Annotated in this window: 46 protein-coding genes and 1 riboswitch (1 of these 47 running past the window's edge); of the genes, 16 read left to right on the top strand and 30 right to left on the bottom strand. The window is 63.6% G+C overall.

The window, feature by feature from the left end; all coding sequences use genetic code 11:
• The 11 genes from EI290_RS18455 to EI290_RS18505 form a co-directional block, all read right to left on the bottom strand.
• On the bottom strand, nt 1–186 hold the 5' portion of the coding sequence (locus EI290_RS18455; protein ID WP_125433142.1) for an SdiA-regulated domain-containing protein. 735 nt of this gene lie to the left of the window's left edge; the window shows 186 of its 921 coding nt (coding positions 1–186); it begins with the start codon at nt 184–186; its stop codon lies off the left edge, out of view.
• A gap of 45 nt (nt 187–231) precedes the next feature.
• The gene (locus tag EI290_RS18460) at nt 232–519 is read right to left on the bottom strand and encodes a hypothetical protein (protein ID WP_125433143.1); all 288 of its coding nucleotides are present in this window, start codon (nt 517–519) and stop codon (nt 232–234) included.
• 249 nt (nt 520–768) lie between these two features.
• Nucleotides 769–841, bottom strand: a riboswitch (Fluoride riboswitch).
• Nucleotides 842–979: 138 nt separating this feature from the next.
• Nucleotides 980–1402, bottom strand: coding sequence for an arsenate reductase ArsC (locus tag EI290_RS18465; protein ID WP_125433144.1), 423 nt, complete (start codon nt 1400–1402; stop codon nt 980–982).
• 29 nt (nt 1403–1431) lie between these two features.
• The gene (locus EI290_RS18470; protein ID WP_125433145.1) at nt 1432–2244 is read right to left on the bottom strand and encodes a universal stress protein; all 813 of its coding nucleotides are present in this window, start codon (nt 2242–2244) and stop codon (nt 1432–1434) included.
• The gene (arsB, locus tag EI290_RS18475; protein ID WP_125433146.1) at nt 2241–3362 is read right to left on the bottom strand and encodes an ACR3 family arsenite efflux transporter; all 1122 of its coding nucleotides are present in this window, start codon (nt 3360–3362) and stop codon (nt 2241–2243) included. The genes EI290_RS18470 and arsB overlap by 4 nt, the downstream gene beginning before the upstream one ends.
• Nucleotides 3349–3915 carry a GNAT family N-acetyltransferase gene (locus EI290_RS18480; RefSeq protein ID WP_125433147.1) on the bottom strand — a complete coding sequence of 189 codons (567 nt, stop codon included), beginning with the start codon at nt 3913–3915 and terminating at the stop codon, nt 3349–3351. The genes arsB and EI290_RS18480 overlap by 14 nt, the downstream gene beginning before the upstream one ends.
• 40 nt (nt 3916–3955) lie before the next feature.
• Nucleotides 3956–4399: a DMT family transporter gene (locus tag EI290_RS18485; RefSeq protein ID WP_125433148.1), complete on the bottom strand. Its 444-nt coding sequence runs from the start codon at nt 4397–4399 to the stop codon at nt 3956–3958.
• Nucleotides 4400–4431: 32 nt separating this feature from the next.
• A complete protein-coding gene (locus EI290_RS18490; RefSeq protein ID WP_073285429.1) occupies nt 4432–5205 on the bottom strand; it encodes a metallophosphoesterase family protein in 774 nt (257 codons plus the stop codon).
• A 72-nt stretch (nt 5206–5277) separates the two neighbouring features.
• A complete protein-coding gene (locus EI290_RS18495) occupies nt 5278–5742 on the bottom strand; it encodes a DUF6428 family protein (protein ID WP_073285426.1) in 465 nt (154 codons plus the stop codon).
• 40 nt (nt 5743–5782) lie between these two features.
• The gene (locus EI290_RS18500) at nt 5783–6133 is read right to left on the bottom strand and encodes an ArsR/SmtB family transcription factor (RefSeq protein WP_125433149.1); all 351 of its coding nucleotides are present in this window, start codon (nt 6131–6133) and stop codon (nt 5783–5785) included.
• Nucleotides 6120–6395, bottom strand: a complete 276-nt coding sequence (locus EI290_RS18505) for a hypothetical protein (protein WP_125433150.1) — start codon at nt 6393–6395, stop codon at nt 6120–6122. Before EI290_RS18505 ends, EI290_RS18500 begins: the two co-directional genes overlap by 14 nt.
• Before the next feature lie 86 nt (nt 6396–6481).
• Here EI290_RS18505 and EI290_RS18510 point away from each other — a divergent pair, with 86 nt between their 5' ends.
• The gene (locus tag EI290_RS18510; protein WP_125433151.1) at nt 6482–9502 is read left to right on the top strand and encodes a Tn3 family transposase; all 3021 of its coding nucleotides are present in this window, start codon (nt 6482–6484) and stop codon (nt 9500–9502) included.
• 29 nt (nt 9503–9531) lie between these two features.
• Here EI290_RS18510 and EI290_RS18515 read toward each other — a convergent pair whose 3' ends face one another.
• Together EI290_RS18515 and EI290_RS18520 are read right to left on the bottom strand one after the other, a co-directional pair.
• Entirely contained in the window at nt 9532–10101 is a 570-nt protein-coding gene (locus tag EI290_RS18515) for a recombinase family protein (RefSeq protein ID WP_125433152.1), read from the bottom strand.
• A complete protein-coding gene (locus tag EI290_RS18520; RefSeq protein ID WP_073285415.1) occupies nt 10098–10523 on the bottom strand; it encodes a hypothetical protein in 426 nt (141 codons plus the stop codon). Before EI290_RS18520 ends, EI290_RS18515 begins: the two co-directional genes overlap by 4 nt.
• Nucleotides 10524–10762: 239 nt before the next feature.
• Between EI290_RS18520 and EI290_RS18525 the strand changes: the two genes are divergently transcribed.
• The 3 genes from EI290_RS18525 to EI290_RS18535 all read left to right on the top strand — a co-directional run bounded on the left by EI290_RS18525 (nt 10763) and on the right by EI290_RS18535 (nt 14048).
• Complete coding sequence (locus EI290_RS18525) at nt 10763–11926, top strand: sensor histidine kinase (protein WP_125433153.1); 1164 nt, start codon at nt 10763–10765, stop codon at nt 11924–11926.
• A gap of 129 nt (nt 11927–12055) precedes the next feature.
• On the top strand, nt 12056–12976 hold the full coding sequence (locus EI290_RS18530; protein WP_125433154.1) for a YncE family protein: 921 nt from the start codon (nt 12056–12058) through the stop codon (nt 12974–12976).
• Between the two features lie 424 nt (nt 12977–13400).
• Nucleotides 13401–14048: a phosphatase PAP2 family protein gene (locus tag EI290_RS18535; protein WP_183405515.1), complete on the top strand. Its 648-nt coding sequence runs from the start codon at nt 13401–13403 to the stop codon at nt 14046–14048.
• A gap of 48 nt (nt 14049–14096) precedes the next feature.
• Here the strand turns inward: EI290_RS18535 and EI290_RS18540 are convergent, their stop codons facing one another.
• On the bottom strand, nt 14097–14687 hold the full coding sequence (locus EI290_RS18540; protein ID WP_125433156.1) for a TlpA family protein disulfide reductase: 591 nt from the start codon (nt 14685–14687) through the stop codon (nt 14097–14099).
• Nucleotides 14688–14838: 151 nt separating this feature from the next.
• Between EI290_RS18540 and EI290_RS18545 the strand changes: the two genes are divergently transcribed.
• The 8 genes from EI290_RS18545 (at nt 14839) to EI290_RS18580 (ending at nt 20796) form a co-directional block, all read left to right on the top strand.
• A complete protein-coding gene (locus EI290_RS18545; RefSeq protein ID WP_246008998.1) occupies nt 14839–15162 on the top strand; it encodes an ArsR/SmtB family transcription factor in 324 nt (107 codons plus the stop codon).
• Nucleotides 15163–15226: 64 nt separating this feature from the next.
• On the top strand, nt 15227–16045 hold the full coding sequence (locus tag EI290_RS18550; RefSeq protein WP_125433157.1) for a sulfite exporter TauE/SafE family protein: 819 nt from the start codon (nt 15227–15229) through the stop codon (nt 16043–16045).
• A 59-nt stretch (nt 16046–16104) separates the two neighbouring features.
• Nucleotides 16105–17466 (top strand): MBL fold metallo-hydrolase, encoded by a 1362-nt coding sequence (locus EI290_RS18555; protein ID WP_125433158.1) that lies wholly within the window; start codon nt 16105–16107, stop codon nt 17464–17466.
• A gap of 38 nt (nt 17467–17504) precedes the next feature.
• Complete coding sequence (locus tag EI290_RS18560) at nt 17505–17846, top strand: rhodanese-like domain-containing protein (RefSeq protein ID WP_125433159.1); 342 nt, start codon at nt 17505–17507, stop codon at nt 17844–17846.
• 75 nt (nt 17847–17921) lie between these two features.
• The gene (locus tag EI290_RS18565; protein ID WP_125433160.1) at nt 17922–18482 is read left to right on the top strand and encodes a YeeE/YedE family protein; all 561 of its coding nucleotides are present in this window, start codon (nt 17922–17924) and stop codon (nt 18480–18482) included.
• Nucleotides 18483–18490: 8 nt separating this feature from the next.
• The gene (locus EI290_RS18570) at nt 18491–18901 is read left to right on the top strand and encodes a DUF6691 family protein (RefSeq protein ID WP_125433161.1); all 411 of its coding nucleotides are present in this window, start codon (nt 18491–18493) and stop codon (nt 18899–18901) included.
• A gap of 106 nt (nt 18902–19007) precedes the next feature.
• A complete protein-coding gene (locus tag EI290_RS18575) occupies nt 19008–19406 on the top strand; it encodes an OsmC family protein (RefSeq protein ID WP_125433162.1) in 399 nt (132 codons plus the stop codon).
• Between the two features lie 64 nt (nt 19407–19470).
• A complete protein-coding gene (locus EI290_RS18580; RefSeq protein WP_125433163.1) occupies nt 19471–20796 on the top strand; it encodes an MFS transporter in 1326 nt (441 codons plus the stop codon).
• Nucleotides 20797–20802: 6 nt separating this feature from the next.
• On the opposite strand, the gene EI290_RS18585 is transcribed toward EI290_RS18580, so the two are convergent.
• The 13 genes from EI290_RS18585 to EI290_RS18645 form a co-directional block, all read right to left on the bottom strand.
• Nucleotides 20803–21078 carry a YidH family protein gene (locus tag EI290_RS18585; protein WP_125433164.1) on the bottom strand — a complete coding sequence of 92 codons (276 nt, stop codon included), beginning with the start codon at nt 21076–21078 and terminating at the stop codon, nt 20803–20805.
• Between the two features lie 17 nt (nt 21079–21095).
• Nucleotides 21096–21758, bottom strand: a complete 663-nt coding sequence (locus EI290_RS18590; protein WP_125433165.1) for an MBL fold metallo-hydrolase — start codon at nt 21756–21758, stop codon at nt 21096–21098.
• 63 nt (nt 21759–21821) lie between these two features.
• Nucleotides 21822–22466: a TMEM175 family protein gene (locus EI290_RS18595; protein WP_125433166.1), complete on the bottom strand. Its 645-nt coding sequence runs from the start codon at nt 22464–22466 to the stop codon at nt 21822–21824.
• 3 nt (nt 22467–22469) lie between these two features.
• Nucleotides 22470–22718, bottom strand: coding sequence for a hypothetical protein (locus EI290_RS18600; RefSeq protein ID WP_125433167.1), 249 nt, complete (start codon nt 22716–22718; stop codon nt 22470–22472).
• Between the two features lie 80 nt (nt 22719–22798).
• Complete coding sequence (locus EI290_RS18605; RefSeq protein ID WP_246008999.1) at nt 22799–24679, bottom strand: cytochrome c oxidase subunit I; 1881 nt, start codon at nt 24677–24679, stop codon at nt 22799–22801.
• 75 nt (nt 24680–24754) lie between these two features.
• Complete coding sequence (locus tag EI290_RS18610) at nt 24755–25519, bottom strand: substrate-binding domain-containing protein (RefSeq protein WP_125433168.1); 765 nt, start codon at nt 25517–25519, stop codon at nt 24755–24757.
• Nucleotides 25520–25532: 13 nt separating this feature from the next.
• The gene (locus EI290_RS18615; protein WP_125433169.1) at nt 25533–26489 is read right to left on the bottom strand and encodes a molybdate ABC transporter substrate-binding protein; all 957 of its coding nucleotides are present in this window, start codon (nt 26487–26489) and stop codon (nt 25533–25535) included.
• A 55-nt stretch (nt 26490–26544) separates the two neighbouring features.
• Nucleotides 26545–27039 carry a DsrE family protein gene (locus EI290_RS18620; RefSeq protein WP_125433170.1) on the bottom strand — a complete coding sequence of 165 codons (495 nt, stop codon included), beginning with the start codon at nt 27037–27039 and terminating at the stop codon, nt 26545–26547.
• Nucleotides 27040–27117: 78 nt separating this feature from the next.
• Entirely contained in the window at nt 27118–28236 is a 1119-nt protein-coding gene (locus EI290_RS18625) for a c-type cytochrome (RefSeq protein ID WP_125433171.1), read from the bottom strand.
• Between the two features lie 140 nt (nt 28237–28376).
• Nucleotides 28377–29447 (bottom strand): YeiH family protein, encoded by a 1071-nt coding sequence (locus EI290_RS18630; RefSeq protein WP_215906430.1) that lies wholly within the window; start codon nt 29445–29447, stop codon nt 28377–28379.
• Between the two features lie 225 nt (nt 29448–29672).
• Nucleotides 29673–30074, bottom strand: coding sequence for a hypothetical protein (locus EI290_RS18635; protein WP_125433172.1), 402 nt, complete (start codon nt 30072–30074; stop codon nt 29673–29675).
• Between the two features lie 126 nt (nt 30075–30200).
• The gene (locus EI290_RS18640; protein WP_125433173.1) at nt 30201–31112 is read right to left on the bottom strand and encodes a LysR substrate-binding domain-containing protein; all 912 of its coding nucleotides are present in this window, start codon (nt 31110–31112) and stop codon (nt 30201–30203) included.
• Between the two features lie 53 nt (nt 31113–31165).
• Nucleotides 31166–34264, bottom strand: coding sequence for a Tn3 family transposase (locus EI290_RS18645; protein ID WP_125433174.1), 3099 nt, complete (start codon nt 34262–34264; stop codon nt 31166–31168).
• A gap of 138 nt (nt 34265–34402) precedes the next feature.
• Here EI290_RS18645 and EI290_RS18650 point away from each other — a divergent pair, with 138 nt between their 5' ends.
• On the top strand, nt 34403–35041 hold the full coding sequence (locus EI290_RS18650; RefSeq protein WP_125433185.1) for a recombinase family protein: 639 nt from the start codon (nt 34403–34405) through the stop codon (nt 35039–35041).
• Nucleotides 35042–35225: 184 nt separating this feature from the next.
• Here the strand turns inward: EI290_RS18650 and EI290_RS18655 are convergent, their stop codons facing one another.
• Both EI290_RS18655 and EI290_RS18660 read right to left on the bottom strand, forming a co-directional pair.
• The gene (locus EI290_RS18655) at nt 35226–36107 is read right to left on the bottom strand and encodes a helix-turn-helix domain-containing protein (RefSeq protein WP_125433175.1); all 882 of its coding nucleotides are present in this window, start codon (nt 36105–36107) and stop codon (nt 35226–35228) included.
• 96 nt (nt 36108–36203) lie between these two features.
• Nucleotides 36204–36497, bottom strand: coding sequence for a putative quinol monooxygenase (locus tag EI290_RS18660; protein WP_125433176.1), 294 nt, complete (start codon nt 36495–36497; stop codon nt 36204–36206).
• A 519-nt stretch (nt 36498–37016) separates the two neighbouring features.
• Between EI290_RS18660 and EI290_RS18665 the strand changes: the two genes are divergently transcribed.
• The 3 genes from EI290_RS18665 (at nt 37017) to EI290_RS18675 (ending at nt 39950) form a co-directional block, all read left to right on the top strand.
• Nucleotides 37017–37424 carry a GlcG/HbpS family heme-binding protein gene (locus tag EI290_RS18665; RefSeq protein WP_089334453.1) on the top strand — a complete coding sequence of 136 codons (408 nt, stop codon included), beginning with the start codon at nt 37017–37019 and terminating at the stop codon, nt 37422–37424.
• Nucleotides 37425–37517: 93 nt separating this feature from the next.
• Nucleotides 37518–38747, top strand: coding sequence for a formaldehyde dehydrogenase, glutathione-independent (gene fdhA / locus EI290_RS18670; RefSeq protein WP_089334450.1), 1230 nt, complete (start codon nt 37518–37520; stop codon nt 38745–38747).
• A 291-nt stretch (nt 38748–39038) separates the two neighbouring features.
• Nucleotides 39039–39950: an AraC family transcriptional regulator gene (locus EI290_RS18675; protein WP_167855343.1), complete on the top strand. Its 912-nt coding sequence runs from the start codon at nt 39039–39041 to the stop codon at nt 39948–39950.
• Nucleotides 39951–40003: 53 nt separating this feature from the next.
• Here EI290_RS18675 and EI290_RS18680 read toward each other — a convergent pair whose 3' ends face one another.
• Complete coding sequence (locus tag EI290_RS18680; protein WP_183405510.1) at nt 40004–40159, bottom strand: hypothetical protein; 156 nt, start codon at nt 40157–40159, stop codon at nt 40004–40006.
• Nucleotides 40160–40667: the final 508 nt, after the last annotated feature.

The raw sequence follows: 40667 nt of genomic DNA on the forward strand, positions 1-40667 counted from the left end.
AGGCGGCAGGTTGTAAGTGGCTGCCGCCCGGTTAAAGGCATAGGGGCTGGAACGCGTGGGACTGGCTGCCGGGGCCGCGCTACTGGCCTCCGCGCTACTGGCAAAGCGGGCTGCCGCCGGGGTTTGGGCTGCCGGACCATCGCAGCCAAAAGATAGCAACAGGGCGCAAAAAAGGGGTTTGGTCATCAGGAAACTACTAGGTGAAAAAGAAAGTCAATAGGGAGCATCTATTCAGCTGACCAGCAGTGCCAGCAGCAGCGGCAGGCTGATAAGCCAGGCCCGTTGCACGGCTTTGTCGTCGTATTCGGGAAAGAGCAGGGCCGCCAGCACCAGCGCCGCCCAGCCCAGGGCGGCCGGAGCCAGCGTCAGGCCCAGCAGCGACACCGGAGGCAGGGGAAAGGGCGCGTGCCGGAGCAGCCCGATGGCCAGGGCAGCGTACCAGAGCACGGAGGCGGCGACCAGCCGTAGCTGGTAGGCCAGGCGCGGCGAAAAAACGGCGGGGCGGGGCGAAGTATCCATCGTGCAACGGGTGCGGTAAACCAGATTGGTACACAAAACCCAGCGCCGAAAACGGGCCGGGCCACCACGAAAAAGCCCAGCCCGTCGCCTTCGATTCTGCCAGAGAAACCAAACGCGACGGGCAGGGCCCACGCCAAAGCCACCGCCCGGCAGCGCGGGGAGTGGCGTGCAACAACCAAGAAAAGAAGGGGGCGATGACCACGGCAACAAGCGAACAAGACGACTACCCCGCAGCCCGGACGGGCAGCGCGTTTGGTAGGAATCATCAGCTCAACTCCGAAGAGTTAGCGGTTCGCGGTGGAAATCCATCACCGAATACTGTTGGGGACTTTAACGCGGGGCGCGGGGAATGGTTTTAGCGGTCATGCCAGCCCTAAGAATGCGCACGCATAGTCCGGTTGCCTATCCACGCACATGGCAGGCTAGTAGCAGCGCCCGCACAGCGCTTCCGTCCCTGTCGTCAGGGCGTAGCCATCTGCTGCACGAACGTGTGGGCGTAGGATTTTACCTGGTCGCGCACCGAGCGGAACTGCTGCATGATTTCTTGCTCGCTGCCCGTGGCTTTGGCCGGATCGGGGAAGTTGTGGTGCCACTTTTGGGCCGTGGACGGAAACACGGGGCAGACCTCGTTGGCGTGGTCGCACACGGTCAGCACGTAGTCGAACGGCACGTGGGCGTACTCATCGACGTGGTTGCTGGTGTGGTGGGAGATGTCCACGCCATCTTCCGCCATTACGCGCACGGCTCGGGGGTTGAGGCCATGCACTTCCACGCCGGCGCTGTACACCGTGGCCCGGTCGCCTAGCGCTTGTTCTAGATAGCCGTGCAGCAGCTGGCTGCGGCAGGAGTTGCCGGTGCAGAGCACCAGGATGTTGGGTTTCATCGGAGAAGAAGTTAAGGAGGAAGAAAGCGTTACGCTGCCGCTTCGGGCAGCACCAGCACCGGCACCGGGCTGTGCAGCACGACGGCCGCCGTGCGGCTGCGGTGAAACAGGTTGCTCAGCCGGCTGCGGGAGCGCGCCCAGAGCACCAGCCAACTGCCCAGCTGCTGCCGGGCCCGCTTGGTGAGTACCAGCGCCACATCGGAGCCGGGCAGCACCTGCACCGGAGCTTCGGCCCCGAGCGCCGTGGCCAGGTTTGCCGGATGCGCCGGACTCATTGCCTGGCCCTCCCCGATGACCTGCACGCCCTGCACGAGGGGGTGGCCCGCTTCAAGCAAGGGTTGTACGGCCGTGGCCAGCGTCCCCAGTTGGGCGGGCTGCTCGTCGAGGGCTACCAGCCAGTGCAGCGGCAGCGCGTGCTGCCGGTAGGCTTCGGGCACGACCAGCAGCGGGCAGGGCGTGTGGCGCAGCAAACTCAGCACCGTGCTGTTGACCAGCTCATCGGGCAATTCCTCGGTGTCGCACTTGCTGGCTACGGCCAACAGGACGCCGTGCGCCCGGGCCGCGGCTACAAATTCTTCGGTCACGTCGCCGGCGGCTACCTGCCCGGTACAGGCAATGCCCTGCTGCTGCCAGTGCGCGGCCTGCTGCTGCAGCAAGGCGCGGGCTTCGGCTTCGGTGCGGGCCGGGTACTTGCCCGTCAGGGCTTCGGGGTCCAACAGCGAGGTGCGGCGCACATGCAGCAGCAGCAGACCGGCCCGCAGGGGCTGGGCCAGCTGCGCGGCGTAGGCCAGCGCATTATCGGCGGCGGCGGAAAAGTCGGTCAGAACGAGCAGCTGGTTCATACGGCCGGGGTGGAAGTGGAAGAGGAAGCAACGACCGTTTTACCACCGTACCAGCGGCGGCGGAACCAGAAGGCCAGGTTGACCAGCGCAATGAGCGCCGGCACCTCAATCAGCGGCCCAATCACGCCGGCGAAGGCCTGGCCCGAGTTCAGGCCGAACACGCCGATGGCCACGGCAATGGCCAGCTCGAAGTTGTTGCCGGTGGCCGTGAAGGCAATGCTGGCATTCTCGGCGTAGTCGGCCCCCAGCCACTTGCCGGCGGCAAAGCTGAGCACGAACATCACCCCGAAGTAGAGGGCCAGCGGCAGGGCGACGCGCAGCACGTCCAGCGGCACCTGCACGATGGTTTCACCCTTCAGACTGAACATGACCACAATGGTGAGCAACAGGGCAATGAGGGTAATGGGGCTGATGGCCGGAATGAATACCGTGTCATACCACGCATTGCCTTTCAGGCGGCGCAGGATGGTGCGCGAGAGAAAGCCGGCGGCAAAGGGAATGCCCAGGTAGATGAGCACGCTCTGGGCGATGTCCCAGATGCCAATGTTCACGGCGTAGCCTTTCAGCCCGAAGTAGGGCGGCAGCACCGTGATGAACAGCCAAGCCAGCACCGAGTAGAACAGCACCTGAAAGATGGAATTCAGGGCCACGAGGCCGGCCGCGTACTCGCGGGAGCCGTCGGCCAGGTCGTTCCACACCAGCACCATGGCAATGCAGCGGGCAATGCCGATGAGAATCAGGCCCATCATGTACTCGGGCTTGTCGGGCAGCAGCCAGATAGCTAGCAGGAACATGAGCAGCGGCCCCACTAGCCAGTTCAGCACCAGCGAGAGGCCGATGATGCGCGTGTTGTTGAAGACCTTGGGCAACTCCTCGTACTTCACCTTGGCCAGCGGCGGGTACATCATCAGGATCAGGCCGATAGCCAGCGGTACGTTCACCGTGCCCACCGAGAAGTAGTTGATGGCCCCGTTGATGCCGGGCACGAAATAGCCCAGGCCCACACCCAGCGCCATGGCCAGGAATATCCAGAGCGTCAGGCCCCGGTCGAGGCCGGAGAGTTTCTTTTCGGCCAGCACGGCGGGGGCCGGGGGGGTGGGGAGGCTAAGCGGTGGCATGAACGGGGGAGGAAAGAAGATAGGAAGGGGCGTCAGGAACGGGACTAGCTTCAACCCCGACCACGGCGCTGCGGCGTTCGAGCAGCACCGTGGAGCGCCAGAGGCCGTGCTGCTGGCCAATCCGCTCGCGGCGGCCGACTTCGCGGAAGCCGGCCCCCAAGTGAATGCTGATGCTGGTGGTGTTTTCGGGGAAGATGCTGGCCTGCAGCGTCCAGATGCCATAGGCCTCGGATTCGGTGCTGAGTGCCGCCAGCAGCTCCCGGCCCACGCCCCGCCCCCGGGCATCAGCGGCCACGTACACGCTCACCTCGGCCACGCCGCCGTACACGCAGCGGCTCGACACGGGCGAGAGGGCCGCCCAGCCCAATACCCCGCCGCTGCCGCCGTAGCCAGCATCCACGGCCACCAGACGGCTGTGGGGCAGGTGGGCATAGTCCCACTCGGCCCAGGTGGGGGCTTCGGTCTGGAACGTGGCTTGGCCCGTGGCCACGCCTTGCTCGTAAATACGGCGCACAGCGGGCCAGTGCGCGGCGGTCATGGAAAGCAGTTGCATAAAAGAGAATGTGTCGGAGCGGAACGGAGATGGGCGGCAGTTAGCGGCGGTTGAGCAGGTAGGCCCCGGCGACGAGCAGCAGCGCCCCGGCCAGCCGGCTCAGCGTGAGGGGGCTGCGGTTGAGGCCCAGCAACCCCAACTGGTCGAAGAGCAAGGCGGTGAGCAGCTGGCCGGTCACGACCAGGGCGAAGAGGGAGGCCGCGCCTACGCGCTGCAGCGAGAAGGTGATGGCCGCGATGTAGACCATGCCCAGTGCCCCGCCCGTCCACTGGTACCAGCGCACGCCCTGCACCGCCGCCAGCGTCGGGAGCGAGGCCTGCGTGCTGACCAGCACCAGCGCGGCGGCCAGCGTGCCCACCAGGTAGGAGGCGAGCACGGCCCACATCACGCTATGAAGGCCCCCGCGCAGTTGGCTGTTCACGGCCGACTGCGTGGTGAGGGCGGACCCGGCCAGCACCAGCACGAGGAAAGGGAGATATTTCATGGTGGAAACGACCGGGCAGCGAGTGCGCGGCCCTAGTAGGCCTTGCGCAGCATGTCGGCGTACTCGTTGGGCAGCGGCGAGGCTTCTACTGCCTGCGCCGCTTTCTCCACGTCGTATTCCACCCGAATCAGTTCCGAGCGTACGCTGTTGGGGTCGGTAAGCGTGGTGTTCTCGTCCAGGTGCAGCAGCTGGTAGGCGGCGCGGGGGTCGCCGTCCTTGGGCTTGCCCACCGAGCCGATGTTGAGGGCGTGCCGGTAGCGGGTTTCGCCCTCCACCTCGTAGGCGAAGGTGCGGTGGTAGGGCTTGTGGGTGTGGCCGAACAGCATGATGTCGGCGTTAGCATCCTGCAACACCCGCAGGAAGCTGGCTTCGGGCCGGTCCTCAAACAGGTACTCGTTGATTTTGCGCGGTGAGCCGTGCACCATCAGCAGGCTGAGCGTGCAGGGCTCCTCCTGAAACTCCAGGCGCATGTGCTTGGGCAGCAGGCGCAGGTAGCGCCGCTCGTCGTCGCCCACGACGTGGTTGGTGTAGGCGATGCTTTGCGCGCCCAGGTCTTTTTCCGTGTCGGTTTTGTAGGCGCAGCCGCAGTTGCTGCTGGCCAGCCCGATGCCCTGGTCGTAATTGCCGGCCAGCGTGGGGATGCCCCGGCGGCGTACCTCGTTCACCACTTCGTTGGGCCAGGGCGCGTAGCCCACCAAGTCACCCAAGCAGAAAATCATGTCCGGGCGGCGCTGCTCCATATCGGCCAGCGCTGCTTCGAGGGCCGGCAGGTTGCCGTGCACGTCGGAGAAAAAGGCAATCGTCATCAGAAGTAAAACAGAGTGGAGGAAGGAAAAAGCAAAACGGCGCAACCCGGGAGGGCTGCGCCGTTTGTCAGTCTAGCAGCACCCGCCGCCCGGCGTGCAGCCGCCAGCCGTTTGCACCTGAGGCAGGACAATTTGCTGAGCCGCCGGAATGCCGCAGGCATCCTGAGCCAGGCAAGCCGTTTGCTTGGCCGTGAGCACGAAATCGGTGCCGTCGAAGGTCAAACCGAACTTGCCGATGGTGGCCTGCTGGTACTCCACCTCAATGCCCAGGTCTTCGGTGCCCAGGATTTTCTCCGACAGGTTGAGGATGTGCAGGAATTTCTGGGGAGCCAACCGGTGGTCGTAGTCGCCGGCCTCCCAGAGCTGGAAGTTGGCGACCTGCTCCTGGCGCTCCACGCCGCCGCAGTCGATGAAGTGCTTGCTCACCAAGCCCACTTCCGTAACGTGGAAGTGCGCGGGCAGGTACTCGCCCGTGGGCAAACGGAAATTGACGGCTTCCACTTCGGCCAAAGCCTGCTTGATTTCAGAGATTTTCATGGCGTTACGTGTTGATAAGAGGATGAAAAAGGGATGGGGCCTAGCAGGCGCAGGCATCGTCGGGGCCGCAGGCCGCGCCGCTGGTGGCTTCTAGGAAAAAGGCCGTGAACTGCTGGTGGACCCGTTGCAGCAGCTCGGTGTTGAGGCAGTAGCAGACGGTGAGGCCGTCGATTTCACCGCGTATCAGATCCAGGGCTTTCAGCTCCTGCAGGTGCTGGGAAACGGCGGTGCGGGAGAGCGGCAACTCAGCGGCGATATCACCCGATATGCAGGTCTGCTTGCTGGCCAGCAGCTGAATGATGGCCACTCGCGCCGGGTGGGCCAGGGCCTTGGCCACGCGGGACAAGTGCTGCTGCTCTTCGGTAAAGGCGGCGGTTTTAGCGTAGGTCATGGGAGGAAGCCGGAAGTGGTTCGGGGGAAGTAGAAGGCACTGCCGTCGCCGTCAGCAGTTGGGTAAGCAGGGTTTCGGCACGTTGGTATGCGCGCTGCTCAGCTGCTTTGAGCCGCTGCTCGTCGCCCCCGCCCGGCAGGCCGTTGTAGCCGCCTTGTGTTTGCAGGCGCAGGCTTTCCAGCACCAGGCATTCGGTGCGCAGTACCCGTTCGAGCACGACGCGCAGCAACGGATGAACCGGCGTATCAGGGGAGGAAGACATAGCAGCAGGTAGCCAAGCAGGAAGTATGTCGCAAATATACGACATTGCATGACGTATGTTTACGTCGCACCTACTTTCTTCTTCGTATGCCGGTAGAATTTCTGAGTGACGAGCAAGCCGCTCGCTACGGACGCTTCTTTGCCGACCCCAGCCCCGAGCAGTTGGCCCGTTTCTTTTACCTGAGCCCGGATGATCGGGCATTCGTGGCCCGGCGACGACGCCGGCCCAACCAGCTCGGCTGTGCCGTGCAACTTGGCACCCTACGCTATTTGGGGACCTTCCTGCCTGAACCTACCCAGGTGCCGGCCGTTGTCGTGGAGACGCTGGCCGCACAGTTACAGGTCGACCCCACCGAGTGGACAGCGTACGGTAAGCGCGTCAGCACATGGTACGAACACCAGACGGCGGTGCTGGCCTACCTGCACTATGTCCCCTTCGAAGCCGCACAGGCGTTTCGACTTACACGCTGGCTCTACGCACAGGTCACCACCAGCACCGTACGCCCCAGCGTGTTGTTTGACCTGGCCACCGCCCACCTGGTCGCCCTACGCGTGGTACTGCCCGGCGTCACGGTGCTGGCCCGCCTCATTGCGCGGGTGCGTGAGCGCACTGGTCGTCATATCTACCGCCAGGTGGTTGCACGGTTGAATGCGACGCAACAGAACGCCCTGGAGACCTTGCTCGTGGTATTGCCCGGCGGGCGGCTCACCCTCTTGGAAGTATTGCGCACGTCCCCTACCCGCGTTTCCGCCCCCGCGCTGGTCGCCGCGCTACAACGGCTGGACCAGATTCGCGCCCTCGGTGTCGGCGACGTGCCCCTGAGCGACCTGCCGGAAGCCCGCCTGGCGCGCATGGCCCGGCACGCGCAGCTGGCCTGGGCCCAGCCGCTTTTGCGCATGGGGACGGAACGCCGGGTCGCCACATTGCTGGCTTTCGTGCAGGCGCTGGAACGCACCGCTACCGATGACATTCTGGAATTGTTTGACGGGCTGATGAGTGCATTGGCCCTGCGCGGGGAGGCGAAACGGCGGCGCGAGCGGCTGCGCTCCCTCAAAGACCTGGACGAGGCCGCGCTGCTATTACAACAGGCCGTGCGCATCCTGCTGGACGAGACGGTACCTGATGCGGCCCTGCGGCAGCGGGTACTCAGCACCCTGGGCGAAACCGCGCTCCGGGAGGCGGCCGATGCCGTGCAGGACCTGGCCAGCAGCGAGGACGACCCGATGCTCCAGGTGCTGGCCGGCAGCTACGCCACGGTTCGCCGCTTTTTGCCCGCACTGCTCGGCGGCCTGGTCTTCGAGGGCTCTCCGTCGGCCAAGTCCTTGCTTGATGCCTGGCACTTTTTACAGCAGCAAGAGCAGCCCGGTCGGGGCCGGCCTAAATGGGCCACCGCCCCCGTGGCGGTTATTCCGAAAAGCTGGGCCCTGCGCGTCTTTCCCGGCAAAGGGGACGTCAACCCGCATGCGTACACGCTGTGCGTGCTGGACCGGCTGCACCAGGCCCTGCGCCGCCGAGAAGTCTTCGTGCCGCGCAGCGAACGGTTTGGCGACCCACGCGCCGAATTGCTCCGGGGCGAGGCCTGGGCGGAGGCGCGGGATTCGGTGGCCCGTGCCCTGGACCGCTCCATCGACCCCGCCGTAGAATTGGCCCGCCTGCAACAGCAACTGCATGCCGCCTATACCGAAGTAAGCGCTAACCTGGCCCGGAATACGGCCCTGCAACTGCTGCAGATCGACGGTCAACCGTCCATTACCTTGACTCCGCTGGCGGCCCAGCAGGAGCTGGCCAGCCTGACGCGCCTACGCGAACAGCTGGCGGAGAAGTTGCCCCCGGTCGAGTTGGCCGCTCTTCTGCTGGAAGTGGAGGCCTTCACCGGCTTTGCCAGCGCCTTTACGCACGTGGCCGACGGGCAAACCGCTGCGACCGACCTGCCCTTGAGCATCTGCGCCGTACTGCTGGCCCAGGCCTGCAACATCGGGCTGAAAACGGTGGCGCGGGCCGATGTGCCCGCCCTGACGCTGCCCCGCCTCTCGTGGGTACAGCAAAACTACCTGCGCGCCGAAACCCTGACGGCGGCCAATGCCCGGCTGGTGGACGGCCAAGCCCAGTTGCCCCTGGCCCAGGCCTGGGGCGGCGGGGAGGTGGCCTCCGCCGATGGGATGCGCTTCGTCGTGCCCGTGCGCACCATCTACGCGGGCTGGAACAGCAAGTACTTCGCCTCCCAGCGGGGGGTTACCTATTATAATTTCACCAGCAACCAGTTCTCGGGCATCCACGGCATTGTCATTCCCGGCACGCTGCGCGACTCCTTGTTTATTCTGGCTGGGCTGCTGGAACAACAAACCAGCCTGGACCCCCGCGAAATTATGGCCGATACGCACGGTTTCAGCGAAGTAGTATTCGGGCTCTTTTCGCTGCTGGGCTTCCGCTTCAGCCCCCGGCTGGCCGATCTGCCGGACCAGCGGTTCTGGCGTCTCCATAAAGAGGATGACTATGGTCCGCTCAACGAGTTGAGTCGTCACGTCATCAATGCCCGGCTCATTTCGGAGCACTGGGACGATATGCTCCGGCTGGCTGGTTCGCTCAAATTGGGTAAGGTCAAGGCTACGGCCGTCATGCGCACCCTGCAACGGGCCGGCTCCCTCTCGGGTCTGGGGCGGGCGGTGGCCGAGCTGGGGCGGGTGGAGAAAACCCTCTACCTGCTGGCCTATGTGCACGATGAGGCGTACCGGCGGCGTATTCTGGTGCAACTCAACCGGGGTGAAGGTCGGCACGCGCTGGCCCGGGCCGTCTTTCACGGCAAGAAGGGCGAGCTGCGCCAACGCTACCGGGAGGGCATGGAGGACCAGTTGGGAGCCTTGGGCCTGGTGGTGAATGCGTTGGTGCTATGGAACACGCGGTATTTGCAGCAAGCCCTACAAGAGTGGCCAGCAACGGAAGCGGCCCTACTACCGGACGATGTGGCGCGCCTGTCGCCCCTGTTGCACGAGCACGTCAATATGTTGGGCCGCTACGATTTTACGCTGCCCGAAAGCATTGCGGCGGGGCAGTTGCGCCCGTTGCGCAACCCCGAAAACTGGCAGGAGCGGTTTGTTCCTGTAGAATAACGGAGCGGATAGCAGACCGACCGGAGTCACTACACCAGGTATTTGTGCATCGTCGCCACGGGGACGCCGGTCGCCACTTGAATCTTTTTAAAGCTTAGGCCCGTGCTGCGCAGCCGGCGTAATTCGGCAATCATCTCCGGAGCCAGGGCGGGGCGGCCCGGTTTTTTGCTGCTCCGCGCCTGCCCGGTTTTAATGCGCTCCGAAAAACGTACCCGTTCCTGCTTGGCAATGGCGGCCAGAAAGCCAATGATGGCATCCCGGAATAAACCCGTGCTGTCCAGGTACTGCTCGGTGAAAGACTTGAACTGCACCCCGACGGCGGTGAGCCGCTGCAGGTGATTGAGCGTCTCGGTTACGCCCTCGCGGCTAAAGCGGTCCAGCGCCCAGAATAGCACTACATCAAAACGGCGCTGGTGCGCATCCACGAACAATTGTTGGAACTGGGGACGTTCTGCGTTGCCGCCGCTTTCCTGATCCGTGTACTCCTTATAAATAGCGTAGCCCAGCCGCTGCGCGAAGTCCCGCAGTTCCCGTAGCTGGTTTTCGTTAGTCTGCCCTTTGTCCTTAGTACTGACACGGGCGTAAATCGCGGCCCTCATCGGTCTTTGCAGGTGTTCTGTACGTGTTCACGCCATGTTACGGGCGGCCCATGCATACGATCGGACACCTTCCTAAATCCATCGGCACTCAGCATGCCAACAAGTTCTGCCAGCTCATACACCTTTTGCAGTGGCTGATTGACAAAGTACGACCCCTTTTTTTCGTGGAAACCAAACGAAAACCCTGCTTCGAAATGCGTAGGGGCCATTTCAATATTACCGTAGCCTGCTGAAGTCGTGAGCATGACGCCAACACAATATTCTCCCTCAATGGCAATCACGGCGAAACGATGACAATGCTCTCTGAGCTTGTCTTCACAGTTCATAATCCTTTTACCTCCCTTAGGATAGATGGCATCAGGATGAAATTTATAGATACCTCGCACGACACGCTCGGTAGTGTATAGGCGTTGAATACTCATTCGCAAAACTACTGTTTCTCGAATGAGTTTGCCACCCGCCTTCTCCGCCCCGAGAGGGGCGTTTTAGCGGATTGTTTTCGGGAGGGTTTTTCGAACGCTTTTTCCGAGCCCGACTCAGGGTGATTTTCGAGATGCTCCCGACTGCTCTTAAGATCTTTTTTCAGAACATCTGAAATGTCATATGCTCTTAGCGGGAATTTCTGTTCTTACTCTAGTGCTACCCCCTTTACTACGCCGACGTGGACGAGGCGCTGCTGCTACGCCGCGAGGAAGTAGTCCGAAAGCTGCCGTTGGTGCCGCGCGCGCAGGACCTTGCCCTGTGGATGAAGCTTGACCGCGACCTGGTCATCCGGCCATTGGGCCGGGAGCCTGCCGGGCCGGAACGCATAGCAGGGGAATTGCGCTACGACTCGCTGGCCAAAGAGATGGAGCCTTACCGGACGCTTACGACTACGGTGCGCTACCACGGCCACCCCTACCGGCTGGTGCTGCGCAGCTCGCTCGTGGAAAGCGAGGACCTGTTGGCGGCCATTGGGGTGGCGCAGGCGGGGCTGCTGGTGGTGCTGCTCGGCGGGCTGGTGCTGGTGCAGCAGCGCGTGGCCCGCCGCCTGTGGCGGCCGTTCTACGAAACGCTGGCCCAACTGCGTCGCTTCCGCCTCGACCAGCGCGTGCCGGTGGAGCTGACGCCGTCGCCCACACTGGAATTCCAGGAGCTCAACGCCGCCCTGACCGACTTGCTTACCCAGCATCGCCGGCTGTACCACAGCCAGAAAGAATTCACCGAGAACGCGGCGCACGAGATGCAGACGCCCCTGGCCGTGCAGCACACCAAGCTGGAGCTGTTGGCCCAGCAGCCCAATTTGGGCGAAGCGCAAGCCCAGCACATCGGAGCCTTGCTGGACGTCACGCAGCGGCTGGCCCGACTGAATCGCAGCCTGCTGCTGCTGGCTCGTCTCGAAAACCAGCAATTTACCGCCGACGAGGAAGTGGACCTGCGGCGGGTGCTGACCACCATTGTCAAGCAATTACAGGAAGAAATCGAAGCCGCGCAGTTGAACGTGCAGCTCGCGGCCGACCATCCCGTGTGGCTGCGGGGCAACTCGACGCTGCTGGAGATTTTGGTGAGCAACCTGGTCGTGAACGCCATCCGGCACAACCAAACCGGGGGGGCAATTGCGGTGACGCTCACGCCGCAACGCCTGACGGTGGCAAATACCGGACGGGCCGCGGCCCTGCCCGCCGGCCGGGAATTTGCCCGCTTCCGCAAGGATGCCTTGAGCGCCCCCGGTGGCGTCGGGCTGGGGCTGGCCATTTCGCGTCAAATCTGCGACACGTGCGGCCTGCAATTAGCCTACGACTTCGAGGTGCCCAACTGGCACCGCTTCACGGTGAGTTGGACCTGAGCCCTTTCTCCAGCACTTTTTATGCAAAATTCAATAGGCTGGGGAGCACTCAGCATGCTGCTGGGCCTGGTGGCAAGTGGCTGTCAATCGAATAGCCGAGCCGACCAGCCGACGGCTGTTGCACGGCCCGTGAAAGCACTGCTTTACCTGGAGCGGACGATAGCACTGCCCCAGGTAAAAGGTGGGTTCGACCTGATGGCCCTGGATGCCGCCGGTCAGCGGCTATTCGTAGCCGCCGAAGACAATCACAGCGTCGAAGCAGTGAACGTGGGCACTGGCCGCGCCCTGGCCAGTCTGCCCGGCTTTGCGGAGCCCAAGTGGGTGGTGTACCGGCCCGAAGGAAATTGCCTGTTCGTCTCAACGGGCGGCGACGGGCGCGTCACCGAGCTGGACGGTGCCACGTATCAGCGGGTACGTACCTATGCCTTCCGCGAGGCCTGCAACAACCTGCGCTTCGACAGCGCGGCGCACCAGTTAGTTGTGGGTGTGGGCAAAAGCTTTGGGGCCCTTGGGCTGCTGGATGTGGCTCACCACGTCAAGACCGGCGAAATCCCCTTGGCGGGCTACGCCAAGCAGTTCGAGCTGGACGGCCGGCGGGTATACGTCAACGAGCCGGCCCTTAATCAGGTCGAGGTGATTGACCGGCAAACCCGGAAAAGCATCGCGACCTGGCCGGTCACGGGGGGAGGCCAGAATATCCCGATGGCGCTGGATGGTGCGCACCACCGGCTTTTTGTGGCCTGTGCGCCGGGTCGGCTGGTGGTGTTCGCCACCCCGGGCGGTCGCCAGGTGGCCAGCTTGCCCATCAGTCCCGGTGCCGACGGTATTTATTACGACGGCCGCCGGGCGCAGCTCTACATCTCCTGTGGGGCCGGGACGCTGGAAATTGTCAAACAGCAAACGCCTGACCGCTACCAGCTGAGCCAGTCGCTGCCTACGGTTAAAGGAGCCGGCACTAGCTTGTATTCTCCGGTGCTCGACCGCCTCTTTCTGGCTACTCCCCAGTCCGCCGGCCATGCCGCCGCCATCCGCTGCTATAAGCCCGATTGAGTTAATCAGCCACAACATTTCCGCCGGTAGCCCCCGGCAGCACCTTGGGGTAGCCTGCACGCTTCGCTGTCTAGGCCGCTGCCTGCCTAACCGTCCACGGTAGCACGAGGGCTGAGACGACACGGCACTCAACTTTCGCTCAGAATGCGACGCTAATTTTCGCCTATTGCTCAACGCTGAGTCTCGCGTGGCTGTAGCCAGCATCATTGAGCGGGTTACGCTTCGGTCAACTCTTCCCGTTATGCCAATGGTGCCGTCCTCTTTGTTTGCCAACGTTCTGACTCGTGCCTGGATGGTTGGCCTGCTGTGTTTCAGTACCAAGGCTATTTGTTTGGCGCAGGTACTACTACCGAAAGACTCCTCTTTGAGCAGGACGGCGACCATACCAACCACCGTAGGCCCCCGCAATCCTTTCCGCCCCACGTTGCGGCAGTTAGCTGTGCCGGCGCTACTGTTGGGAGTGGCCACCCTGGGTACCGAGGGCGTGGACGCACTGGAAACGGACGAGGCCATTCAAGCTTCCGTCAAAAGGCACTTTCCTCGTTTTGAAACCTCTCTCGACGACCAGCTGCGCCATATGCCGGCCGTGGCCACGCTGGGCCTGAGCCTGGCCGGTGTGAAGGGCGTGCACAGCACCGTTAATCAGGGCGTGATTTTCTTCCTGGCCTACACCATCAACAACACCCTGACCAGCAACCTAAAAAATCTGGCCCACGTCGAGCGGCCCTACGGCAACCAGGACTACAGCTCCTTTCCCAGCCAGCACACCAGCGCCGCGTTTGCCGCCGCCACCTTCCTGCACCGCGAGTACGGCGGCCGGAGCATCTGGTACAGCGTGGGCGGGTACTCGGTGGCCACGGCCACGGCGACCATCCGGGTGCTGGGCAACAAGCACTGGCTCTCCGACGTGCTGGCCGGCGCCGGCGTGGGCATCCTGTCTACGGAGCTGGCCTACTGGGCCTACCCGCTGGTGCACCGGGTGCTGCTGCGCGGCCTGCAGGACCGGGCCATGGTGGTGCCCCTTTACAACAACGGCGCGCTGGGAGCCGCCGTGTGCCTGACGCTACGCTAAGCCGTTCTGCCCCGAATGACATGGTGGGGACTTTGCAGCAGAAGCGGCTCAGCGGGAAAGTTTCTCCAGCGCCGCTTTAAACTCGGACGTGTCGTACTCGGCCATGCCATCGTGGCGGGCGGCCACCTGCCCATCGGGGCCGAGGATGACGGTGGAGGGAATGGAGTTGGAATCGAACGGCGCGGGCAGGTTGCCGGTGCGCAGGTACACCGGAAAGGTGTAGCTCTGGCTTTTAACGAACTTCCGGGCCTTGGCCGCATCATCGTCGAGCGAGAGCATTACGAAGGCCACCTTCGCGGGGTCCATTTTTTTATACAGGGCTTCGATGCCGGGCATCTCGGCGCGGCAGGGCGGGCACCAGCTGGCCCACAGGTTCACGAACACGACTTTGCCTTTCAGCTCGCTCAGGTTAACTGGCTGGCCGTCGAGGGTGACCATCGGCAGGTTGTGGGGATAGGCGGTGCCGCTGGTGAGCACCACCGGCACCGCGGCTGGAGCGGCGGGCACTTCGGCTTTCCAGAGGCCGGTGGCCAGCAGGCCGCGCTGCACGCCGCCGAGTACGATAGGCCGCAGGGGCGTGAACAGGACCAGCGCGAACAGGACCCAGGGAAGCCACTGCAATAAGTTCTTACGGTTCATAACGGGGGCTTAAGGAATTGGCCGGGGCCGCCGCGCGGCCCTTGGGGCGCTTGACCCGGGAGCAGGCCAGCGAGAAAAAATGAACTTGCTGGAACAAAGATACGGACAATACTTGTAAGCATGAACAAATGTTCATACATTTGTTCAACCTATGACGACCGCCGCTTCCCCCGCCCCCATTGAGCTTGGCCTCGACATCGAGAAGATGGAGAAGGTGGCCTTTATTCTCAAGACCACGGCCCACCCCACCCGCATTGCCATCGTGCAGCTGCTGGCGGCCACCGACAGCCTGTCGGTGTCGGACATCAGCGAAAAGCTGAACGTGGAGCAAAGCCTGCTCTCCCACCACCTCACGGGCATGAAGCTCAAAGGCATCCTGAGCAGCTCCCGCGAGGGCAAAAACATCTACTACGCCCTGAAAATGCGCGAAGTCATCGACGTGATTCAGTGCCTGGCCGCGTGCACTTTCCTATAGGAATCGCGGCTTTTTTTGCCGCAATACATGAACACCCTTTCATAAATTCATACATCCCCCGCTCATGCTCCATTACTTCGGCTACTTCGCCGCCATTTTCATTGGCCTTTCGCTGGGCATCATGGGTGGGGGTGGCTCCATTCTCACAGTGCCGGTGCTGGTGTATTTGATGGGGGTGAGCCCGGTGCTGAGCACGGCCTATTCGCTGTTCGTGGTGGGCTCTACCTCGGTGGTGGGGGCTTCGGGCTACTTCCGCAAGAGGCTGGTGTCGCTGCGCACGGCCATTGTGTTCTTGCTGCCTTCGCTGGCGGCGGTGTTTCTGGTGCGCAAGGTGCTCATGCCGGCCATTCCGCACGTGCTGTTCACGATGGGTAGCATCGTCTTTACCAAAGACCTGCTGGTGCTGGTGGCCTTCGCCGTGCTGATGGTGGTGGCGGCCACCTCCATGATTCGCAGCAAGCAGGCCGTTGAAGTGCTGGGGGAGGAACTACACCACAAGCACACCTTTAACTACCCGCTCATTCTCACCATTGGCCTGGTGGTGGGCACGCTCACGGGCTTTGTGGGGGCGGGCGGCGGCTTTCTCATCATCCCGGCCTTGGTGCTGGGGGCGCGCCTGCCAATGAAGCTGGCCGTGGGCACATCGCTGGCCATTATTGCTCTGAACTCGCTCATTGGCTTCACAGGGGACCTGAGCGCGGGCACGCCCATCGCCTGGCCGTTTTTGCTGGGCTTCCTGGCCTTTGCCCTCGGCGGCATCGTGCTGGGCACCTACCTGGCCCGCTTCATTCCGGGGGCCAAGCTCAAGCCCGCTTTTGGCTGGTTTACGCTGGCCATGGGCACGTTTATTCTCACCAAGGAGCTGCTGTTTCACCACGCATAACGCTTCCTTTTCCGCCTTCTCACCTCCCGATTCTCTCACCCGTTTTTTCGTTGCTTCCCATGAAAATCGAACAGTTTGAAGACAAGGGCCTGGCCCACTTCTCCTACGCCATCCTGAGCGAGTGCGCCCGGGAAATCGTGCTGGTGGACCCCGCCCGCGACCCGCAGCCCTACTACGACTTCGCCCGGCAGCACGACGCACAAATCGTGGCCGTGCTCGAAACCCACCCCCACGCCGATTTCGTCTCCTCGCACCGCGAAGTTGCGCAACATACCGGCGCGGTTATCCGCGTGAGCAAGCTGCTGGGGGCCGAGTACGCGCACGAAGCGTTTGACGACGGCGACTCGTTCACGGTGGGCAAGCTCACCTTCCGGGCCCTGAACACGCCCGGCCACTCGCCCGATTCGGTGAGCACCGTGCTCATCCGGGAGGGCCGGGACGTGGCCGTGTTCACGGGCGACACGCTGCTCATCGGCGACGTGGGGCGGCCCGACCTGCGCGAAAAGGCCGGCAACCTGACCGCCAAGCGCGAAGAGCTGGCCAAGCAGCTGTACCACAGCACCCGCGAGAAGCTGATGACGCTGGCCGACGACGTGCTGGTGTACCCTGCCCACGGTGCGGGCTCGCTCTGCAGCAAGGCCACCAGCACGGCCAGCAGCAGCACCATCGGGGCCGAGAAAAACGGCAACTACGCCCTGCGACCCCAATCCGAGGAGGCCTTCGTGCAGGAGCTGCTGGCCGACCAGCCCTTCATTCCCAAGTACTTCGGCTACGACGTGGACCTGAACAAGGCCGGCGCGCCCGACTTCGCGCCCGGCGTGGCCCGGGTGCCGCGCCTGGCCGTAGGCGAGGCCCTGGCGGCCGGCGTGGTCATCGTCGACACGCGCCCCGAAGCGGAGTTCAAGCGCGGCCACCTGCCCCAGGCGATTAACATTCAGCAGGGGGGCAAATTTGAAACCTGGCTGGGCTCCCTCGTAGGGCCGACGGAACGGTTTTACCTCCTGGCCGCCGACGGGGCGGTGCTGGATGATGTGATTCGCAAAACGGCCAAAATTGGCTACGAGCCCCTGATTCTGGGCGCGCGGGTGGGCTCGCCGGGCCACGAGGAAACGATGCCGGCGCTGGACGTGGAAGCGTTTCGCGCCCACCCCGACCGCTACACCGTCGTGGACATCCGCAACCCGTCGGAGCACGCCCACGAGCCGCTGTTTGCCGGCTCGCTGAGCATTCCGCTGCCGGAACTGCGCGAGCGGGCCGGGGAAATTCCGACCGGTAAGCCGGTGGTGGTGCACTGCGCCGGCGGCTACCGCTCGGCGGCGGGCAGCAGCATCGTGGCCCCGGCCCTGCCGGGCACGTCGGTCTTCGATTTGGGCGAGGCCGTAAAGTCTTTTCCCGTGCTGGCCGGGGCCGTTCACGCCTAAGGCCTGACACCCCCGTTTAATCTATTTTATTCTTTCCCATGTTCAATTTCCTGAAATCCTCCGCCCCGGCTTATCACAACCTGCCCCCGGCCCAGTTTTCCACCGAAATCCGGCAGCCCGGCGCGGTGCTGCTGGACGTGCGCCGGCCCGACGAGTTTGCCCAAGGCCACCTGCCCGGCGCGGTGAACATCGAAGTGACTGCGCCCGATTTTGCCCAGCGCGTGGCCAGCCTCGACCAGCAGGCCCCCACCTACGTGTACTGCCGCAGCGGGGCGCGCTCGGCCAAAGCGGCCGACCAACTGGCAAAGGCCGGTTTCACACACGTTGCCAACCTGCTCGGCGGCGTGCTCGACTGGCCCGAGCCGCTGACCACGCGCTAACGCATAGGCCGCTCACAATTTCTCTCGTGTGCCCCGCTCCGTCGAGCGACCGGGGCACTTATTAGCGCTTGATTTATGCTTGAACTTCTGCAACAGCCCTGGCCCTGGTACGTGGCCGGGCCCCTCATCGGCCTCACGGTACCGGCCCTGCTGCTCGTGGGCAACAAGGCGCTGGGCATCAGCTCCTCGCTGCGCCATATCTGCGCCGCCTGCGTGCCGGCCGGCATTCCGTTCCTGCAGTACAACTGGCGGGCCGAAAGCTGGAACCTGATGTTCGTGCTCGGCATTGCGCTGGGCGGCTTCATCGGCTACCGGCTCATGGGCCACCCGGACGTGGTGGGCATCTCGGCCGAAACCGTGCGCGACCTGAAGGCGCAGCTGCACCTGACGGACTTCTCCGGGCTGCTGCCGCGCGAGCTGTTTGCGCTCGATAACCTGGCGAACTGGAAGGGCTGGTTCTTTTTGGTGCTGGGCGGCTTTCTGGTGGGCTTCGGCACGCGCTACGCGGGCGGCTGCACCTCGGGCCACGCCATCTCGGGCCTGTCGAACCTGCAATGGGTGTCGCTGGTGGCCGTTATCGGCTTTTTTGCCGGCGGTTTGCTGATGACCTGGCTGATTTACCCGCTGCTGTTTTAATACGCCCCATGAAATACCTCAAGTACCTGGTGCTGGGCACACTGTTCGGCATCATTCTCACCAAAAGCGAAGTCATCAGCTGGTTTCGGATTCAGGAGATGTTCCGCTTCCAGGCTTTCCACATGTACGGCGTCATCGGCTCGGCCGTGGTAGTGGGGCTGATTTCGATTCAGCTCATCAAGCGCAATCACCTGAAAACCCTCGGTGGCAAACCCATCGTGATTGCCGACAAGAAATTCAGCCACGGCGTCTGGATTGGCGGCCTCCTATTCGGGTTGGGCTGGGCCATTACCGGGGCCTGCCCCGGCCCGTTGTTCGCGCAGCTGGGCAGCGGCGTGCCGGCGGCCGCAGTCATGATTCTGGCGGCGCTGGCGGGCACCTGGACGTACAGCGCGCTGCGCGAAAAGCTGCCTAACTGAACTGTTACCGACCACTCGTCACGACCGCTCGCCTTCGCCCAGCCGGCCCAATGCTTCCTGCCGTTAAAGGCGTTGCCTACGTTGCCGTTCTAACCCCTGCCCTTCTATGACCACCCTCACCGGCCGCCTTGATGCTGCCCCTTACCGCACCGCCATTTCCCTGGAACGGGGCCGCACGCTGCTCGCCGATGAGCCCGCCGACCGCGGCGGCCAAGACCTGGGTCCCTCCCCGGGCGAGCTGCTTGCCGCCTCGCTCAGCGCCTGCACCTGCATCACGCTGCGGATGTACGCCGACCGCAACCAGTGGCCCTTGCGGGACATCGAAGCCGTGGTGACATTTGAGCGGGACGAGCGGCAGGTGATTACCCGGCTGGACGTGGTGCTGCGCCTGCAGGGCGAGCTCAGTGACGAGCAGCTCCAGCGCCTGCTGCGCGTGGCCCACCAGTGCCCCATCCACAAAACGCTCATGGCGGCGGTGCCACTTTCGGTGCAGCTGGCCGGCTAGCGGAGGAAAACCCGACCGCTGGCGGGGGTATAAGATGTTCGTTGTAATCAAGCAGAGCTACAAGATGCCCACTCAACTCGGTTTGCGCGCCAACTGGCGGCAGTTCGCGCTGCTGGTGCTCGTCAACGCCTTCGTGGGCGGCATGGTGGGGCTGGAACGCACCATTCTGCCCCGGCTGGCTGAGCAGGAGTTTCACCTGGTGGCGCGCTCGGCCATTCTGTCCTTCATCGTGGTGTTCGGCTTGACTAAGGCCGTGGCTAACTACTACGCCGGCGCCTGGGCCGGGCGGATGGGACGCAAAAACCTGCTGGTGCTGGGCTGGGCCTTCGGGCTGCCCGTGCCATTGTTGTTGCTCTGGGCCCCGAGCTGGGGCTGGGTGATTTTCGCCAACGTGCTGCTGGGCCTGAACCAGGGCCTGGCCTGGTCGAGCACGGTGGTCATGAAAATGGACCTGGTAGGGCCGAAACAGCGCGGCCTGGCCATGGGCCTAAACGAGTCGGCTGGCTACCTGGCCGTGGGGGCTACCGCCTTTGCCTCCGGGTGGCTGGCCACGGAGTACGGTCTGCGCCCTTATCCGTTTTATCTGGGCATTTCCTTGGCGGTGCTGGGGCTGCTGGGCAGCCTGCTGGTGCGCGACACCCGAGTTCACGTGGCCCTGGAAGCGGCGCAGGCCCCCGCCACGCCGACCGGCCCCCGCCTGTCGTTCTGGGACGTAAGCTGGCGGCACCCCAACCTGGGCTCCGTGACGCAGGCGGGCTTAATCAACAACCTCAACGACGGCTTGGTGTGGGGCCTGCTGCCGCTGCTGCTGGCCAGCAAGGGCTTCACACTGACGCAGATTGGTACGGTGGCGGCCGTGTACCCGGCCGTGTGGGGCCTGGGCCAGCTGCTGACGGGCCCGCTGGCCGACCGGCTCTGCAAGAAAGACCTGCTCTTCTGGGGTATGCTGCTGCAAGGAGTCGTGCTGCTGGCCATGCTGTTTACCGACACCTACCCCGCCTTTGTGCTGCTGGCGGCGCTGCTCGGCGCGGGCACGGCCCTGGTGTACCCCACGTTTCTGGCGGCGGTGGCCGAATACGCCCCGGCCCCGCAGCGGGCGCGCAGCGTGGGCATCTTCCGCTTCTGGCGCGACATGGGCTATGCCATCGGGGCGCTGCTGACGGGCGGGCTGGCCGATGCGTTCGGGCTCCCAGCGGCGCTGGCGGCCATCGGGGGCCTCACGGTGGTTTCGGCGGTGGTTATTCAGCGGCGAATGTCGTGCGCGCCCAAGGCCAATGCCTCAGGGGTGCCCCGTTCCTGCCCGGCACCCACGGCGCCGGAGCAGCCGGTGGTGACAGGGCCGCGATGGTCATTTCAACCCCGAGCAGGTTGGGACTTGACGCTCAGCTAAGCGGCCTCAGTTCTCGCCCAGCTGGCAGGTGGCCAGTTGCCGGCGATGTACCCGAAAGCGCCACAGGCCGACTGCCAGCACCAGGGCCGCCACGGCCAGCGCCGAGTAGCCCAGCCGCCCGCCCCGCTCGGGGTGAAATTGCAGCAAGGCCAGCCCAAAGCCCACCAGTGCCAGACTGGTGCGCACGTAGGTCAGCAAAGTACGCTCGTTGGCCAGGCGGGTGCGCTGCAAGGCCAGTTGGTCCGAAAGAGGAAGTGAAGGGATGGGAGTTGTCGCAGACATCAGAACAGAGGGAGAGACTACGCAAGGGTAATGGCATCGCCCGGCTCGCCCAGGCGATGAAATACGATACCTTGCTTTTCGAAATAGGGCCCGTAATTCTCGTAGCGCTGCTGCACGAAGAAGGGCTTGAGGTAGCCATCGTGCACCGGCAGAATCTGCCTGGGCCGCATCTTCAGGGCAAAGTCGGCCACTACCAGTTCCGTGAGGAAGGGCGCGGTGACGGGCAGCACTAGCAACTCTATCCCCGCAAACTGGAGAAGGTTCCCAGCGAAGGAATCGGCGGGGTTCAACACCTTGCCATTCACCAGCCAAGCCGTCATTTGGGGCAGCGGGCTATCGAGAATGGCCTCGTGCTGCACCGGGATGGCCAGCAGCTGAAACGCGCCTAAATCCAGCGGACCTTCCTCGTGAATTTGCACCGTCAGACCGTGCGCTTTCAGTTTGGCGGCCACTTCGCGGTTGGAAACGATGACGGCCTGGCGCAGGGCCACGATTTTCTGCAGCGCTTCCACGTCGAGGTGGTCGGGGTGGTCGTGGGTGATGAGGACGACGGAAACGTCCTTGAAAACCTCGGGCTTGACCAGGCCTTCGTTGAAAGAAAACTTGCCGGGGTCGAAGAGGATTTGCTGGCCGTCCAGCTCGAACAACAGGCAGGAGTGGATGTATTTGGTGATGCGCATGGCGTTGGGAAAGGCAGGCTGTTAGACAAGTACGCGCCGCTGGCCGGCACGTTCCCAATTGGTTCAGTCGCCCAGCCAGCGGTCGGCCACTAGGCCCAGGGCGTAGTTGAGCTGCACGAGCAGCAGCAGGATAGCCCCGGCATACACGCTCACGAAGCACAGCCCGGCCGCCGCCGCGTAGAGCACCTGCATCAGCCCGATGCGGCGCACCAACGCCCGACTCACGGCCGCATCCACGGCCCGCAAGAGGCTGTGCCGCTCGGCGTAGCGGTAGCTGCCCAGCAGGGCCGCTCCCACCAGCAGCAGGTTGGCCCAGTACACCAGCACCGCCCCGCGCAGGGGGAAATGGGTGGTGAGAAACGCCGTGGAAAACGTCAGCAGCCCCACCACCAGCAGAAAGGCAATGTGCCACCAGGCCAGCCGCCGGTCGCTGTGCTCCAGGTAGGTGAACTGCGTACTCTGGCACACCCAAAAGATGCCCAGCGACAGGAACCCCAGCACGTAGCCCCCGATGCTGGGCAGTAGCTCCAGCAAGGCCGGCCCCACGTCGGCCTCGGTGCGCACGAGGGCGGCGGCCGGCACCCGCAGGTTGAGCACGAGCAGGGTCATGGCGATGGAAAACACGCCGTCGCTGAGCGACTCGATGCGGCGCAGGTTTTGGGCCGCCACGGCGGTGTAGGCTACGGGCGGGGCGTGCGGCGCGGCCACGGGCTAACGGGGCGAAGCCGTCCGGCGGTGGTCCCGCTTGTCGTCTTTTTTGACCAGCTTGGGCTCTTTGCTCAGGCTTTCGCCGTGCGTGACGTGGCCGTCGTGCCGGGCGCGCCGGTTTTCGCGCACCATTTTGGCGTCGACTTTGCCCTCTTTTTTGAGCATCTTATCGCCCTGCTGGGCGTGCGTGGTCAGGCTAAGGCCCAACAGGGCGAGCGCGGCGGCGAAGGAAAAACGGCGGGTTGGGGACATCGGAGCAGCGAAAAAGTACGGGGTTAAATGTAGGGCCTGGCCCTTTTAGTAGCGGGAAAACCAGGTGGTTTCGGGGGAAATTATTCTCCGCGGGCCTGGCTTGGCAGGGCCTGCTCCTGCGGCAGGTTCGACTCCGGGGTTTGGGAGAAGGGCACGGTTTGGGGGATGAAGTCGGCCGCTGCGCCGGGCTTGCTGTAGTCATAGGGCCAGCGGTACACGGCCGGAATTTCGCCCGGCCAGTTGCCGTGGGGCGTGTCCACGGGCGTGGTCCACTCCAGCGTGGTCGAGTTCCACGGGTTCTGGGTGGCGCGGCGGCCCCGCCACATGCTGTAGAAGAAGTTGAACAGGAACACGAACTGCGCCAGGAATACCACGATGGCCGCCAGCGAAATCAGTCGGTTCAGGTCGGCAAACTGCGAGAACATGTCGAAGCCCGTCCAGGAGTAGTAGCGGCGCGGGAAGCCGGCAATGCCCAGGTAGTGCATGGGCATGAACACCAGGTACACGCCCACGAAGGTGAGCCAGAAATGCAGGTTGCCCAGCTTCTCGTTCAGCATGCGCCCGAACAGCTTCGGGAACCAGTGGTACACGCCCGCAAACATGCCGAAGAAGGCCGCCGAGCCCATCACCAGGTGAAAGTGGGCCACCACGAAGTAGGTGTTGTGCAGCTGGATGTCGAGCGTGGCGTTGCCCAGCACGATGCCCGTGAGGCCGCCGGCCACGAACAAGCTCACGAAGCCGATGCTGAAGAGCATGGCCGTGGTGAAGCGGATGTTGCCCCGCCAGAGCGTGGCCAGCCAGTTAAACGTCTTCACCGCCGAGGGCACGGCGATAATCAGGGTCAGGAACATGAACACCGAGCCCAGGAAGGGGTTCATGCCCGTCACGAACATGTGGTGGCCCCACACCACGAACGAGAGCAGCAGGATGCCCGCCAGCGAGCCAATCATGGCCCGGTAGCCGAAAATGGGCTTGCGGGCGTTGGTGGCCAGGATTTCCGACACGATGCCCATGCCCGGCATAATCACGATGTACACCTCGGGGTGCCCCAGAAACCAGAACAGGTGCTGGTAGAGCACCGGCGAGCCGCCCTGGTTGCTGAGCGCCTGCCCGGCGATGTAGATGTCGGAGAGGAAGAACGAGGTGCCAAACGAGCGGTCGAACACGAGCAGCAGCAGCGCGGCCAGCAGCACCGGAAACGTGAGCACCCCCAGAATGGCCGTCATCAGAAACGCCCAGATGGTGAGCGGCAGCTTGGTCAGGCTCATGCCCCGGGTGCGCAGGTTGAGAATGGTGGTGATGTAGTTCACGCCGCCCAGCAGCGTGCTCACCACGAAGAGCACCATGCTCACGAGCCAGAGCGTCTGGCCCAGGCCCGAGCCGGCAATGGCCTGCGGCAGGGCCGAAAGCGGCGGGTACACCGTCCAGCCGCCGGCCGCCGGGCCGGTTTCCACGAAGAGCGAGGCAAACATGACGGCGCTCGACAGGAAGAAAAACCAGTACGAGAGCATGTTCATGAAGCCCGAGGCCATGTCCCGCGCCCCAATCTGCAGGGGAATGAGCAGGTTGGAAAACGTGCCGCTGAGGCCCGCCGTGAGCACGAAAAACAGCATGATGGTGCCGTGCATCGTCACCAGGGCCAGGTAAAACTCGGGGTTGAGCTTGCCCTCCACAATCCAGTGGCCCAGCACCGGCCGCAGCCACGCCATCGAGCCTTCCGGCCAGCCCAGCTGCAGGCGAAACAGCGTGGAGAGCGTGCCCGCCACCAGCGCCCAGGCCATGCCCGTGAGCAGGTACTGCTTGGCAATGGTCTTGTGGTCCTGGCTAAACACGTAGCGAAACAGCCACGACGGCGTTTCGGGGGCCTCATGGGCCGTCGCAGCATCGGCTGCGACGGGCACGGGAACCGCTAGGGAGCCCGCAGCGGGGTCCGGCAGGGGCATAAGGGGGAAGTCAGCCATGGCGTACGGCGATAAAAGCGTGAAACACAAAGAGACTGGTAACCCGGCCCGCCCGGTGCCCGGCCGTGAGCAGCCCTATTCCCAGCCGTGGCGGCGGAAAATGCCGTGCCCCTCGGTCGACTGCAGAAAGGCCACGAACTGCCGGGCCGTGGCCGCCTGGGTGGTGCGCTGGGTCAGGGCGATGGGCGTGCCCCGGTACACGCGCTGGCCGCGGGGCAGGCGCACCAGGGCCGAGCCAGGCAGGCGCGGCTGCCAGGAGGCGTAGGTAATCCAGGCGTCGTAGTCCTGGGGCTTTTGCTGCCAGAGGTCCACGGCCTCGGCGCTGGTTTTCACCGACGTTTTGGTGTTGTGCTGCAGGTTGGCGATGAGGGCGCTGCTGCGGGCCATGTCCTCGGTCATGCCCATCTGGCCGGCCCCGTTCACGTCGAGCAGGCGCACGCCGGGCCGGGCCAGGTCTTCGAGCCGCTTGATGTGCAGCGGGTTGCCGGCGCGCACCAGCACCGCCGACTCGCGGGCGTAGAGGCTGGTGCGGCTGGCTTCGTCGAGGAAGCCGGGGTGAGCCAGCGCCGTTTGGGTGAGCATGTACTCGGCCCCGCCGTACACCACGTCGGCATCCTGCTGGGCCTGTTCGAACCACTTGGGCTCGGGGCCGGCCGTGACCTCTACCGCCAGGCCGGTTTGCTTGGTGAAGGCGGCAGCGCACTCCTTCATGGCCGTGGCCGGGCCGCCGGGGCCGTACACGTGCAGGGTTTGGGCGGCGGCCGGCGCGGCCGCGAGCAGAGCAGGAGACATGAGCAATAGCGCGAAGCGGCGGAGCAGGGTGAGCAGGGACGTTTTCATGGGTAGCAAGGCGTTACTTAACGGGCGGCAAAAAGCCGTATTTCTGGTACACGGCCTGCCCGGCGGGGCTGTTCAGGAAGGCCACGAAGTCCTCGGCTGCCTTGGCGTGGGGCGCGGCTTTCATCACCCCGGCCACGTAGTTGGCCAGGATGTTTTCCTTGGCCGGGATGGCCACGGTTTCCACCGGGTGGCCCAGCATTTTCTGATAAAAGGCCTCCGTGTACCACACCGGGGCCGCGTCGGACTGGTCATACAGCACCCGCAGGGGCGACTGGCGGTGGTGAATCTGGGTCAGGTAGGTGCTGCCGGCTTTCACTTTGGTGGTCATCACGGCCGTTTTCAGGGCCGCGCCGCCGGCCTTCTCGTACGATTCCTCGATGCGCTTGCCGATGCCTTCCCATTCGGGGTTGGGCATGCTCACCCGCACCTCGGGCCGGCCCAGGTCGCGCAGGCTGGTCACCTTCTTGGGGTTGCCCTGGCGCACCAGGATGGCCAGCCGGTTCTGGGCGTAGCTGGTGGTGCGGGCAAACCACTCCGGCGTCATGTCCATGCGGTTTTTGCCGGCCGCGTACACGTCGGGCTTCAGCTCGATGCGCATATTGCCCAGCACCAGGCTACCCTGCGCAATCTGCTGGGCCAGGATGCCGGGCGGCAGCGTCTCCACGAAAATCCGCACGTACTCGGGGTGGGCCTTGCGAAATTCCTTCAGCAGGTCATCGAGCACCATGAACTGGTTGCCCCCGAAAAACACCACCAGCTGCGGGTCCACCACGTCGCCGTAGAGGTCGGGCGCATTGTCGATGCCCGGCACCGTGAAGGGCACCCCGGCCTGAAACGGCGCATTCCAGGGCGGGTCGAAGCGGTGGGCCGGCTCGGGCGGCGTGGGCTTTTGGGTGGGCATGGTCTGGGCGGAAAGGGCAGCCGGGGCGGCCAGTGCCAGCGCCAGCAGCAGGTGCGGAAGGAGTTTCATGGGGTTGGGGTAAGGAAAGCGGAGAAAAGCACGAAAGCCGCGGGGAGCCCGGCGCTTACGGGTGCACCAGCGACCAGCCCTGGGCCTGGCGGATAATCAGCTCACCGTTGCCGCTGGGCACGTAGGAAATCAGGGGCAGCAGCTCGTCCTTGCTGATTTTCCTTTCCTTCAGCGTGTTTAGGCACTGGGCCAGAATCACGCCTTTCTGCTTGAGGGCCGTGAGCTGGGCTTCGTAGGGCTGGTCCTTGCGGTAGAGCGCGGTGCCCCCGCCGAAGGCAATCAGCTCCACGGTGAGCTTGCCTTTCAGCCGCGTATCCTCCAGCGCGTTGCCGATGTTGCGCAGCGTCTGCTGGATGAGCTTGGGGTCGTCGCTGTCGAGCTGGTAGATGACGTGGTACTGGGCCTGGTCGGCCGTAGCCCCCTGGAAGGTGCCTTTCTGAAAGGCTTCGCGGTCATTCATGGCGGTGGCATTCGTGGTGGCGGTTGTCTGGGCTCGGGCCGAAAGGGTGAGGCCGGCGAGCAGCGCGGCGGTCAGCAGCAGGTGTTTCATGGGAATTGGGGTAAGAGCACCGGCCGAACGGGGTGCGGGTTGCGTGAAAACGAGAGGCGATGATGGACTTGAGCAAGGCTACTCGCCGCCCTTCCTGCCCACTTCCATCGCCGCGTAGGGACCAAACTGGTGTTGGTGCTGCGTGAACTGGTCGGTGTAGGGCGGGTAGGGGCAGTCGGCGGGCTTCTTTTTCAGGTTGGGGTAATCCTTTTCCAGGTGGGCCATGCGCGGCCGGGGCAGCGAGTTGATGTAGGCCGCCACGTCGTAGGCGGCATCATCGGTGAGGATGGTGTGCTCGGCCGTGGCCCCGAAGGGCATGTTGGCCTTGATAAAGCGGGCCGCCGTTTGCAGGCGGTGCATGCCGGCCCCGTCGTTGTAGCTGTCTGGCCCCCACAGCGGCGGGTACTGGTAGCCATCGGCGGCCAGCGTCCCATTCAGGTGGCCCTGGCCATTGGCCCCGTGGCAGCTGGCGCACTGCTGGGCGAAGACGATTTTGCCCTGCCCCAAATTCGCCTCGCGGTTGGGCATGGTCATTTTCACAAAGCCCTGGCCCTTCACCTTCTCCCCCACCGGCACCTGGCGGCCCAGCCATTTCATGTACGTCACCATGGCCTTCATTTCCTTCCCATCCAGCGGCAGGGGCCGGCCGTTGAGGCTGCGCGTCATGCAGCCGTTGATGCGGTCCTCCAGGGTGCTGATGGCATCCTCGCGCCCTTTGTAGGTGGGGTAAATGCCCCAGATGCCCACGTAGGGGGCCGAAAACGCCTTCTGGCCGGCCTGCAGGTGGCAGTTCTGACAGGCCAGGTTGCTGCCGGCCAGCCGCAGGGCCGGGTTGGCCACCTGCGGGCCGAGGTAGTGGGCGGTGTGGGCAATCAGCTCGTAGCCGTAGCGGATGAGCTGGCCCTCCGGGTCGGGCTTCACGCTATCCAGCAGAAAGCGGGCGGGCAGGAAGAAATCGGTTTTGCCCGCTTCGGCCCCGCTGGCGACGGCCGGTTCGCCCGCGGCGGCGGCCGTCGTCGTGGCTGGGGCATCAGCCAGCAGGTCGGGTGTTTTGGGGTTGAAGATGACGACGTAGGCCGTCACGGCTACCACCAGCACCATCAGGGCAATCACCCAGGTCAGCAGGCCGGCGATTTTGATGAAGGCCTGCTTGTCTTCCGGCTGCAGGCGAGGCGAGGGGTCGGGAGTGGTTTCCATGAGGCCAGGGAGAGAGGTGAAACAGGCGGCAAAGGCCAGCCAGCGCGCAAAACATATTGTTTTACGGAATGCAGACAGTCAATGAGTTAAATCGGACAAAGCAGGCGCTACCATTCGGCCGCTCTGCCCCGGTTAGGCAGCTATACCGTGTGTAGAATCACGTAGAGCGAGCCGGTCGAAATCACCACCCAGAGCAGGATGCCCAGCACGTAGGGCTTAATGCCCACCGAGCGCACCACCTTGGCCGACAGGCCCGCGCCGATAAAGAACAGCGTCACCGTGAGGCCGATTTTGGCCAGGTTCACCATCACCGGCCCCAGCGGCTTGGCGGCGGGCACGAAGGTATTGACGAGCATGGCGGCGATGAAGCCGAAGATGAAGTAGGGAATGGTGATTTTGACGCCTTTCTGCTTGAAAATCATGGCCGTGCCGATGGCCACCGGGATAATCCACAGGGCCCGGGCCAGCTTCACGGTGGTGGCCACTTCCAGGGCCTGGTTGCCGTAGGCCGCCGCCGCGCCCACCACCGAGCTGGTGTCGTGGATGGCAATGGCGCACCAGAGCCCGAATTGGTTCTGCGTCATGGCCAGCGCGTGGCCGATGGGCGGGAAGGCAAACAGGGCCACGGCATTGAGCACGAACACCGTGCCTAGGGCCACCGACATTTCTTCGTCCTTGGCCCGCAGCACCGGCCCGATGGCCGCGATGGCCGAGCCCCCGCAAATGGCGGTGCCGCACGAAATCAGGTGCACCACGTGCTTGCCCAGCCCCAGCCAGCGGCCCACCACCAGGCCCAGCAGCAGCGTGCCGAAGATGGAGACGACCGTGAAAATGATGCCCTCCTTGCCGGCCTGCACCGCCGCGTGGGCGTTCATCCCAAAGCCCAGCCCGATAACCGAGAACTGCAGCAGCTTGGCCGTGGCCTTTTTGGTTTGGGTCGTGAAGGGGTTGCCGATGGTCTGGGCCAGCACCAAGCCCAGGGCCAGGGCAATGGGTGGCGAGGCCCAGGGCGTAAGGCAGAACACGAAGAACAGCACGAACACCACCTGCTTCAGCGTAAAGTCCTGCCCGAACAGCACGCGGGGCGTGTGCAGGTGGCGGAAGACGCCCGTGGTTTCGTTGAATTCGGGAGCGGCCGGCTCCTGCGCCGGAGCGGGAGCAAGCGGCGAATCGGGGGCTTGCGGAGTAGCGGGATGAACCGGGAGTGCCATGAGCGGGAGGGGGTTGTTTCTGAGGCAAATATACGGCGACCCCTACGCAAAGGATTATCCAATAGTGTTATCCCGCATAACCAAAAGTTATTTGTGCCCTCAGCAGCCCATCGGCCGCGTACTGACTTTAGGAGCCAGCATAGCCATCCCACCGGCTAAAACGCCAACGGCCGGCCCGTAGCGCACGAGCCGGCCGGTGGCCATCAGTAGCGGGCGGTATTGGGCTTACAAGCCGGTTTGCTCGTCGTTCAAATCATAGACGTCGCCGCCGGCCATGCGCGGGTCATCAAGCGCATAGGCGGCTTTCTGCTCGCCGGGCGTGCCGTCTTCGGCCGCCTGCACCGCCTCCGTCGCTTGGTTCTGCTCCACGTGCCCGCGCTGCTGGCTGGGGTCGGCAATGGCTTCGGGCATGCAGTAGTGCTCGGTAGCAGCGGCGTGCTGGCCCCGAAACTCGCTGAACTCGTCGGGGTTATCGTTCGAGCCGTCGTTGGTCGGGGCCTGGTAGTGGCGGGGCGCGTGGGGGTCGGCCGGGTGGCCAAAGTCGCCGTAGTGCGGGGTGCCGTCGTGGGCGGCCTGCTCGTCGGCGGGCTGCTCATTGGTGGGGGTGGGCTGCGGGGTGTTTTCCATGAGGGTAAGCAAGTAGGATGAAGAGATGCGAACCACCCGGTCCGCGCTACGCTGCAATGGTACGTGAGCGGCTGCTAAAGTGGTATTACCAGCGGATACCGAATGGTTATCCGGCATCACCAACCTTTATTTAGCTCCCTTGAATTGCCCCTGCACGAAGCTCAGAAACCGCTGGGCCGGCCGGGCCAGCACCTGTCCCTGCACCCAGAGCGCCTCGAACTGCCGGGCCAGGTGCAGCCCTTCGATGGGCACGATTTCGAGCAGCCCGGCTGCCACCTCGCGGTCCAGGGCCCGGCGCGAGACGAAGCCCAGGGCCGCCGGTGCCGCTTCGAGGTAGCGCTTGATGGCTTCCGTATTGTCCAGGTAAAGGGCTACGGGAAGGCTGCTCAGCTTGATGTGCTGGGCCCGCAGGGCAAATTCGAGGATTTCCAGCGTGCCCGAGCCCCGCTCGCGCAACACCAGCGGGTGCGCCAGGGCTTCGGCCAGGGACAGTGGTGCGGCGGGCGGGCCGCCGGGCGTGGCGCGGCGCACCGCCACCAGCTCGTCGGGCAGCAACAGCTCGTAGTGCAGGTCGTGGCTTTTGGTGCGGCCTTCGACAAAGCCCAGGTCCAGCTCGCCGCGCAGCAGGGCGTCGGCAATGCGCTCGGAATTGGCGTTCAGGAACGAGAGCTGCACCTGCGGGTAGCGGGCCTGGAAGGCGGGCAGCAGCCCCGGCAGCACGTACTGGGCCAGGGTGGTGCTGGCCCCCAGGCGCAGGCGGCCGGCGGCCTCTTCGGGGTCGCGCAGGGCCAGGAGCTGGTCTTCGAGCTGCTGCTGGGCGGCGGCGGCGGCCTCGGCATGGGCGTGGAGCAGGCGGCCGGCCTCGGTGAGGCTCACGCGGTTGCCGCGCCGCTCCAGCAGGCGCTGGCCGTACTGGGCTTCCAGCTCGCGGATGTGCTTGGTGACGGCCGGCTGGCTCACAAACAGCTCCTGACCGGCCTTCGTGAAGCTCAGGTGCCGGGCCACGGCGGCAAATACGCGCAGACGAAAATCGGACATGGGCGCAAAGTAGGGTGTTGTTAAACAAATAGGGGAAAACCTCCGACTCGGCGCTACGCCGGTTTGCTCGGTGGCTGCCAGGTGCTGATCAAGTCCATGTCGAACGGGGCGTCGGCCGGCAGGGGCTGGTCGGAGAAGTCGTACTCGCCGTGCAGGTTCAGGTGGCGGTAGGAGAGCACCGCCGAGGGCGAGAGCGTGGCCAGTGCGGCGGCCTGCTGGTCGGGCGGTAGCCCGGCCAGGTGCTGGGAGAGGTGCAGGTAGTTCCAGCAGATGATGGCGTTCATCAGCAGGCGCTTGCAGGTGTCGGCCACCAACTGCTCGGAGCGGGTGGCGGCGTGAAACTCTTGGTTGCGCCCGTGCCAGACGGCGTGGGCGAGTCGATGAGCGCTTTCGCCCTTGTTGAGCTGTTTCTGGATGCGCTGGCGAAGCTCCACCTGGTCGACGTAGCGCAGCAGGAACTCGGTTTTGACCAGCCGGCCCAGCTCTTTCAGGGCCCGGTAGAGCGGGTGCTGGCGGGCGTAGGAGTTGAGCCGGCCGAAGAGGCGCGAGGCCTCGCTGTGGCGCAGCTTCAGGGTGACGACCAGGCGTAGCACCTCATCCCAGTGCCGGGCGATGCGCTCGGGGTCCAGGCGCGCGTCGGGCAGCAGCGTCTGGCCGAGCTGGCGGTGGGTGGACACGGGTTCCCAGCTGTAGAGCTGCTGGTTGGTGAGCTGGCGAATGCGCGGCTCGTAGGCAATGCCCAGCAGGCGGGTCACGGCGAAGATGACTTCGGTGTAGCCGTGCGTGTCGGTGCTGTGCACGTCGGTGGGGCGCTGGGCGTGGCGCAGCAGTCCCTCCAGCAAATGCGTGGCCTCGCGGTCGGCGGCGCTGAACACGGTCGAGTCGAAGACCAGCAACGTCTCGTCCACGTAGGAGTAGGCCGTCAGGCCGCGCCGGTTGCCGAAGTACTTGAACGAGGCGCTGCCGGCCAGCGAATCCACGGCCAGGTCGACCTTCTGCCCGTCACTGCTGCTGTGCAACACGTTGGGCGAGAAGCGGAACGCCTCGCGCAGGCGCAGCTGTCGGGTGAAGTCCAGAATCAGTTCGTTGGCCTGGCGCAGGTTGTCGAGCGTGAAGTGGGTGCTGGCCAGCCGTTGCAAGGCGGCTTCGTCCACCTGCGGGGCAACCTGGGCCAGGCGGCGTAATCCCAGGTTACAGCCGAGCCCTACCAGCGCGGCCAGCAGTTGCGACAGCGGCGGCGGGGTGCGGGCGTGTTTGCTGGGCAGCGAGCTGAAGGCTGTGTCGAAGCCCGTGAGCCGTGCCACGCTGGTGAGCACTTCGCGCAGGGGCACCACCCGGTGGCGGGGAAACAAGTGCGCCGGCAGGCGCGGCTGCTCGGCCGGCAGCCGGGGCGTGGTCAGCCGGTAGCGCCCGGTCGGGGTGCGGTGCGCGTGCGGGTTGGCTGCCTCGGCCAAGTGGGCATTCGTGGCGGCGAACTGCGCCCGCAGCTGCTCCTGCAGCGTCGCCTGGACCGTGGCAAAGTCGCGCCAGGCCCCCAGGCCGGCCTGTTCCAGCAGCGCCTCGCGCTGCCTGGCCCACTGCGCGGCCGGCAGCAGGTAGTGCTCGAAGGCGCGGTACTGGTAGCAGCAGGTGAAGTTGAGCTGGCCGGACTTGACCGCGGCGGCCATCTCCACCAGCAATAGGGCTTTGTAGAGGGACGTACGCAACCGGCCCTGGTCGTCGAGCACGTGGGCGCGCTGGGCCAGGGAAAGAAAGGCCATCGGCACGTGGGCGCCTAGTGCCCCGTCGTGCTGCTGGTAGTGGCGCACGGCCCGCCCCAGCTCAGCGTGGGTGGTGGCTTCGTCCACGACCAGCTCCCGCACCAGCGTCCCGAGCTTGGTCTGCAGGCGCAGCGAGGCGGCGGCCAGCGCTTCGTAGAACAGGGCCTCGCCGGCCTGCTGCTCGGTGGCCGCGCGCAACTGCTCCAGCTGCTGGTGGTCTTCGCGGAGCTGCGTGGCCGTAACCTGGTGGCGCTGCAGCAGCGCGTCGATGCGCGCCAGCTTCTGCTCGGCCGGCACGTCGGGGGCGTCGACCAGGGCACGAATCTGGGTCAGGGCTTGCAGGTGCCGGTAGCCGCGGCCGGTGACCTGGCTGGTCAGCTGCTGGGTGGCCGTGCGCTGCTGGTAGAGCGTTTCCTTCACCTGCTCGCGGCATTGGTTCACCACACTGGTTACGGTCTGCAGCAGCGTGTCGACCAGCGCATCGCCCAGTTCGTAGTACTGGTGCACCATGAAGCTGAGCAGGTAGAGGTAGCGCCGCTCGTCACGGCGGTAGAGCTGCGCGGCCTGGGCCCGCAGCACGTACTCGGCGTAGTAGGTGATGGCCTGGTCCGACAGGCGCAGGCGCTGCCAGAGCGGCTGCAGCTGCGCGAAGAGCTGGCGCAGGGCGGCAAAATGCGTGACCCGTTCGCGGAGTTCGCCTGCGCGCAGCCCCTGGCGGATGCGTTTGAGGAAGGTAAGCGGGTAGCGCCGGTCGGCCGCCGTCTCACGCGGGTCCTCCGCGTCGGCGTCGTCGGCGGCCAGCAGCCGGTCCAGCAAGCGCTGCTCACCGGGCCGCAGGTGCTGCTGCACGCGGCGCAGCAGCCGTTTCTCGAAGGCCAGCAGCGCCCGCGTGATCAGGTTGGCCAGGGCGAAGTAGGTGGGCAGCTCCAGGCGGTGCTCGTGCAGGAACAGCACCAGGTAATCAAAGACCGCCGCCGGCTTCAGGTGCTGGCTGCTCAGGCGGAGCGCTTCCTGGTAGAGCCGTTCCGCGGCGGCCGCGTCGAAGCGCCCGATACCCAGTTGGTCGCAGATGAGCTGCTGGTGGGCGTAGTAGCGGGCGTCGGCGTAGCGGGCGGGCGCGAACTCGGCCGGGGCCACGCCCAACTGCCGCGCCACGAAGGCCACATCGGCCGCGTGGTAGCGCGTGGCCACGTAGAAGCGCTGGCTGATCTGGAAGTAGCCCAGTTGCAGCATGAACCCGACGCGGTTGGCCGGGGTCAGCATCCGGGCCAGGTGCGGCTCGGCCCACGCGGGGACGGCAAAGACCCGCGCCTGCTCGGCCGCCGGCACCACGGGCGGCTGCTCGTAGAGCTCACGCTCCTTGCCCAGGTGAATCCGCAGGTGCGTGGCCATAGTGGGGGCGAAAACCGATGGGCTTAACGACCGTTATTTCTACCCACCAATGATAGCGTTAACGTCCATGTAAAGGTATCGAAAACCGGTACCTTTACGAAGCGCATTTACCTTATCGCTACCCTGCCCGTTTTGCCCATGCTAGTTGGCTACGTCCGCGTCTCCACGAGCGCCCAATCGGCCGAGAGCCAGAAGAGCCTCATCGCCCGCTATCTGGTCGAGCACCGCTGGACCCTCGACGAGTGGATTGAAGTAGAAATGTCTTCCCGCCGCACCGCCGGGCAGCGCCGCCTGCCCGAGCTGCTGGCCAAGGTTGCTGCCGGCGATACGGTCATCGTCTCCGAGCTCTCCCGGCTGGGCCGCTCGCTGCGCGAAGTGCTGGGCCTGATTGAGGAGCTGATTCACCAGAAGCGGTGCCGGCTGATCCTGGTCAAGCAGGGCCTGGACCTGGACCCGCAGAATCACCGCGACATGACCCACAAAATCCTGCTCACCATTTTCGCCATGCTGGCCGAGCTGGAGCGGGACTTCGTGTCCGAGCGCACGAAGGAAGGCTTGCGGGCGCGGCGCGAGCAGGGCATCGTGCTGGGCAAGCCCAAGGGTGTGGTGCAGCCCTCCATGTACGACGCCGACCGCGAGCGGATTCTGCACCTGCATGCGCTGGGCGTACCGCTCACCACCATCGTGGACGTGCACCTGAAGTACGGCAAGTACCTCTCCCTGAAAAACTACCTGGCCAAACTGCAGCGGCAACCGAGCCGAAATGCCGCCCCCTAACCGGACGACTCGGAGGTTTTACCCTATTTGTTCAAAAACACCTAAATTACCTATATAATTATAATTTTTTTATCTACTATGCGCCGTATGGGCACTCTTTGGGAGCCAGCAGCCTACAGAAGGAAGCCCGCGGTCTGGTTGGGAAAAACGATTTCTCCAGCCAACCGCTGGCAGCTCAACAGCGCTAGCTTTCTTCTGCTTTTGCGAACCCAACTGATTCACGAAAAAACTGCGGCGATACGGCCGTATTTTTCTTGAAGAAGCGGCTGAAATAGTGTTCATCCCCGAAGCCCAGCGCGAAGGCGATAGCCTTGACGGATTGACTGGTTAGGTACAGTTCGCGTTTGGCCTCCATAATGATTCGCTCCGTGATGAGTTGGCTGAGCGTCTTCTGATAATGGGACTTGACTAGGCGCGTTAGGCTTCGGGCGGGAACTCGTAACAGGTCGGCATACTCCCCGGCCGTGTGCAGGTGGCGGTAGTGCGTATTAATGGCCTCTTGCAGTTGCTGCAGCAGCCAGGGCTCCCGGCCAGACGGGTTCTGCTCGGTGCCTAAGGCGGGCTGTGCGGTGCGGATACGGATAGCTTTCAGCAAAAAGAGCTTCAGATATAATACGATGGACTCTTGTTGTGCCACCTCCGGGCGCCGTACTTCCGCTTGCATCAGCGCTGCCAGGGCGGCAAATTCACGCACCGCCTCTGCTGTAACCGGGAAAAAGGGCGGCTCAAAAATGGTGTTGAACAAGATGCCATTGCTAGCTACCTCCTGCTGATGCCGGTAGATGCAGAAAAAGTCGGCATGAAAATCTAGGACCAGGCCCGCTACAGCGGTGCTGGCTTGGATAGTGTAGGGTTGGTACGGGCCAAAACAACACAGCGTACTGCCAGCAAACAGGTAGGTGGCAAAGTTGGCGCGTAGCTCGCCGCTACCCTGCGTAAGCAGAACGAGGGAGTAATAATTATTGCGTTGCAAGTAATTAAACGGGGTATCGTCGCTAAAGGAGTAGCTTCGAAACGCTAATTCACCCGTGTGCGGATGCGTTAGCAGGAGACAGTCAATCGCCATCGCGTGAGGAGAATACTAGCTAGCCAACTGGACTGCCTGCCCACCGGCCCCTAAAGCGACCCATGCCTGGGCATAGGTCGCTTTAGGGGCTGGCAATTATTTGGCAGCCAAGATAGCTACTTGTTCAATGACGGGTGGCACGGCCAGCAGGTCGGCCGCCTGGGCCATCAACGCAGCGGCAATAGGACCGTTAAGATGCGCCTGCCGGCCCGCTTCATCCGGAAAGGTATCAAAGATACCGAAGGTGGCCGGACCCAGCTGAATGGCATACCAGGTTATGGTAGCCGGCTCTTGCTGAGCCAGGGGCAGACCGCCCGTCAAAAAATCGAGTACTGCCTGCTCTTTACCGGGCTTCGCTTCGAGCCGGACCAGCAATCCTACATTCTTCATGGAAGTGGGGGTTGGGTGAATTGACATAACAAAGGTGCTGCCTCTCCGAAAGGATTAACATGGACGAACGCAACTAGTGGCTGGACAAAAAGACCATATCCTCAGGATTCTCTACTAGCGAGAGAACATGACAAAGGTCCCTCGGCGGCCTACCCCCGTGCATTATCATAGGGGAAGAAGTGCGGGCGGTGAGGCCTGAAAACAAGGTGTTGCCCCAGGGGCTAGCGCTTTATAGCCAGCCAAATGAAATGAGGAGGCCGCCCCTAAACAACTCGGCGAGGTGCCTGCGAATGCCGGGCCAGGGTACGCCACGGCTGCCGCCGCACCCGTCGGCCTCAGCGCCCGGTAACAACCAGCCCCAGACTAGGCGGAGGGGACTAGCACTATCCTCGCAAAGTACTGCATAATCCTAGCAATCTTATGATTTGGCGCAACCGTCCAGTAGGGAGCCTGGTTCATACGGCAGCCTGCTACCCCGGCTGGCCTTGCTACATTCCCACCTTATTCCCCTCCACACCCATGGGTATTTCCCTCGAACAGGCGCAGGCTGCCGTGCAGGCAGCCTACCAAAAATCGCTCGAAATAGGCGTCAAGATGAACATTGCCATCGTCGATGCCGGCGCCAACCTCGTGGCGTTTGCCCGCATGGACGACGCCTGGCTCGGCTCACTCGACATTTCGATTAAGAAGGCTAAGACGGCCCGCTTCTTCGATATGCCCACCGGTGACCTTGGCCAGGCCAGCCAGCCCGGCGGCCCGCTCTTCAATATTGAGGTCTCGAACGGCGGCCTCATCACCTTCCCCGGTGGCCTGCCCATCAAGGACGGCAGCGGCAAAATCATCGGCGCCATTGGCGTCTCGGGCGACACGGTCGAGAACGACCATACCGTAGCCGAAGCGGGCTCAAACGCCGTGGCCGGCCAGTAAGGCAGCGTTCTCCATGTTCAGGAAAAAGCGGCGGGCCTGGCTGGCTGGGCCCGCCGCTTTTTCCTTTTATTCTCTAAAACCACCCAACTCAATATGGCTAGCAACAGAGGCGTTGTTTACCTGGGCCCCGGCAAAGTCGAGGTGCAAAGCATTGATTTTCCTGAGCTGAAAAACCCCAAGGGCAAGAAGATAGTCCACGGCGTGATTCTGAAGGTCGTATCCACCAACATCTGCGGCTCCGACCAGCACATGGTGCGCGGGCGGACCACGGCCCCCGCCGGCCTGGTGCTGGGTCACGAAATCACGGGCGAAGTCATTGAGGTAGGGGCCGACGTGGAATTCCTCCAGGTGGGCGACCTCGTATCGGTACCCTTCAACGTGGCTTGCGGCCGTTGCCGCACCTGCAAAGAGCAGCAAACCGGTATCTGCCTGACCGTGAACGAGGGCCGCGCTGGTGGTGCCTACGGCTACGTGGACATGGGCGGCTGGGTAGGCGGCCAGGCCGAATACGTCATGGTGCCTTACGCCGATTTCAACCTGCTCAAGTTTCCCAATAAGGACCAGGCGATGGAAAAAATCCGCGACCTGACCATGCTAAGCGACATTTTTCCCACCGGCTTCCACGGCGCCGTAAAGGCGGGCGTGGGCCCTGGCCGCACGGTGTACGTGGCCGGCGCGGGCCCGGTGGGCCTGGCTGCCGCCGCGTCGGCGCAGCTGCTAGGGGCCGCAGTGGTGATAGTAGGCGACATGAACAAAGCGCGCCTAGCGCACGCCCGCTCGTTTGGCTGCGAAACGGTAGACCTGAACGAAGACGCCAGTCTGGCCGAGCAAATCACCCAGATTTTGGGCGTGCCCGAAATCGACTGCTCTATCGACTGCGTGGGCTTTGAGGCCAGCGGCCACGGCGCGCAGGCCAAGGTAGAGGTGCCGGCTGCCGTGCTCAACTCGCTCATGGAAATCACCCGCGCGGGCGGTGCCATCGGCATCCCCGGCCTGTACGTCACTGACGACCCCGGCGCCAAGGAAGCCGCTGCCAAAACCGGCAACCTGAGCATTCGCTTCGGCCTAGGCTGGGCCAAGAGCCACTCCTTCCACACTGGCCAAACGCCCGTGATGAGCTATAACCGCCAGCTCATGCAGGCCATTCTCTACGATAAAATCCAGATTGCCAAGGCCGTGAATGTGGAAATTATCAGCCTTGACGACGCGCCGAAAGGCTACGCGGAATTTGATAAAGGCGTGGCGCGCAAGTTTGTGATTAACCCCCACAACCTGATTCCGAGCACCAAACCAAAAGTCAAAACCGAAACGGCCGCTGCCTAGGTAGCTCACCTGCTCAGCTCTCAGCCGGACTGTCTCTAGGGGTGGTCCGGCTGTTTTGGTAAGGCAAAGGACGTTTTTTGGCTGGCGCGGATGGGGGAGGCGTTTGCCAATGGCCGCCCCCGGCCGGCCCAAAAAGCAGGGGCTTGCACAAGGCGCGCAATCGGTGGCAGTCTCCTCGCCAAGAACATTTTTGGCCTGCCGACAGGTTATTAGGGCGCCCGCCGTTGCGTAAGCTTCGCATTGGTCGCTGCCATCCGCCTTCTTTTCCACCTGCTTTTCGCCCCTGGTCCCTTGCTGCCTTCCATCCCGCTCACTGCCCCCCACGAGTTCACCACGCTCATCGACCACCGCCGGGTGCAGACGCTGGAGAAGTACGAGCTGAGCATCCTCGAAACGCTGGCCCCCGGTGACCAGGTAGCGCAGTCGTACAGCGACCTGGTGCTGACCAACATGCTGCGCGGCAAAAAAGTAATGCACCTGCGCGACCAGCAGGCCTTTGCCTACCTGCCCGGCCATACCATGGTCGTGCCCCCAAACCTAAAAATGCTGATTGACTTCCCCGAGGCCTCTGACGAAACGCCAACTCAGTGCGTAGCCCTGGCCATCGACCGGCTGCAAGTCATCGACACGGTCAATTACCTCAACGCGTTTTACCCGCGCACCGACGGCGAGCCGTGGCACCTCAGCCTCAGCCAGCACGCTTTTTATAACAACGAAGAGATTACAGCCCTCATCATCAAGCTAGTACGCATTGGCTTCGATGGTTCCCAGAACAAGGACATGCTGGCTGACTTTGCGGTGAAGGAGCTGCTGCTGCGCCTCATGCAGCTGCAGCGCCTGCACCTGACCGAGCACAACACGGCCGTGCTGGCCTCCTCCAACCGCTTTGCCCACACCCTGCAGTACATCAAGGAGAACCTGGCCCAGAAAATCAGTGTCGAGGAGCTGAGCACGCAGGCCTGCATGAGCCAAGCCAATTTCTTCCGCGCCTTCAAGCAGGAGTTCGGCCTCTCGCCCATCGACTACATCATCAAGGCCCGGATGCGGCTGGCCAAGCGCTGCCTGCAAAACCCTGCCATCAGCATTACCGAGATTTGCTTCAAGGCAGGCTTTAGCAACCTGGCCTACTTCACCCGCATGTTTCGACGGTTGGAGCACATGACGCCCACTGAATACCGGGCAATTAGCCAGGGCCACGCGTAAGGGCAGCCGAGCAGGCGGCGCTGCCAGGGCGAAGCTCAGCCGCTTGGCAATGCTTATAGCTGCCGCCCCACACGGCTCAGCCATTCGGGCGTGCTACCCAGGTAAGAGGCAATAAAATGCTGCGGCACTTGCTGCGCGATACCGAGGTACTTGCGCAAAAAGTGCTGGTAAGGCTGGAAATTCGCAAAGCACTCATCGGTAAGCGGCATGTGAGCCTGCAAGTGTGCCCGCAGAAAGTGATAATCAGCCGGAGAATCCAGGCGCTGGAGGTAGTGAAAGCCATGAGTTTGCCACACTATAAGCCATGCACCACAGAACTACCGCCGTGTCAATGAAGGTGCAAAAAGCTAAAGCTTGGGCGTTGCAAACGAGTCGGAGTAGGTATGGTATTTTAAGATATTATATAGTCATAAATAATTATTAAAAATCGAACTCAAACAGTCAATGAGATTCTGTATTAACTCACCCCAAATAGGTTGCAATGAGTAAACAACGTCGCTACTTTGACCAGTAAAGACCTGATAAGATTCAGTTATCAGGTCCTAATCAAAACAGGGCCAAGGCTCTGTATTCATTACTTATCGCATTGGTTAAGTAGCCATACAGAAGTAAGCGTATAGTGCGCAATTGGTAGCTTGCGGCATGCGACGACCTGCCACCGAGTTGAGTTCGGAAGAAGTGACGTGTTTGGAAGCGTGCAGTCAGCACGGACCGCAC

Origin of the sequence: Hymenobacter metallilatus (assembly GCF_003944705.1) — a bacterium.
GTDB classification, from domain to species: Bacteria; Bacteroidota; Bacteroidia; order Cytophagales; family Hymenobacteraceae; genus Hymenobacter; species Hymenobacter metallilatus.

Coding starts and splice junctions, on each gene's coding strand:
- EI290_RS18460 (WP_125433143.1), bottom strand. CDS start 519: ATGGATACTTCGCCCCGCCCCGCCGTTTTTTCGCCGCGCCTGGCCTAC.
- EI290_RS18465 (WP_125433144.1), bottom strand. CDS start 1,402: ATGAAACCCAACATCCTGGTGCTCTGCACCGGCAACTCCTGCCGCAGC.
- EI290_RS18470 (WP_125433145.1), bottom strand. CDS start 2,244: ATGAACCAGCTGCTCGTTCTGACCGACTTTTCCGCCGCCGCCGATAAT.
- arsB (WP_125433146.1), bottom strand. CDS start 3,362: ATGCCACCGCTTAGCCTCCCCACCCCCCCGGCCCCCGCCGTGCTGGCC.
- EI290_RS18480 (WP_125433147.1), bottom strand. CDS start 3,915: ATGCAACTGCTTTCCATGACCGCCGCGCACTGGCCCGCTGTGCGCCGT.
- EI290_RS18485 (WP_125433148.1), bottom strand. CDS start 4,399: ATGAAATATCTCCCTTTCCTCGTGCTGGTGCTGGCCGGGTCCGCCCTC.
- EI290_RS18490 (WP_073285429.1), bottom strand. CDS start 5,205: ATGACGATTGCCTTTTTCTCCGACGTGCACGGCAACCTGCCGGCCCTC.
- EI290_RS18495 (WP_073285426.1), bottom strand. CDS start 5,742: ATGAAAATCTCTGAAATCAAGCAGGCTTTGGCCGAAGTGGAAGCCGTC.
- EI290_RS18500 (WP_125433149.1), bottom strand. CDS start 6,133: ATGACCTACGCTAAAACCGCCGCCTTTACCGAAGAGCAGCAGCACTTG.
- EI290_RS18505 (WP_125433150.1), bottom strand. CDS start 6,395: ATGTCTTCCTCCCCTGATACGCCGGTTCATCCGTTGCTGCGCGTCGTG.
- EI290_RS18510 (WP_125433151.1), top strand. CDS start 6,482: ATGCCGGTAGAATTTCTGAGTGACGAGCAAGCCGCTCGCTACGGACGC.
- EI290_RS18515 (WP_125433152.1), bottom strand. CDS start 10,101: ATGAGGGCCGCGATTTACGCCCGTGTCAGTACTAAGGACAAAGGGCAG.
- EI290_RS18520 (WP_073285415.1), bottom strand. CDS start 10,523: ATGAGTATTCAACGCCTATACACTACCGAGCGTGTCGTGCGAGGTATC.
- EI290_RS18540 (WP_125433156.1), bottom strand. CDS start 14,687: ATGAACCGTAAGAACTTATTGCAGTGGCTTCCCTGGGTCCTGTTCGCG.
- EI290_RS18545 (WP_246008998.1), top strand. CDS start 14,839: ATGACGACCGCCGCTTCCCCCGCCCCCATTGAGCTTGGCCTCGACATC.
- EI290_RS18550 (WP_125433157.1), top strand. CDS start 15,227: ATGCTCCATTACTTCGGCTACTTCGCCGCCATTTTCATTGGCCTTTCG.
- EI290_RS18555 (WP_125433158.1), top strand. CDS start 16,105: ATGAAAATCGAACAGTTTGAAGACAAGGGCCTGGCCCACTTCTCCTAC.
- EI290_RS18560 (WP_125433159.1), top strand. CDS start 17,505: ATGTTCAATTTCCTGAAATCCTCCGCCCCGGCTTATCACAACCTGCCC.
- EI290_RS18565 (WP_125433160.1), top strand. CDS start 17,922: ATGCTTGAACTTCTGCAACAGCCCTGGCCCTGGTACGTGGCCGGGCCC.
- EI290_RS18570 (WP_125433161.1), top strand. CDS start 18,491: ATGAAATACCTCAAGTACCTGGTGCTGGGCACACTGTTCGGCATCATT.
- EI290_RS18575 (WP_125433162.1), top strand. CDS start 19,008: ATGACCACCCTCACCGGCCGCCTTGATGCTGCCCCTTACCGCACCGCC.
- EI290_RS18580 (WP_125433163.1), top strand. CDS start 19,471: ATGCCCACTCAACTCGGTTTGCGCGCCAACTGGCGGCAGTTCGCGCTG.
- EI290_RS18585 (WP_125433164.1), bottom strand. CDS start 21,078: ATGTCTGCGACAACTCCCATCCCTTCACTTCCTCTTTCGGACCAACTG.
- EI290_RS18590 (WP_125433165.1), bottom strand. CDS start 21,758: ATGCGCATCACCAAATACATCCACTCCTGCCTGTTGTTCGAGCTGGAC.
- EI290_RS18600 (WP_125433167.1), bottom strand. CDS start 22,718: ATGTCCCCAACCCGCCGTTTTTCCTTCGCCGCCGCGCTCGCCCTGTTG.
- EI290_RS18605 (WP_246008999.1), bottom strand. CDS start 24,679: ATGGCTGACTTCCCCCTTATGCCCCTGCCGGACCCCGCTGCGGGCTCC.
- EI290_RS18610 (WP_125433168.1), bottom strand. CDS start 25,519: ATGAAAACGTCCCTGCTCACCCTGCTCCGCCGCTTCGCGCTATTGCTC.
- EI290_RS18615 (WP_125433169.1), bottom strand. CDS start 26,489: ATGAAACTCCTTCCGCACCTGCTGCTGGCGCTGGCACTGGCCGCCCCG.
- EI290_RS18620 (WP_125433170.1), bottom strand. CDS start 27,039: ATGAAACACCTGCTGCTGACCGCCGCGCTGCTCGCCGGCCTCACCCTT.
- EI290_RS18625 (WP_125433171.1), bottom strand. CDS start 28,236: ATGGAAACCACTCCCGACCCCTCGCCTCGCCTGCAGCCGGAAGACAAG.
- EI290_RS18630 (WP_215906430.1), bottom strand. CDS start 29,447: ATGGCACTCCCGGTTCATCCCGCTACTCCGCAAGCCCCCGATTCGCCG.
- EI290_RS18635 (WP_125433172.1), bottom strand. CDS start 30,074: ATGGAAAACACCCCGCAGCCCACCCCCACCAATGAGCAGCCCGCCGAC.
- EI290_RS18640 (WP_125433173.1), bottom strand. CDS start 31,112: ATGTCCGATTTTCGTCTGCGCGTATTTGCCGCCGTGGCCCGGCACCTG.
- EI290_RS18645 (WP_125433174.1), bottom strand. CDS start 34,264: ATGGCCACGCACCTGCGGATTCACCTGGGCAAGGAGCGTGAGCTCTAC.
- EI290_RS18650 (WP_125433185.1), top strand. CDS start 34,403: ATGCTAGTTGGCTACGTCCGCGTCTCCACGAGCGCCCAATCGGCCGAG.
- EI290_RS18655 (WP_125433175.1), bottom strand. CDS start 36,107: ATGGCGATTGACTGTCTCCTGCTAACGCATCCGCACACGGGTGAATTA.
- EI290_RS18660 (WP_125433176.1), bottom strand. CDS start 36,497: ATGAAGAATGTAGGATTGCTGGTCCGGCTCGAAGCGAAGCCCGGTAAA.
- EI290_RS18665 (WP_089334453.1), top strand. CDS start 37,017: ATGGGTATTTCCCTCGAACAGGCGCAGGCTGCCGTGCAGGCAGCCTAC.
- fdhA (WP_089334450.1), top strand. CDS start 37,518: ATGGCTAGCAACAGAGGCGTTGTTTACCTGGGCCCCGGCAAAGTCGAG.
- EI290_RS18680 (WP_183405510.1), bottom strand. CDS start 40,159: ATGCCGCTTACCGATGAGTGCTTTGCGAATTTCCAGCCTTACCAGCAC.